The 56,824-nt window shown below is 72.8% G+C and carries 49 protein-coding genes (1 of these 49 cut by a window edge); 21 read left to right on the top strand and 28 right to left on the bottom strand.

All coding sequences use genetic code 11. The features are described from left to right. A protein-coding gene (locus AB0K37_RS06755; protein WP_363975900.1) for a HEAT repeat domain-containing protein crosses the window boundary here: on the top strand, positions 1-3,399 show its 3' portion. The gene continues 1,008 nt to the left of window position 1, outside the view; only the last 3,399 of its 4,407 coding nucleotides appear in the window; the start codon falls outside the window, past its left edge; its stop codon occupies positions 3,397-3,399. A gap of 33 nt (positions 3,400-3,432) precedes the next feature. On the opposite strand, the gene AB0K37_RS06750 is transcribed toward AB0K37_RS06755, so the two are convergent. Beyond that, positions 3,433-3,903: a hypothetical protein gene (locus AB0K37_RS06750; protein ID WP_363975897.1), complete on the bottom strand. Its 471-nt coding sequence runs from the start codon at positions 3,901-3,903 to the stop codon at positions 3,433-3,435. A 255-nt stretch (positions 3,904-4,158) separates the two neighbouring features. Between AB0K37_RS06750 and AB0K37_RS06745 the strand changes: the two genes are divergently transcribed. Then, positions 4,159-5,265 (top strand): epoxide hydrolase family protein, encoded by a 1,107-nt coding sequence (locus tag AB0K37_RS06745; RefSeq protein WP_363975894.1) that lies wholly within the window; start codon positions 4,159-4,161, stop codon positions 5,263-5,265. Positions 5,266-5,336: 71 nt separating this feature from the next. Here AB0K37_RS06745 and AB0K37_RS06740 read toward each other — a convergent pair whose 3' ends face one another. Genes AB0K37_RS06740 through AB0K37_RS06710 form a run of 7 tightly spaced genes read right to left on the bottom strand, consistent with a single transcriptional unit; the run spans position 5,337 to position 11,842 of the window. Further along, positions 5,337-5,699: a ferredoxin family protein gene (locus AB0K37_RS06740; RefSeq protein WP_363975891.1), complete on the bottom strand. Its 363-nt coding sequence runs from the start codon at positions 5,697-5,699 to the stop codon at positions 5,337-5,339. Further along, positions 5,696-7,246: an FAD-binding protein gene (locus AB0K37_RS06735; RefSeq protein WP_363975888.1), complete on the bottom strand. Its 1,551-nt coding sequence runs from the start codon at positions 7,244-7,246 to the stop codon at positions 5,696-5,698. Before AB0K37_RS06735 ends, AB0K37_RS06740 begins: the two co-directional genes overlap by 4 nt. Continuing rightward, positions 7,243-8,214 (bottom strand): NrtA/SsuA/CpmA family ABC transporter substrate-binding protein, encoded by a 972-nt coding sequence (locus tag AB0K37_RS06730; protein ID WP_363975885.1) that lies wholly within the window; start codon positions 8,212-8,214, stop codon positions 7,243-7,245. Before AB0K37_RS06730 ends, AB0K37_RS06735 begins: the two co-directional genes overlap by 4 nt. A gap of 35 nt (positions 8,215-8,249) precedes the next feature. Next, entirely contained in the window at positions 8,250-8,594 is a 345-nt protein-coding gene (locus AB0K37_RS06725; protein ID WP_345172203.1) for a ferredoxin family protein, read from the bottom strand. Beyond that, a complete protein-coding gene (locus AB0K37_RS06720; RefSeq protein ID WP_363975882.1) occupies positions 8,591-10,159 on the bottom strand; it encodes an FAD-binding protein in 1,569 nt (522 codons plus the stop codon). Before AB0K37_RS06720 ends, AB0K37_RS06725 begins: the two co-directional genes overlap by 4 nt. 16 nt (positions 10,160-10,175) lie before the next feature. Continuing rightward, on the bottom strand, positions 10,176-10,994 hold the full coding sequence (locus tag AB0K37_RS06715; RefSeq protein WP_363975879.1) for an ABC transporter ATP-binding protein: 819 nt from the start codon (positions 10,992-10,994) through the stop codon (positions 10,176-10,178). Beyond that, entirely contained in the window at positions 10,991-11,842 is an 852-nt protein-coding gene (locus AB0K37_RS06710; RefSeq protein ID WP_363975876.1) for an ABC transporter permease, read from the bottom strand. The genes AB0K37_RS06715 and AB0K37_RS06710 overlap by 4 nt, the downstream gene beginning before the upstream one ends. Positions 11,843-12,592: 750 nt before the next feature. On the opposite strand from AB0K37_RS06710, the gene AB0K37_RS06705 reads away from it, so the two are divergent. Continuing rightward, complete coding sequence (locus AB0K37_RS06705; RefSeq protein WP_363975873.1) at positions 12,593-12,802, top strand: DUF397 domain-containing protein; 210 nt, start codon at positions 12,593-12,595, stop codon at positions 12,800-12,802. Between the two features lie 87 nt (positions 12,803-12,889). Here AB0K37_RS06705 and AB0K37_RS06700 read toward each other — a convergent pair whose 3' ends face one another. From AB0K37_RS06700 to AB0K37_RS06685, 4 genes are all read right to left on the bottom strand, one after another. Further along, entirely contained in the window at positions 12,890-13,102 is a 213-nt protein-coding gene (locus AB0K37_RS06700) for a DUF397 domain-containing protein (RefSeq protein ID WP_363975870.1), read from the bottom strand. Positions 13,103-13,448: 346 nt separating this feature from the next. After that, positions 13,449-17,822, bottom strand: coding sequence for an FxSxx-COOH system tetratricopeptide repeat protein (gene fxsT, locus AB0K37_RS06695; RefSeq protein WP_363975931.1), 4,374 nt, complete (start codon positions 17,820-17,822; stop codon positions 13,449-13,451). Between the two features lie 77 nt (positions 17,823-17,899). Continuing rightward, positions 17,900-19,060, bottom strand: a complete 1,161-nt coding sequence (locus tag AB0K37_RS06690) for a MoxR family ATPase (protein WP_363975867.1) — start codon at positions 19,058-19,060, stop codon at positions 17,900-17,902. A 171-nt stretch (positions 19,061-19,231) separates the two neighbouring features. Continuing rightward, complete coding sequence (locus AB0K37_RS06685) at positions 19,232-20,809, bottom strand: hypothetical protein (protein ID WP_363975864.1); 1,578 nt, start codon at positions 20,807-20,809, stop codon at positions 19,232-19,234. Positions 20,810-21,124: 315 nt separating this feature from the next. Between AB0K37_RS06685 and AB0K37_RS06680 the strand changes: the two genes are divergently transcribed. Further along, positions 21,125-22,039 carry a hypothetical protein gene (locus tag AB0K37_RS06680; RefSeq protein ID WP_363975861.1) on the top strand — a complete coding sequence of 305 codons (915 nt, stop codon included), beginning with the start codon at positions 21,125-21,127 and terminating at the stop codon, positions 22,037-22,039. 31 nt (positions 22,040-22,070) lie between these two features. Here the strand turns inward: AB0K37_RS06680 and AB0K37_RS06675 are convergent, their stop codons facing one another. Genes AB0K37_RS06675 through AB0K37_RS06645 form a run of 7 tightly spaced genes read right to left on the bottom strand, consistent with a single transcriptional unit; the run spans position 22,071 to position 28,832 of the window. Further along, positions 22,071-23,246: a cytochrome P450 gene (locus tag AB0K37_RS06675; protein WP_363975858.1), complete on the bottom strand. Its 1,176-nt coding sequence runs from the start codon at positions 23,244-23,246 to the stop codon at positions 22,071-22,073. Further along, positions 23,243-23,947, bottom strand: coding sequence for a TcmI family type II polyketide cyclase (locus AB0K37_RS06670; RefSeq protein ID WP_363975855.1), 705 nt, complete (start codon positions 23,945-23,947; stop codon positions 23,243-23,245). Before AB0K37_RS06670 ends, AB0K37_RS06675 begins: the two co-directional genes overlap by 4 nt. 51 nt (positions 23,948-23,998) lie before the next feature. Beyond that, a complete protein-coding gene (locus AB0K37_RS06665; RefSeq protein WP_363975852.1) occupies positions 23,999-25,489 on the bottom strand; it encodes a methyltransferase in 1,491 nt (496 codons plus the stop codon). Further along, positions 25,486-25,764, bottom strand: coding sequence for an acyl carrier protein (locus tag AB0K37_RS06660; RefSeq protein WP_363975850.1), 279 nt, complete (start codon positions 25,762-25,764; stop codon positions 25,486-25,488). The genes AB0K37_RS06665 and AB0K37_RS06660 overlap by 4 nt, the downstream gene beginning before the upstream one ends. A gap of 1 nt (position 25,765) precedes the next feature. Beyond that, on the bottom strand, positions 25,766-27,100 hold the full coding sequence (locus tag AB0K37_RS06655; protein ID WP_363975847.1) for a ketosynthase chain-length factor: 1,335 nt from the start codon (positions 27,098-27,100) through the stop codon (positions 25,766-25,768). Beyond that, positions 27,097-28,380 carry a beta-ketoacyl-[acyl-carrier-protein] synthase family protein gene (locus AB0K37_RS06650; protein ID WP_363975845.1) on the bottom strand — a complete coding sequence of 428 codons (1,284 nt, stop codon included), beginning with the start codon at positions 28,378-28,380 and terminating at the stop codon, positions 27,097-27,099. The genes AB0K37_RS06655 and AB0K37_RS06650 overlap by 4 nt, the downstream gene beginning before the upstream one ends. Further along, positions 28,377-28,832 carry a cupin domain-containing protein gene (locus AB0K37_RS06645; RefSeq protein ID WP_363975843.1) on the bottom strand — a complete coding sequence of 152 codons (456 nt, stop codon included), beginning with the start codon at positions 28,830-28,832 and terminating at the stop codon, positions 28,377-28,379. The genes AB0K37_RS06650 and AB0K37_RS06645 overlap by 4 nt, the downstream gene beginning before the upstream one ends. A 934-nt stretch (positions 28,833-29,766) precedes the next feature. Between AB0K37_RS06645 and AB0K37_RS06640 the strand changes: the two genes are divergently transcribed. Next, complete coding sequence (locus AB0K37_RS06640) at positions 29,767-30,570, top strand: SAM-dependent methyltransferase (protein ID WP_363975841.1); 804 nt, start codon at positions 29,767-29,769, stop codon at positions 30,568-30,570. A gap of 17 nt (positions 30,571-30,587) precedes the next feature. On the opposite strand, the gene AB0K37_RS06635 is transcribed toward AB0K37_RS06640, so the two are convergent. After that, positions 30,588-31,676 (bottom strand): septum formation family protein, encoded by a 1,089-nt coding sequence (locus AB0K37_RS06635; RefSeq protein WP_363975838.1) that lies wholly within the window; start codon positions 31,674-31,676, stop codon positions 30,588-30,590. Between the two features lie 85 nt (positions 31,677-31,761). Beyond that, positions 31,762-32,385, bottom strand: a complete 624-nt coding sequence (locus tag AB0K37_RS06630; RefSeq protein WP_363975835.1) for a maleylpyruvate isomerase family mycothiol-dependent enzyme — start codon at positions 32,383-32,385, stop codon at positions 31,762-31,764. Between the two features lie 274 nt (positions 32,386-32,659). Here AB0K37_RS06630 and AB0K37_RS06625 point away from each other — a divergent pair, with 274 nt between their 5' ends. The 6 genes from AB0K37_RS06625 to AB0K37_RS06600 all read left to right on the top strand — a co-directional run bounded on the left by AB0K37_RS06625 (position 32,660) and on the right by AB0K37_RS06600 (position 40,600). After that, positions 32,660-34,096, top strand: a complete 1,437-nt coding sequence (locus AB0K37_RS06625) for an MFS transporter (RefSeq protein ID WP_363975832.1) — start codon at positions 32,660-32,662, stop codon at positions 34,094-34,096. 30 nt (positions 34,097-34,126) lie between these two features. Further along, complete coding sequence (locus tag AB0K37_RS06620) at positions 34,127-35,656, top strand: FGGY family carbohydrate kinase (RefSeq protein ID WP_363975829.1); 1,530 nt, start codon at positions 34,127-34,129, stop codon at positions 35,654-35,656. Next, complete coding sequence (locus AB0K37_RS06615; protein ID WP_363975826.1) at positions 35,653-37,326, top strand: glycerol-3-phosphate dehydrogenase/oxidase; 1,674 nt, start codon at positions 35,653-35,655, stop codon at positions 37,324-37,326. The genes AB0K37_RS06620 and AB0K37_RS06615 overlap by 4 nt, the downstream gene beginning before the upstream one ends. Next, positions 37,323-38,870: an FAD-binding oxidoreductase gene (locus AB0K37_RS06610; protein WP_363975823.1), complete on the top strand. Its 1,548-nt coding sequence runs from the start codon at positions 37,323-37,325 to the stop codon at positions 38,868-38,870. Before AB0K37_RS06615 ends, AB0K37_RS06610 begins: the two co-directional genes overlap by 4 nt. Before the next feature lie 19 nt (positions 38,871-38,889). After that, positions 38,890-39,501 carry a glycerol-3-phosphate responsive antiterminator gene (locus AB0K37_RS06605; RefSeq protein WP_363975821.1) on the top strand — a complete coding sequence of 204 codons (612 nt, stop codon included), beginning with the start codon at positions 38,890-38,892 and terminating at the stop codon, positions 39,499-39,501. A gap of 97 nt (positions 39,502-39,598) precedes the next feature. Then, on the top strand, positions 39,599-40,600 hold the full coding sequence (locus tag AB0K37_RS06600) for a DMT family transporter (protein ID WP_363975818.1): 1,002 nt from the start codon (positions 39,599-39,601) through the stop codon (positions 40,598-40,600). Between the two features lie 29 nt (positions 40,601-40,629). Here AB0K37_RS06600 and AB0K37_RS06595 read toward each other — a convergent pair whose 3' ends face one another. Together AB0K37_RS06595 and AB0K37_RS06590 are read right to left on the bottom strand one after the other, a co-directional pair. After that, positions 40,630-41,703 (bottom strand): hypothetical protein, encoded by a 1,074-nt coding sequence (locus AB0K37_RS06595; protein WP_363975817.1) that lies wholly within the window; start codon positions 41,701-41,703, stop codon positions 40,630-40,632. Positions 41,704-41,936: 233 nt separating this feature from the next. After that, positions 41,937-42,725 (bottom strand): SAM-dependent methyltransferase, encoded by a 789-nt coding sequence (locus tag AB0K37_RS06590; RefSeq protein WP_363975814.1) that lies wholly within the window; start codon positions 42,723-42,725, stop codon positions 41,937-41,939. Between the two features lie 108 nt (positions 42,726-42,833). Between AB0K37_RS06590 and AB0K37_RS06585 the strand changes: the two genes are divergently transcribed. From AB0K37_RS06585 to AB0K37_RS06570, 4 genes are all read left to right on the top strand, one after another. Then, entirely contained in the window at positions 42,834-43,361 is a 528-nt protein-coding gene (locus tag AB0K37_RS06585) for a MarR family transcriptional regulator (RefSeq protein WP_363975811.1), read from the top strand. A gap of 2 nt (positions 43,362-43,363) precedes the next feature. Next, positions 43,364-44,680, top strand: a complete 1,317-nt coding sequence (locus tag AB0K37_RS06580; protein ID WP_363975808.1) for an MFS transporter — start codon at positions 43,364-43,366, stop codon at positions 44,678-44,680. A gap of 189 nt (positions 44,681-44,869) precedes the next feature. Then, on the top strand, positions 44,870-45,352 hold the full coding sequence (locus AB0K37_RS06575; protein ID WP_345172146.1) for a TrkA C-terminal domain-containing protein: 483 nt from the start codon (positions 44,870-44,872) through the stop codon (positions 45,350-45,352). 7 nt (positions 45,353-45,359) lie between these two features. Further along, positions 45,360-46,649 (top strand): cation:proton antiporter, encoded by a 1,290-nt coding sequence (locus AB0K37_RS06570; RefSeq protein ID WP_363975805.1) that lies wholly within the window; start codon positions 45,360-45,362, stop codon positions 46,647-46,649. 16 nt (positions 46,650-46,665) lie between these two features. Here AB0K37_RS06570 and AB0K37_RS06565 read toward each other — a convergent pair whose 3' ends face one another. Beyond that, positions 46,666-47,988, bottom strand: a complete 1,323-nt coding sequence (locus AB0K37_RS06565; protein WP_363975802.1) for a cytochrome P450 — start codon at positions 47,986-47,988, stop codon at positions 46,666-46,668. Between the two features lie 121 nt (positions 47,989-48,109). Here AB0K37_RS06565 and AB0K37_RS06560 point away from each other — a divergent pair, with 121 nt between their 5' ends. Both AB0K37_RS06560 and AB0K37_RS06555 read left to right on the top strand, forming a co-directional pair. Continuing rightward, the gene (locus AB0K37_RS06560; RefSeq protein ID WP_363975800.1) at positions 48,110-48,763 is read left to right on the top strand and encodes a TetR/AcrR family transcriptional regulator; all 654 of its coding nucleotides are present in this window, start codon (positions 48,110-48,112) and stop codon (positions 48,761-48,763) included. A 254-nt stretch (positions 48,764-49,017) separates the two neighbouring features. Then, positions 49,018-49,911, top strand: coding sequence for an RNA polymerase sigma-70 factor (locus AB0K37_RS06555; RefSeq protein WP_363975797.1), 894 nt, complete (start codon positions 49,018-49,020; stop codon positions 49,909-49,911). 30 nt (positions 49,912-49,941) lie between these two features. Here AB0K37_RS06555 and AB0K37_RS06550 read toward each other — a convergent pair whose 3' ends face one another. Next, positions 49,942-50,412: a CBS domain-containing protein gene (locus tag AB0K37_RS06550; RefSeq protein WP_363975794.1), complete on the bottom strand. Its 471-nt coding sequence runs from the start codon at positions 50,410-50,412 to the stop codon at positions 49,942-49,944. A gap of 37 nt (positions 50,413-50,449) precedes the next feature. After that, complete coding sequence (locus tag AB0K37_RS06545; protein ID WP_363975792.1) at positions 50,450-50,716, bottom strand: histidine kinase; 267 nt, start codon at positions 50,714-50,716, stop codon at positions 50,450-50,452. A gap of 228 nt (positions 50,717-50,944) precedes the next feature. Between AB0K37_RS06545 and AB0K37_RS06540 the strand changes: the two genes are divergently transcribed. Further along, the gene (locus tag AB0K37_RS06540; protein ID WP_363975789.1) at positions 50,945-51,883 is read left to right on the top strand and encodes a universal stress protein; all 939 of its coding nucleotides are present in this window, start codon (positions 50,945-50,947) and stop codon (positions 51,881-51,883) included. Positions 51,884-51,948: 65 nt separating this feature from the next. Continuing rightward, positions 51,949-52,323 carry a CBS domain-containing protein gene (locus AB0K37_RS06535; RefSeq protein WP_363975786.1) on the top strand — a complete coding sequence of 125 codons (375 nt, stop codon included), beginning with the start codon at positions 51,949-51,951 and terminating at the stop codon, positions 52,321-52,323. 306 nt (positions 52,324-52,629) lie between these two features. Here the strand turns inward: AB0K37_RS06535 and AB0K37_RS06530 are convergent, their stop codons facing one another. Further along, complete coding sequence (locus AB0K37_RS06530; protein ID WP_363975783.1) at positions 52,630-52,881, bottom strand: DUF1876 domain-containing protein; 252 nt, start codon at positions 52,879-52,881, stop codon at positions 52,630-52,632. A 209-nt stretch (positions 52,882-53,090) separates the two neighbouring features. Between AB0K37_RS06530 and AB0K37_RS06525 the strand changes: the two genes are divergently transcribed. Beyond that, positions 53,091-54,443 (top strand): nicotinate phosphoribosyltransferase, encoded by a 1,353-nt coding sequence (locus AB0K37_RS06525; RefSeq protein ID WP_363975780.1) that lies wholly within the window; start codon positions 53,091-53,093, stop codon positions 54,441-54,443. Between the two features lie 21 nt (positions 54,444-54,464). On the opposite strand, the gene AB0K37_RS06520 is transcribed toward AB0K37_RS06525, so the two are convergent. Continuing rightward, entirely contained in the window at positions 54,465-55,316 is an 852-nt protein-coding gene (locus AB0K37_RS06520) for a universal stress protein (RefSeq protein ID WP_363975777.1), read from the bottom strand. Positions 55,317-55,586: 270 nt separating this feature from the next. Between AB0K37_RS06520 and AB0K37_RS06515 the strand changes: the two genes are divergently transcribed. Continuing rightward, the gene (locus tag AB0K37_RS06515; protein ID WP_363975774.1) at positions 55,587-56,726 is read left to right on the top strand and encodes a site-2 protease family protein; all 1,140 of its coding nucleotides are present in this window, start codon (positions 55,587-55,589) and stop codon (positions 56,724-56,726) included. The last annotated feature ends 98 nt before the right edge of the window (positions 56,727-56,824 follow it).

Below are 56,824 nucleotides of genomic sequence, written 5' to 3'. Positions count from 1 at the left end.
CTCGAAGCCGTGGGCGGAGCCCGGACGGTCACCGCCCTGCGAGACGGTCTGGGCCTGGACGGACCCGACGGCAGCGGCGCGGTGGCGCCCCACCTGCGGCCCGTACGCCACCGTGCCCTGGAGGTGCTGTGGCATCTCACCGAGGACCCCGACCAGCGGAGGTCGATCCTGGTCCGGCTCGACCCGCGGGATCTGCCGGTCCGGATCGCCGCAGATCTCGGCGGCCCGGACGAACGGGAACTGGCGTTTCTCCGCGCGGGCCTGGACCCGGAGAAGCCGGTCGACGCCCTGTGCAGGCTGGCTCGCAACGCCGGCTCCGAGACCGTGCCGGCCATCGCCGACCTTCTGCTGCGGGTGGTGGCCGATCTCGCGGCATCCTGGGCGCCGGACGCGTCCGGAGATGCGAGCGAGCCGACGGTGCCGCAGGAGGTCGTCGCGGCCGTTCGCGACCTCGGCGGCCGCCTCCACGAAAGAGGAAGGATCAGGCCGCGCTGTCTTCTGGACGCCGCGGACGCGCGGGAGGCGGGCGACGCGCTCGTCGCCGGCATCGCGCTCGATCTGCTGGACCGCCCTGACCTGACGGCGGCCGAACAGATGGTGCTGCTCAGCCTGCTCCTGCAGACCTCCCATCGCGGGATCAGGGCACGGGTGCATCCGCTGCTGCGCCACCGTGACCGCCATGTCCGCAAGCACGTGATCGCGCTCCTCGCCCGCGACGCCGACGGCGAGGACGCGCAGGCACTCTCGGCGAGCCTGATCCCCCTCACCGCAGCCTCCGATGCGCAGACCGCGCGACAGGCGCTGCTCGCGCTCGGGCACGCGCGCGCGTGCTGGGCGGCGGCGGCGATCGCCGCCTGCCTCGACCACCCCAACATGAACGTCAAGAAGACCGCCGCGAACGCGCTGGTCCATGCCGGGGCCCCCGTGGCAGTGCCGAAGCTGCTGTTCTGGCTTGGAAGGCACGACAACCCCGGGCTGCAAAGCGCGCTCGTCGCGGCACTGCGGACGATCCTCGGCGACGCCTACGCCGCGACCGTCGTCGCCGCGGCCGACCGCGCCGCCGACGACCGCACCCGTGCCCTCCTGCTGGCGGGACTCGACGGCGCGCTGTCCGCCCGTGCGGTCGGCGCTCTGGCCGACCAGGGGTCGCCGGCCGGGGCGGCCCTGCTCTCGCTCGTCGCCGCACGCCGGCTCACCCTCGGGTCGGGTACGGCCGCGGAGCTGGCGGACCGGATGGCGGCCCACGGCATCACGCCGCCGAGCCGTCGGCAGGGACCGCGGGCCGCCCGGCCGGACGCCGAGATCGACGCCCTGGCTGATCGCGGCTGGAACACCGAGATCGCACGGCGCCTCGCCGAAGGGTTCGACCGGGATTCCGCCGAGCTGACCGCCGAACGGCTGAGCCGGCTCCGGCCGATGCTGGAACGCTGGCTGGAACTGGCCGCCGAGGAGCCGGAACAGCGCGGCCGCGTCCTGCGGCTCGCGTTGCGGCTCTGCCCCCCACCGTGGACGGCCGGTGAGACGGAGGCCTTCTCCCGGTCGGCAAGGACGCTCGTGGCGGGGCTGGCCGAGATCGGCGACGCTCATCGCGACCGCCTTCTCGCGCTGCTTGAGGACACGGTCGGGCGGTTGCCGTCCACCAGCGGGTTCGACATCGCCGCACGGATTCGAGCGCTGCCGCCGGAGGCCGTGGGAGGCCGGTCCCTGCTGGTGCTGCTGCGCCGGTGCGGCGCGGTGCTGACCCGCACCGATCTCGGGCGGGCGCTGGCCGCCGCCCGCGCGGGCGCGAACCCGTGGCTGGCGGAGGCGGAGGTGTTGCGGGAGGCATTCGGGCTGGCAGGACCGGCGAGCGATCGCGCCGAGACGTCCGAGCCTCCCGCCGTGGGCCGGTGGCGGGACGCTCTTTCCGCGGCCGCCCGCACTCACGACGGCCTCCGGCGATTCCGCGTCGCGGACCGGCCCGTCGACCTCGACGACCGCCCGATCGGTTCGCGGGACCGGCTCCGCGCACTGATCGACGTGTTCGTCGAAGCCGGCACGGGGGTGCGCGGACCTCTGCTGGACTGGATGGTCGAGTTGCAGCCCCTCGACGCACCGACGTGGACCATCGCGGAGGACGCCCGCCGGTCCGCGTCGGACCGCGCGGCCGGTCCCGGTGATCGGGACCAGCCCCGTTCGGCGGTTCTGCGTGAGCGCCTCCTGAGGCTGCTGGAAGAGCCCGAGCGGGATCGACGCGAAGCCGCGGCCCGCGCCATGCTGGGCTGGCCCGAACCCGAGTTCCGGCTCGCGGTGCTGCATGCCTTCCTCGACGGCCGGGTCGACCTCGCCGTCTCCGGCGATCTCGCGCAGGCCCTGACGCTCATGAACGAGACAGAACTGCGCCGGGCCGGAGACCGCGGCTCCGGCGGCGAAGCGGTTCGCGAACGGATCGCCCGCGTCGCCTCCCATCTGGACCCGCCCGACGTGGACCGGTTCATCCCGCTGCTGGCGGCATGGTGGGAGCACGGCGGACCCTCTCTCCACACGTCAGCCGGCCGAGCATTGCGCAAGGCGGACCCCGACGTCCTGGCCGAGGCCCTGTCCGGCCGGCTCGACAACGGGGACTGGGGCCTGCTCGATCTCATCTCCGGCGTCGCGCTGCTGCGCACCCCCGCGCTGGCGCGGGCGCACCGGCGCCTCCGCGAGGAGGGACGCCACGACCTCGCGGACAAGCTCGTGTTGGTGGACGAGCCGCTGCGCCGTCCCGGAGCGGCCGAGCGGGACTCCGCCGCCCTCTCGGCGCTCCGGAGCCGACCGCCCGTCCCGGAGGCCGGGCGACGGCCGACCCGGGCGGAACTGTTCCGGCTGGCCCGTACGGGCGGCCCCGAGCAGATCCGCCGGGCGCTGACCCTGCTCGCCGAGCGTCACGACGACGACCCCGCACGCACGCGCCGGCACGGCGCGGACCGGCCCGCGGATCCCGATCCCGAGTTCAGGGAGCTCCTGGCCGAGTCGCTCGGCCATCCCGAGGCCAGGGTCCGGCTGCACGCCCACCGGATCTCCCGAAAGGTGATGGATCGCGAGGACTACCTCGAACACACCGTGCTGCTGCTGGACGACAGGCAACCGGACATCGTGCGCTCGGCGGTCAAGACCTTGTGCCACGCGGCGTGGAAGCCGGCCGTCCCAGCACTGGTCGGCCTGCTCACGCACTCCCACCCGGCCGTCCGGAGGGCCGTTTCCGACGGGCTCGTCCTCCTCGGGGCACCGGCGATCCCCGCGCTCAGGCACGCCGCCGGTAGGGCGCGCCCGGACAGGCGGAACCTCTACACCACCGTGCTCGACAAGATCACAGAGGCGCCGGACGGGGCGGCGTCCAGTCCGCGGGACCCTGCCGGACCTTCGGGCCGGCGGTCATGAACGCGTCGAACACCGCTGCGTCTCGCCCGGTCGCTACCGCTGCCGCATCCAGCGTTCGGTCTTGCGCCATCCCTCTCGGCAGGCGGCCAGAAAGGCATCGCGTCCCGCCGGGAACGACCCGCCTCCCTCCACACCCTGCCGGTAGGACTTCTCGCAGAAGTCCGACGGAGCGTTCTCGCCCATGGTGACGCGCATGCCCGCGGCCATCTGCGCCATCGTCGTGAACGTGTAGCGCTTGCCGTCCGGATCGATCATCACGATCTGCTTGCTGTTGGTGACCTTGGGGTCGGACGGCGTCGCCCGCGGCGGCGCCGGCCGAGCGCTCGTGGGCGGCGGCGCGGAGGGCGGCGCGGCATCGGTCGTGCCCGCGGAGGGCGTGCCCGGTGCGGGCGCGGAGGACGAGCCGGCCGCCGCCTTCCCGCCGTCGCCGTCGCCGTCGCACGCGGCGGCGCCGATGAGGAGCAGGCCGCTCACGGCCAGGCGGATCGCGATCGTTTTGGTCACGGGGAGCTCCGAGAAGAGACGATAACGGACGGACACTGAAGAAACACGCGTTTGTCTGACGGCCGCCCGCAGGGGAAAGGTTCGCGCCATTATCGAAATCCCGAGCGGAGGGCGCACCTCGGGCCGCGGTCGATCGCGCCCTGTCCCCCACCCACGTCGCCCTCCTTCATTGTTGGCACGGCCAACGAGTTGGGATAGGGTTGGCCTCACCAACATTGGCCATGCCAACGAAGTGGCGATCTCTGGAGTCAGAGCATGATCAAGCCGTTCCGCATCGACATCCCGCAGGCCGACCTCGACGATCTGGCCGACCGGCTCGCCCGCACCCGCTGGCCCAACGAGGTCGCCGACGCCGGGTGGGACTACGGCTTCCCGCTGGCGCGGCTCAAGGAACTGGCCGAGCACTGGCGCACCGGCTACGACTGGCGCGAGCACGAGGCGCGGCTCAACGAGCTCCCGCACTTCACCACCGAGATCGAGGGCCAGAACATCCATTTCGTGCACGTCCGGTCGCCGAGGCCGGACGCGCTCGCGCTGGTCCTCACCCACGGCTGGCCGGGCTCGTTCCTGGAGTTCCTCGACGTGGTCGAGCCGCTGTCCCGCGACTTCCACCTGGTGATCCCGTCCATTCCCGGGTTCGGCTTCTCCGGCCCGACCCACGAGCGCGGCTGGGACGTCGTCAGGATCGCCCGGGCCTGGGCCGGGCTGATGCGCCGTCTGGGATACGAACGCTACGGCGCGCAGGGCGGCGACTTCGGGTCGGGCATCTCCCTGGCGCTCGGCGCCGTCGCGCCCGAGCGGGTCGTCGGCGTGCACGTCAACTACCTGCCGACCCGGCCGGCCCCGGACGCCGGCATCGAACTGTCCGAGGCCGACGAGGCCCGGCTGGCCAAGGTCAAGCAGCTGATGGCGAACCGTCCGCCCTTCCAGGCGCTGCAGGCCCTCACCCCGCAGACCATCGGCTACGCGCTGACCGACTCGCCGGTCGGCCAGCTGGCCTGGATCGCCGAGCGCTTCGCGGAGTGGACGGACCCTCGCTCGCAGCTCGGCGACGACCGGATGCTCACCGACATCTCGCTGTACTGGCTGACCGCCACCGCGGCCTCCTCGGCGCGGCTGCACCACGACGCCCCGCGGCGCACCGAGCCGTGCCGGGTGCCCGTCGGCGTGGCGGTCCTCCCGCACGACATCACGCAGTCGGTGCGGCCGCTGGCCGAGCGGCTGTACGACATCAGGCACTGGTCGGAGTTCGAACGCGGCGGCCACTTCGCCGCGATGGAGGTGCCGGAGCTGTTCGCCGAGGACGTCCGCGACTTCTTCCTCACCCTTGCCAAGGACGACGATCCGGTCGCCACGCGCTAGAGGACGCCGCCGGCCGCGAACCCCCGGCCCGGGAGTTCGCGGCCGACCACCCGGCCTGTGGCCGGTCGGCCTCATGCAGGGGCCGCACGCGGAGGTCGGGGGCTGAGGCGTTCGGTGAAGACGTGGTTGCGGTCCGCGCGGCTGCCCGGCGTGCGGCCGCGGCCCCAGCCGACGATGCGCCGGTAGTCGCCGAACGCGTCGGCCAACGCGTCCTCGTCGGTGTGGGGCGAGCCCGCCGGGGCCGGGCCCGTGAACGGCGCGACGTAGAGGGCGTCCGTCGGGCAGTGGGCCTCGCACATGAAGCACGTCTGGCAGTCGCTCTGCCGGGCGATGACCGGAACGCCGTCCGGACCGCGGTCGAACACGTCCGTCGGGCACACCTTGACGCACACGTCGCACCTCACGCAGCGCCCCGCGCTCACCACCTCGATCATGCCGGCGCCTCCTCGGGCTCCGCGGCCGTCCACGGTTCGTCCAGGCCGCCGACGAGGCGCCGGTGCTCGTACCGCGGCAGCTGTGGAAGGCCCTCCAGCCGGTGCATGCCCCGGGACTCGGGACGGGCCAGAGCGGCGCGGTAGCTCCACCGGGCGTGCGCCGTCATCGCCGCCGCCGACCTCGCGCGGAGGCGTTCGCGGCCGGTCCCGGCGATGCCCTGGGACGTGATCCGCTCCCACAGCGCGTCGAGGGCGGCCAGGGAGGCGCGAAGCCCGTCCCGCGTCCTGAAGAGGTTGCGGTCGAGCGGCAGCATCTCGTCCTGCACGGCCCTGATGACGGTCGCCGCGTCGAGCCGTCCGGGGCGCAGGCCGGCGCGCCCGGCGGGGACGGCGCGGGGACGCGCCCTTCCCGCCGCGAATTCGGCGGCGCCGCGGCCGGCCCAGGTGCCCGACGAGATCGCCCACGCCCCGTTGTAGGCGCCGCCCCCGCTGACGGCGCCGGACACCAGTTCCCGCGTCGCGACGTCACCGGCGGCGTACAGGCCGGGGACGGTCGTCGCGCAGTCGTCGCCGACGATCCGCAGGCCGCCCGTCCCGCGGACCGTGCCCTCCAGCACCATGCGCAGCTCGTACCGGTCGCGGAAGGGGTCGATCCCCGCCTTGTGCAGGGGCAGGAAGTAGTTCGGCTGGGCTTGCCGCATCGCCTCGTGGAGCTGCGGGGGCGCCTTGTCCAGCCGCGCGTAGACCTTCTCCCCCGCCGCGAGCCGCTCCGCGACGCGGATCCTGGCGCCGAGCGGATCCGGCACGTCGATCGGAGCGCCGCGTTCGGTGTAGTACGTCGCGAACTGCATCATCAGGCCCTTGGTGTGCGAACCGTGCGCCGGGGAGAACGCGTAGGCGCTGGAGAACTCCATGCCCGACAGCTCGGCGCCCAGTTCGGCGGCCATCAGGTGCCCGTCCCCGGTGTCGACGTTGGTGCCGAACGCGCCGGACAGGAACGCGCAGCCTCCGGTGGCGAGGACGACCGCGCCCGCGCGGACGGTCCAGGTCTCGCCGCCCTTCTGGCGGGCGATGCCGGACGCGCCGGCCGCGACGCCCCAGTCGTCCACGAGCAGCCGCAGCGCGGGGTGGTGGTCGAGGATCGTCACGCCCGACCTGTGCACCCGGCGCCGCATCCGCTTCATGTACTCGGGCCCCTGGAGGCTGCCCCGCCGCTCGACGCCGTCCTCGTCGACGGGGAACGGGTATCCGAAGGAGGCGAGGTCGTCGACCCGGCGGTAGGTCTCGTCCAGGACGCGCGCCATGGTGCGGCGGTCGGCGAGCCGGCCGCTCTGCTCGAAGCGCCCGTCGACCGCCCGTGCCCGCGCCTCCCCGTCCGGCGGGATGTGCCAGAGGTTGTTGCCGCCCGACGCGGTCGGCCCGCTGGTGCCGCAGTAACCCTTGTCCGCGAGGACGACCCTGGCCCCTGCGCCGGCGGCGGCGAGCGCCGCCCACGCCCCGGCGGGCCCGCCGCCGAGGACGAGGACGTCGGTGTCCGGCGGGGTCACGGCCTGGCCCCGGGCGCCAGCCAGGATTCGAGGGTGTAGTCCTTCTTGATCAGCGCCTGCTGGACGAGGAACGTCTTGGTCCCTTCGAGCAGCTTCAGCCCCTCCGCCGGGAAGGGCTCGTCGGGCAGCTGGTCCTTCAGCGTCGTCCTGACCGAGACGTCGGCGGCGTAGCCGCCGGTCCGGGCCACGTAGGCGGTGTAGCCGGGCCAGTCGGCCTTGGCGGCCCGCGCGGCCTTGGTCTCGGCCTTCTGCCACACCTGGACGATGTCCTTGTGTCCTGCCAGGTACTTCTCCGTCACGACGGTGACGGACGTGCCGAGCAGGTCCGGATGGTCCCGGGACGCGATGTCGATCGACTTGTAGCCCTTCTGCTCCTGCGCGACCTGGTCGGCGGAGACCAGGCCCCCCGCGTCGATCGAGTTCTTCTCCAGCGCCGCGACGATCGCGGGCGTGTACATGTGGATGATCTCCTTCGGCTTCACTCCGGCCTGCTCCAGGGCGCCGAGCAGGTAGCGGTGGATGTAGGAGCCCGTCTGGACGCCGATCCGCTTGCCCTCCAGGTCCTTGAGGGACGCCGGCCCGCCCTCCTTCCGGGCGACGATCGCGGCGTCCAGGCGGACGGAGTTGAGCGACAGCAGCCGGGTGGGCAGGCCCTGCCCCCGGCCGATGAGGGCGGGGGTGTCGCCGTACTGGCCGATGTCGAGGGAGCCGCCGGCGAGGGCCTGGTTCAGGTCGGGGCCGTTCGGGAACGTCGCGACCTTGATCTTGGTGATGCCGGCGGCCTTCAGCTCCGGCAGCAGCTCGCCGCGCTGGTCGAGGAAGCCGACGGCGCGGGTCAGCTTGTTGCCGACCCCCGACCCGATCACTCCGATGCGGAGCGTCCCGGAGCCGCTGTCGGCCTCGGAGGAGCCGCACGCCGTCGCGGCGAGGACGAGGAGGCCGGCGGCCAGAACTCGGGGGAATCTCACGTTGTCGCCTTTCAAGGGGGTCTGTCGGGTCGGGGTCAGGAAGTGAGGGGGGCGCCCGCGGAATCCAGCGACGGGCCGATCGCGAGCCTGGCGCCGGGGGTGCGTCCGCGGCCCCAGCCGATCTGCGCGCGGTAGGCGCCGAGCGTCCCGTCCGCGGCGAGCGCCGCCTCGTCCGGAGGCTCGGGCAGCGCGTGCGAGCGCGGGTCGACGAACAGGGCGTCGACCGGGCAGTACGCCTCGCACATGAAGCAGGTCTGGCAGTCGCTCTGCCGGGCGACGACCGGGACGCCGTCCGCGCCGCGGTCGAAGACGTTCGTCGGGCACACGTCCACGCACTTGTCGCAGGCGATGCACCGCTCCCGCGAGACGATCTCGATCACGACGCCACCGCCCCGGTCTCCGGACGCGTCCAGATCTCGTCGAGGCCGCCGGTGAGGAGCCGGCGGTGCTGGGCCGGGTCCTGGTCGGGCAGGTCCTGGCGCTTGTGCATGCCCCGCGTCTCGGTGCGGGTCAGCGCGGCGCGGTACATCCAGCGGGCGTGCGCGGTCATGGCGGCGGCCGACCGCGCGCGGACGACCCCCGCGCCCTCCTCGCGCAGCGTGCCGCGCAGCTGCCGCCACGTCCGGTCCAGGGTGTCCAGGGCCGGGGCGAGGCGCCCGCCGTGCCGCAGCAGGTTCTTGTCGTAGGGCAGCACCTCGGCCTGGACGGCGGCGACGTAGTCGGCGTGGCCGCCGGCCGCCGGGCCCTCCGGTCGGACGCCCGCCTCGCCGAGGGCGTGCACGGTCCGCGCTCCGGCCCGTCCGCCCAGCGCGGCGGCGTACCGGGCGGCGCCCTGCCCGGCCCAGGTGCCGGACGACATCGCCCACGCGGCGTTGTGGCTTCCGCCGCCGGTGAAGCCGCCGCAGATCAGCTCGCGGGTGGCCGCGTCCCCCGCCGCGTACAGGCCGGGCACCGAGGTGGAGCAGTCGGCTCCGGTGATCCGGATGCCGCCGGTGCCGCGGACGGTCCCCTCGGCGAGCAGGGTGACGGGGAACAGGTCGGTGAACGGGTCGATGCCCTGCCGGTCGAACGGGAGGAAGAAGTTCGCCTGCGCCAGCCGCATCGCCCGCCGGTCCTCGGGCGTGGCCCGGTCGATGCGGCACAGGACGGGTTCGCTGAGCAGCGTCCGGGCGATCACCGATCGTCCCCGCCGGCTGCCCGCGCCTTCCAGGACCGTCCCGTCCGCGCGGTAGAAGGTGGCGAACGAGTAGAACGCCGTCTTGGTCACGGACGTGAAGGCCGGAGCGATCGCGTAGGCGTTGGAGAACTCCATGCCGGACAGCTCCGCGCCCGCCTCCGCCGCGAACAGGGCGCCGTCCCCGGTGTTGACGTCGCAGCCCAGCGCCCTGCTGAGGAAGGCGCACCCGCCGGTGGCGAGCACGACCGCGCCCGCCCGGACCCGGAACGGCCGGTCGTCGCGCAGGCGGTACCCGGCGGCGCCGGCGACGGCCCCGGCGCCGTCCGCGAGCAGCTCGGTGACCGGGCTGTGGTCGAGGACCCGCACCCCCGACCGGCGGACCCGCACGCGCATCCGCCGCATGTACTCGGGGCCCTGCAGCCCGCGGCGGATCTGGCGGCCGTCCCCGCCCACCGGGAACGGGTACCGGGAGATCTCGGCCAGTTCGTTCATGTTCGCGTACGTCTGGTCGAGGACGCGGGCCATCCACCCGCGGTCGGCGAGGTACCCGCCGAGCGCCTCGCGGCCGGCCATGGCCGCCTCCCGGGCCTCCGGCTCCGGCTCGACGTACCAGACCCCGGTGCCCGCCGACGCCGTCGCGCCGCTCGTCCCGAGGTAGCCCTTGTCGGCGAGGACGACGTCGGCGCCGGCCTCCGCCGCCTTGATCGCGGCCCACGCGCCGGCGGGGCCCCCGCCCGCGACGAGCACGTCGGCGGTCAGGTCGGTCATGATGCCTCCTTGGCGGTCAAACGGTCCGCCGAGCGGAGCTCGTCGGTTGAATGGCGGTGGGCGGGGGCTGGCGGACGGTCCGCCGAGCGGAGCTCGTCGGTTGAATGGCGGTGGGTGGGGCCTGGCGGACGGTTCGCACGCCGAGCCCGTCGAGCAGGTCGCGCCGCAGCGCGATGAACCTCGGATCGTCCAGCGACCGCGGCCGGGGAAGGTCCACGGCGTACTCCCGTTCGATCCGGCCGTCCGCGAGCAGCAGCGCGCGGTCGGCGAGCAGGAGCGCCTCCTCGACGTCGTGGGTGACCAGCAGGACCGCCGGCCGGTGCTCGGCCCACAGGTCGGCGACGAGCGCCTGGGCGTTGAGCCTGGTGAGCGCGTCCAGAGCCCCGAACGGCTCGTCGAGCAGGAGAAGGTCGGGCGTCCGCACCAGCGCCCGTGCCAGCGCGACGCGCTGGGACTCGCCGCCGGACAGGGTGAGCGGCCACGCGTCGGCGCGCGCCGTCAGCCCGACCTCGGCCAGGGCCGCCTCGGCCCGCTCGCGCAGGTCGCGTCCTCGCAGGCCCAGGACGACGTTGTCCCACACCCGGCCCCAGGGCAGCAGGCGGTGCTCCTGATAGACGACGGCCCGCCTGCCGGGGACCTCGATCTCGCCGCTCCCCTCGCCGTCCAGCCCGGCCAGCGCGCGCAGCAGCGTGCTCTTCCCGGAGCCGCTCGCGCCGAGCAGCGCGACGAACTCGCCGGGCGCGATGTCGAGGTCCACGCCGTCCAGGACGGCGCGGTCGCCGAACACCCGCCGGAGCCCGCGGACGCGGACGCCGTCCGCAACCGTCGCCGTCATCGCGCCACCAGCCCACGCCGCCACGCCAGGGCGCGCCGCTCGACGAGCCGCACCAGCAGGTCCGTCGACACGCCGAGCAGCGCGTACACCACGAGAACCAGGAAGACGGTCTCCATCTGCAGGAACTGGGTGGCCTGGTTGATGACGAAGCCGATGCCGCTGGCCGTCGCGGACTGCTCCACGACGACGAGCGTCAACCAGGCGACACCGAGCGACAGGCGCAGGCCGACGAGGATCTGCGGGAGCGCCCCGGGGAGGATGACCTTCCGGATGAGGCCGAGGCGGCCGAGCCCGCAGGTGCGGGCCGACTCGACCAGCCGCTCGTCCACGCCCCGGATGCCGTGGAACACGTTGATGTAGAGCGGGAACACGACGCCGACCGCGATCAGGCCGACCTTGGACGTCTCACCGATCCCGAACCAGATGATGAACAGCGGGACCAGCGCGAGGTGCGGAAGCATCCGGACCGCCTGGACCGGGGCGTCGATGACGTCCTCGCTGACCCTGAACAGCCCGGAGAGCAGGCCGAGGACGAGCCCCGCCGGCAGGCCGATCGCGAGGCCCTTCAGGACCCGCCCCAGCGAGACTCCGAGGTTCTGGAACAGCGCGCCCGACGACGCCATCTCCCAGCCGCGGACGGCGACGTCGCTGAGCGGCGGGGTCGTGCTGCCGAGCCAGCCCGCGCGGGCGCCGGCCTCCCACAGCGCGAGGACGACGACGAGTCCGCTGACCTTTCGGGCCCGGCGCAGCAGGGACAGGAGCACGGCCCCGGAACGGGCGGCGACGGCGGGGCGTGCCGCCGCTTCGGGAATCGCCGAGCGGGGTGGATCGAGCAGATGGGTGGACACGAGGCACCTCCGGAAGGGGGCAGCGGAAGGAAGGCGGCAAGGGCCCGGCGCCGAAGGGCAGCCGGTGGTGGAGGGTGTTCGCCGATCAGTGGCGTCGGAGCACGAAAGAACGGCTCAACAGGACGCGCTGCACACGCGAAGGAGGTCGACGTGGCGCCTCGCCACCAGGACCTCCGCTGCGTTCATGCCCACAGCATGCACTCGGCATCCGTCCCTGTGAACCCCCCAAAAAGCCGCCTCCACCTGCACGGACGTCCACCGGGCGGCGGCTTTCCGATAAAACCTACTGTTTTACCTGGGAATATGCCGGCGGCGGCCCTCTTCGCTGCCCGACCCCGCGGTTACGCAGATCACACCGTCCACACCTCTTGGTGACGGTCCGTGGGCGGCCGCTCACGCGGCAGGTCGTCGACCCGATCCTCGGCAGGCGCCGACACGACCCCTACGGGAACCACGTCGAGAGGCGGGCCACCAGGTCATGGACGCACAGGACGACGAGTTCGCGGCCGCCGGGCGCCACTCACAGCAACCCGGGAAGCCATCCCTTCGGTGGACATATTTGCTTTAACGCCAGACTTCAGGCAAATCACATTTTCTCGCCATTTAGCTGATTGCATGGCTCTTGATTTAGGCGCGAATTGGCGAAGCATACCCGGTCCATACGGTAGGTTAATTTCCACCAAGGCGCCACCGCGCACTGCATCGTGCACTTCTCTGGCGACGCCGACAGTTCACAAGGAGCATTCACTCATGACCCATAGCAAAGCGTCCGCGCCGGTCTGGAGGAAGAGCAGCCGGAGCAGCGACCCAGACCTCGCGGTGTGCGTAGAGGTGGCGTCGATCGGCCGCACCCGCGCCATCCGCGACTCCAAGGACCCCGAAGGCCCGCGGCTGTCGCTGTCCATGGACTCCTGGCGGACCTTCATGGACGCGGTCAAGGCCGACGCCTTCCAGGCCTGAGCAGACGCAAGAGGGGGCGCGGATCCCGCAGCGGGCCGCGCGAGCGGCACCGGTGGCTGCCGCGCCTCCGACCAGTGCCGCCGTCAATCACCGCAAGTCGAACGCCCCGCTCTTGATCTCTTCCAGCATCCTGCGTAAGACGGACCTGGGGAGGACGATGGTCGTCCGGCGAGGGTTCTTGGTGTCCCGGATGGCTCCGCACGAGGGGGAAACGGCAATGGAGACGCATCCCGTCCCATCCGAGCCAGATCGCCTGCTCTTGCGCCAAGACGCCTTGTCCCAGTCTCCTTGACCGCCCATTACCCTCTTCCGTCCTGCAGAGCATCGCGGCGGTTCTCAGTGAGAGAGGACGGCGGTGTCCGCGAGCCCGATCCCTCGGCGGCCGGATCGGCTGGATTCCCGCGACGCTCACGTGGTCGCCGACAATTACCGAAGACAAACAATCCGTGCGGACACAGAAATTTGCTCCCCTACTATACGTGGGGAGCTTACCTGTGTCCAGATCAAGAACTAAATGCCTCAGCGACGAGGAATCGAATCATCGGGGATTATCTCTACCCAACCGGGCCTGCATTGAAACAGGCGCCAGCCAGAGGCGGTCCGCCACGAAGCGGCCACTTTTCCCGGGCACCTGTTCGATTTCCGATCAGACCGGAATCGGATATATATCGCAGTCGGCACGGGTGCCCTCTTGCGCGGCCATGGTGGCCGGATGCTGCGGTCCGTGCACCCTGCGCATGCCGTCGATGGCCCGCGCCGTCAACGCGTCGGCCTCCTGCTCCTCGCCCATGGCGCGCAGATCGAGCCCGAGGTTGAACAAGCATGCGAGCGCGGTGGGATGCTCCTCTCCGAGGACGCGTCGTGCCCGTTCCAGCGTGTTCCGGTCCCTCTCCATGGCCTCGTGGAAATCGCCGATCGCGTAGTGGTCGCTCGCCAGGTTGATCGCGCAGACGATGCTGCGCGGATGATCGACATCGAGAACCCGGGTCAGGACCTCCAGCGCCGCCTCGTCCAGCTTCTTGGCCTCTTCGAGTTGCCCGTTCAACCGCAGCGCGACCGCGAGATTGACGTTGGCGCTCGGCGTGTTGGGGTGGTCGGGACCGAACATCCGCAGGAAGTTCTGCGCCGTCACGCGCGCGAGGTGGATCGAATCGCCGAGCCTGCCGACCTGGCGCAGGTTCACCGCGTGGTTCAGCGCGGCGGAGATCGAGCCGGGGTGGTAGCCCCCGTACCGCTCGTTGTAGCGTTCGAGCGCCTCGGTGGAGAGGTCGAGCGCGCGTTCGTGGTAACCGGCCTTGCGCTCCATGACGGAGAACGACGTCAGGCTCTCGGCGAGGCCGGCGAAACTGCTGCCGAACGCGGACTCGAGACGCTGCGCGTGCTGCCGCGTGAGCTCCCTCGCCACGTCGAAGTGGCCCAGCTCCATCTCGTCCACGGCGATCGCCGCCAGCGACGACAGGGTCCGGCTGTGGTTCTCCCCGAAAATGTTGATCAGGTGCCGGTAGGTCTGCCGGTCGAGATCGCACGCCGCTTGAATGGCGCCGTTGAGGCGAAGGCTGATGGCGTAGAGATGAGCCTGCTGCAGCGTCGTCGGGTCGTCCTCGCCGTACATGCGGCGCAGTGCCTCGAAGGAGCGCTTGTCGTCATCGAGAGCTTGCTGGAACTGCCCCAGATAACGAAGGTCGACCGTCACGAAGCGCTGCGCCTCGATCGTGCGTTCGTCGTCCACACCGTGCGCTTGGGCGCGCAGGTCGCGGACTCGGAGGTGATGACTGTACGCCTCCTGGAACCGCCCATGCAGGCGCAGAGCGCGGCCGAGGTGGAGCATGGCCTCCTGTAGCTGCTCGTTGCCCTCGCCCAGGGTCTCCGTCCAGGTCTTGACCGCGGTCTCCGCCAGTTCGAGGAAGCCGCGGTGGTCGCCCCACTGGAAGAGGAAGTCGATCTCGTTGAGGACGAGCCGGCGCGTCCAGGGGTCGTCGAAGCCGACGATGCCCGAGTAGTGGACGTGCGGCAGCAGGTCGGCGTAGCGCCGCCAGTTGGCCGGCAGCGCCGGGTCGCGCGGGTCGAAGTTGGCCATCAGCTGGTAACCGCATCGGCGCAGTTCCTCGGCCTCCTCCGGAGGGATCTGTCCGACGAGGACCCGCTGCACCAGGCGGTGCAGCATGATCGTGTTGTGCTTGTGGCTGATCTTGGCCAGCGCGTAGCGGTTGATCGCGCGGATCGCGCGCCCTCGCCTGACCGGGTCCCCCAGGGCCTCGATCAGCTCGCGGGGACCGTCCACGTTGCGCGCGCCCGACAGCATCCGCAGCGAGATGGGCTCCGGCGCGAAGAAGGCGCAGACCTGCAGCAGTTGCAGGGCCGCGGGGTCGCTGGTCCGCAGCCGGTCCAGCGAGACGTTCCATGCCGCGGCGACCGGCAGTTCGTTGGCCATCAGCGCTGCGTCCGCCAGCAACTCGGTCGCCTTCTCGTGCTTCTCCCGGAAGAGCTGCAGGTACTCGTCGACCGGCATCCCCGTCTCGGCGAGCCAGACCCCGGCCTGCGCGATCGCCAGCGGAAGGTCGCCCAGCACCTCGGCTAGTTCGTCCGCCTCGGCATCGGCGAGCTCGGGTCCCCGGAGGCGGAGCAGCGCCTTGCTCTCCTCCCGGGCGAAGACGTCGACCTCCAGAGAGTTCGCGACCTTCGTCCACTCCTGGTTGCGGGAGGTGACGAGAATCTTGCCCGGGCCGTTGGTCGGGAAGAAGTCCCGGACGTCCTGCAGTTCCTCGGCGTTGTCGAAGACCAGCAGCCAGTTGCGGTAGGGGCGGCCGAGCCGCAGCGCCTCGCGGACGGCCGGCACCGCGACGTTGACCTCCTGGCTGACCGGCAGGTCGAGCTCGGCGGCCAGTTCGGCGAGGTCCTGCTGGATCTGACCGGGCCTTTCCGACCTGACCCACCAAATAACGTCATAATCTGCCATATGGCGATATACATATTCAATGGCTATCTGGGATTTGCCAACTCCGCCCATTCCATGCAGCGCCTGAGGCAGGACGGCCGTCGTTCCCTGGGAAAGCCGCTCGTGCAATTGCTCCAGCAACTCTTCCCGCCCGGTGAAACTGATGTTCTGGGGAGGTACGTTGCCCCAGACGGGCGGCGGCTCGTCCGCCTTGCGCCCGACTTTCTCCGGGATATCTCGAACTGTCACACCAACTCCAAGGTGGGGGGCCTTGACAATGTCTCCGGGTGTGGCGAGCGCGTCGAGAGCGGCGATGTCCAGCGATTGCATGGAGCCAGTCCTTCCCGCATCTCGCACGGCTCTATCCTGCGTACGTCCATAAAAGTGGTCAACCTTGGCGTTGAGTTCGGCGCCCAACGCCTTCGCCGGCCTGAGATAGGGTCCCGCGAGGGCCTGGAAGACATGAAGGACCGGAACGGCGAACGGCACGAGTTCAGCGGTCAATTCCGGTATTTCACCCCGCTCCGGGGCGGTGACCAATCCGGCCAGATCGCGGAGCCCGGCGACGCGGTCGCCCAGGTGCCGGGCCACCGTCGTCAGCACCCGGGTCGTGTCGGAACGGCGCCCCCCGGCGAGGAGCTCGTCGCGGACTCCCGGAGCGAAGTCGAAGACGACCTCGTCCCGCGCGTCGGCCGCCGGCCCCGGCTCTGGCCCCACCCGGTGGAGCAGCCCGCTGCCGACCAGTTCGACCAGGTCGGAGGGCCGCGACTCCGGGAGCATGGTGCGCTGCACGAGCCGCATGACGGGAGCGTTCAAGGGCGCCGCGGCCAGGTGCACCGCCAGCGCGTACACGGTCGGGCTGACCGCAGCGCGGAACCGCCGGACGATCTCGGACGCCGACGCCTCCGCCGACGCGGCCTCCTCGTCGTGCGCCGTCTCCGGTGCCCGGGAGGGATCCGGGGGCACACCGCAGACGGCGACCGCGCCATACCAGTCGCCGCGGCGTGCCGCCGCGAACCCCGCCCAGCCGGCGAGTTGCCCGGGATCCAGTTCGATCACGGGCACGTGGACGTGCGAGCGGTCGGCGTGCGGGGCGCCGGCACCGGGGTCGGCGAGCGGTGCCGGAGGGTAGCGCACGCGGTAGAAGCCGTTGGCGATCGCGGGTCCCGCCGCGTAGAGCCTGGCCGGCCTGGTGGCGAGGCCCGTCCGCCGCCACTGGCGGCGGGCGAGCAGGTTGATCACCACGATCGGGGCGTGGCGGCCCCATCGGGCCAGCAGTCGCTGGGCGGCGCCCGAGTGCCAGGCGTCGGCGATCCCGTCCGTCAGCACGAAGATGAGCCGCCGGTCGGGGAGTCCCCGGGAGGTGAGCCCCCCGGCCGGGTGCGCGGGGGCGAGCGGCCCCGGCTCGCGCAGCGCCAGCGGCCCGGCCCCTCCGCCGTCGGTGTCGAGCAGGTGCGTGCGGATCATCCTGAAGGCGCCGACGGCCCCGAGGCAGTCGATGAACCGGGCGGTGGTCGGGCGGTTGAGCGCGGCCAGGCGCCCGTCGTCCACAACGACGTCGAGATCGAGCCATCGTTCGGGTACTGGACGTGTCTGGGGCAGCCAGAGCCCGTCCTGTACCGCGCGGATCGCGGTCGCCTCATCGTCCAGCTCCACCTCGCCCCTGCGCGACTCGACCGACCGTTTGAAGGGACGGAGCGCCTGTTCGAGGCGGCGGCGGTCGGCCAGAGGCCGTACTCCGGCGAACGGGTCGCTCCGCACGGGCAGGAGGAGGCGGGTGGACGCGGTGTTTCCGTTCAGGCGCGGCCCAGAGGCCGGTGGACCATCGCCGCGAAACGTCCCCGCCGGCGGCGTCCTGATCATGCTGGGCGGCGTCGCCTGCACCGGGCCCGCGGGGGATCCGCGTGAAGTGCCGTCCAGACCCTCGTCCTCCGGTGGGCCCTCACTGGCGGCGCGGACCGGTTCCGTGCTCGCAGTTCGCCGAGGCTCCGTTCGGGGTGCGCGTCCTCGGGCCGGGTCGCCGACGCGGTCAGCCGCGACGGCCGCCTCGTTCATCTGCGCGGCCAGCCAGATGGCGTCGGACACCTCGTGCCAGACGGGAGGACCGGCCGGGGCGTCGGAACGTGCCGCGTCTCCCGCCGCTGGGTGTCCGGTCCACTCGCTCACTCAGGCGCCACTTCCAACCGCTGCCAGACGAGATCCAGGAGCCGTTCCCACCCGGCGTCGGGCTCCCGCGCGCCGGAGGTCGCGAGGTAGACGGCGTTGAGGAGCTGGTCGGCGGCGAGCCCGCGGTGGCTGCTGCGGTGCTCCAGGAAACTGCGCACCAGCCGCCGGGTGCGTTCGTCGGAACGCTCGGCGAAATGCGCAGCCACCATGTCGGCGAGCCGCGCCTCGTCGGGCTCTCCCATCGAGAACCGCAGGCATCGGCGCAGGAACGCGGGCGGGAACTCCCGCTCGCCGTTGCTGGTGATGACCACGATGGGGAATGCCCGGCAGCGCACTCTCCCTCGCACGATGTCGGCCGTGCCGTCCGGATCGTCGGTGTGAACCTTCACCACGGGTTCGCGGGAGCTCACGCGGGAGAGTTCGGTGATTCCGTACTCGCCCTCCTCCAAGACGTCGAGGAGGTCGTTCGGTAGGTCTATGTCGCTTTTATCGAGTTCGTCGACGAGCAGGACGCGCGGCAGCTCGTAGGGCAGCAGCGCGGTGCCCAGCGGGCCGAGCGTGAGGTAGTGACCCACTCCGGCGTCGGCCGGCACGGCGGCGGCGCCTGAATCGCCACTGACCGGCGCTCCCGGTAACTCCCCCGTCTGGCGGGCGAGGGTTCCGCGGCCGGTCGCGGCGTCCTGTGCCCGGCCGATCGCGTCGTATTCGTACAGTCCGTCGCGCAGCGTGCTCCGGCTGCCGATGGGCCAGCGCAGTACCCGGCCGAGTCCCAGCTCTCGGGTGATCCGGTAGGCGAGGGTCGACTTCCCGACGCCCGGCTCCCCGGTGACAAGGAGCGGCCGCCGCAGGAACAGCGCCGCGTTGACGGCGTCGACCTCCGCGGGGTCGGCCTGGCGCGGCCGCGTACTGACGGGACCGAGCCGGCGGACGAGGTCGCGCTCGTCGGCGGGGGGAGGCGACAGCGGCGGACCGCCGTCGAAGGCGCGCCACGGGGGCGGCGGGGGCAGCGCCGCGGCGAACCGCCCCTCCGGCAGGGGGCGGCCGGTGCCGCGGTAGATCCACCATGCGGCGCGGGCGTCCGGGGCGGCGTCCCCCGGGCCGGCGGACATGGGCGCGTCGCGAGGGTAAGGGACCTCGGGCGGCTCGTCAGCGGCCATCGACGATGTCCCCTTCTGGCGTGGCTATGGGTTCTTGCGATGTAATGGTCGAACTCGGGCAGAACCGGTGAGGGCCACCTTAGTTCGAGCATCCCCTTCGAGACGCCACTTCGCAAGGTTTGGCAGGAGGGCGGACTGCCACGACCCTTTATCGGTCACGCACGACGGTAGTCAGATCCGGGATGCCGGAGCCCGAAGAGCACGGGCGTCGTCCAGGAAGTGATTCGGGTCGTCCCAAAGAAGGGTTACCTCCAGAGCGGAGCGACCATTGCCGTCAAGCGACGGCGCGTTTCCCCGGAGCCGTCTGATGTCGGTCGGCAGTGCCCTGATGTCGGGACGGTCGACGACCTGCCGCACCGCCTCCCGCATTTCCGAGGCGAGCTGATCCGCTCGGTGCCAGAGGACCACGGGCACTCCCGCGCGCAGCGCCTTCCAGAGTTCGCTGCGGCCGGGCTCGCGGTCGGGCGGACCGCTCAGCACGCACGCGACGATCTCGCGACTGCTCAGCAGCCGGTCGCCCATCGGACGCGGATGGGCGGGCTCCTCCGCGGCGGCCCAGTAGGTGAAGCCGTCCACAGCGTCGACGAGCACCTGCCAGCGCTGGCGCCACGCGCGGTGGAGACCGAGCGCGCGCAGCCTCTCCAGGCTCCGGACGAGGATCTCGTACTCAGCGCCGAGCGGCGGCGGGTCCGGCATCTCGGAGGCGTCGCGCGTCCACTGGTCCACATCGAGGTTGATCATGTCCAGCGGCAGCACGAACTCGAGCACGAGGGAGTCGTCGAGTTCATAGGCCCAGCCGCGCTCGGCCTCATGGATCAGGGCGCCGACGTGCTCGCGCACCTCGCTCAGGCGGACCAGCTTGTCCTCCCCCGGCTCGGGCCGCCATTCGAGCGGATGGATCTGCCGCCAGTGCGAAAGCCGGCACACGACCTCGTCCTCGACGAGGTCCGGGAGCGGTTCGAGCTGAATGATGAGGTAGATGGGCTTGTCGGCGCGCGTCGCGAGAACCCCGGAGCGGTCGCGCATGCGGTCGAGGTAGTCGGCCTGGGCGGCGTTGCCCGCGCCGCGCAGCTGCTCCGTCTGCATCGCCAGCCACTCCCGCAGCCTTTTGAGCCGCCAGACCTCCTCGGTTCCGGCGCTTCCGACGGTCTGCCGCGTCTGCATCGTCTGGAGCAGCATCGCGACGAAAATCAGGTGCGGCGAGGGCTTCCCCGGCGCGGTGTTGTGGTCGAGGAGCGCCGAGAACGCGTCCCAGGCATCGGTGAGCCGGAACGGGACGGTGGCGATGCTGTTCCCGGTGGCGGCCACGTAGAGGCGGGTGAGGGAAGGTATCCGCAGACCGGTCAGCAGGTCCTCGATCTGGGTCTCGACGACCGGCTCCAGGTGGGCGCGGACCGGGCTCAGCATGCGCTTCAGATGCGCCACGGCCGCGGTCGGGCCGGCCACGAACTCGACCGCGCGGACAAGGATCTGCAAACCGTCGGGTATCTCCCTGCACGCAAGCACGAGGTGGTACAGGTAGTACCTCGGCTGCGGCAGGTCTGGCAACAGCAGCGGCGCGCGCACGTGCTCGTTGATGTAGTGGACGACGATGGAGCGGCCTGCCGCCTCCCGCATATCCGGTATGTCCGTGAGCAGCGCGACGATGTCGGCGGTGGTCTGGTCCGTGCGGACCTGCTCCTGCACGTGCCCCAGCGACAGCGCCGTCTGCGGCACCAGTGCGGGCGACCTCGTCTCCTCGTCCGCCATGCGCCGTCACCCGCCTCCCCGCCCCCGGCCGTTCCGCCAGTCAATGTAGGCCGCGATCACCCGGTCGTTCTGCGTCGCCGGACACAATGGGATTTGGCACACCTTCACAACGGGCGCCCTTTCCCGGACAGGCCGGTCGGCATCTACTTGCCGGAGTGAGCGCAATGCGTGCACCCTTGGGGGCAATCTAATCGTTCAAGGGGCATCAGAGTCATGCGGAACGGCTCCGGCGAAGCGGGGGCAGGCTGGACCCCGACCGGTCATTGCACGCTCTTCGTCTGCGACATCATCAGTTTCAGCAAACGCGCTGACCACGTGCAAAGCCATCTGCGAACCGTCTTATACGAGGCTCTGCGGAGCTGTTTCGAGGCGTCGGGCATCCCCCTCGAAGGCTGTTACCAGGAGGACCGCGGCGACGGTGTCATCGTCGTGCTGCCGCCGTCCTACGACCCGTCCCGCCTCGCCCATCCGCTGCCCGACCACCTGCGCGGCGCTCTGCGCAGGCACAACGGGCTGGCCGCCGAACACGCCCGGATGCGGCTGCGGATCGCGCTGCACGGCGGGCCGCTCGAATCGGACGCCGAGGGGATCGTCGGCACCTCCGTCAACCACGTCAACCGGCTCCTGGACGCGCCGTCCTTCAAGGAGGCGCTCGCCGCGGCGCCGGCCGACCTGGGGGTCCTGGCGTCCGACGAGTTCTACCGCACGGTGATCCAGGAGGGCCGCGGCGCCGTCGACCCCACTGAGTTCCGGCCGATCGATGTGCGCCTCAAGGAGACCGAGACCACCGCCTGGCTCTGCATCCGCGACGCGCCTCCGACGGCAACGGCGGGGGACGCCGCCAAAGCCCCCGCTCAGGTGGGGCCGCTTCCGGCCAGCGGCACCGAACCGCGTGCCCCGGGCTCGGACGCGCGCCGCCCACCGGATCAGGAGGAGTCCGCCGGTCTCCCCGCGCTCTTCGAGATCGTCGACCGGCTCATGGACATACCGCTGCTGACGACGGCCGAGGGCCGGCAGCAGATCGTGGACGCCCTGCGCAAGGAGATCGCGATCCGCGTGCCGCGCCGCACGCAGCCTCATCTGGACGTCCATTCGATCGTCCGCACGTGCTCGGAGTTCCCTGGCGGCCTTCAGGAGTTCCTCACGCTGGTCCACGCCTACGCCGGAGAGTCGTCGCAGGTCCAAGCACTGGACGACACGGTCGCGAGGCTGACCGGACGCGCCCCCTGATCCCACCGCGCGGCCGTCGGCGTCCGCCGGGTCACCAGGTCACGGGCAGCTCCATGGGGCCGTGGAAGAGGGAGTCCGTCCGCCACCGGATCGATTCCGGGGGGACGGCCAGACGCAGGTCGGGGAAGCGCCGGGTCAGGGCGGCGAGGGCCATCCGCATCTCGGTCCGGGCGAGCTGGGCGCCGATGCAGAAGTGGGGGCCGTGGCCGAACGTCAGGTGCCTGTTGTCGATGCGGCCGAGGTCCGTCACCTCCGGATCAGCGAAAAGCGCGGGATCGCGGTTGGCCGCGAGCGACGACACCGCCACCGTGCTGCCGGCGGGTATCGGCACACCGCCGACCTCCACGTCGCGGAGGGCGAGGCGCGGGGTACCGACCGGCACCGACGGCACCGTCCGCAGCAGCTCCTCCACCGCCGTCGCCACCAGCTCCGGATCGCGGTGCAGCGCCGCGTACATATCGGGGCGCGTCAGAAGGGCGTACACGCTCCGGGCGAGCTGGTTCATCGTGGGCCCGTGCCCCGCGATCAGCAGGGTGATCGCGAGCCTGACCAGCTCCGCCTCGCTGATCCGCTCCTCCCGGTCGCGCACCGTCAGCAGCTCGCTGACCAGGTCGTCGGCCGGTTCGGCGCGTCTGGCCGCGACCAGGTCGACGAAGTAGCGCTGGATCGCGGCCCGGGCCCGGTCGATCTCCGGCGGGGAGTGGCCGCGCAGCGCCATGATCGTCTCGGCCCAGCCGCGGAAGGAGTCGCGGTCCTCGCGCGGAACGCCGAGCAGCTCGCAGATGTCGGTGAGCGGCAGCGGCGCGCACAGCGACTGGACCAGGTCGGCCGGCGGCCCGCCCGCGGCCGTGTCGTCCAGCAGCCCGTCGACGACCTCCGCGATGCCCGCCCGCATGGCCTCGACGCGGCGGCGGTTGAACGCCTGGGCGACCGCCCGCCGGAGCCGGGTGTGCTCGGGCGGGTCCATCTCGAACAGGACCCTGCTGGACCCGACCGGCTCCCGCGGCTCGGCGGGCGCGCGGGGCAGGAACGTCGCGGCGCTGCTGAAGGCCGGGTCGCACAGCACGTGCTGCGCCTCGGCCGCCCGGGTCACCGCGTAGCCGATGTCGCCCGACAGCATCCGCACGCGGACCACCGGGCCGGGCGTGCGGACGTCGTTGATCAGCGGGTGATCGCCCGGCTCCTCCGGGCCGGTCGGCTCGCTCATCGCTCCGCCCGCCCGGTCCCAGACGTCGCGGCGGCCGTGCCGTCCTCGGCCGCGCCGGGGTGGTAGGCGCTGATGCGCGTGCGGGTCGCGCGGACCTTGGCGTCCAGGTCGCGGAGCGCGGCGGCGAGCTCCCGGTGCCCGGGTGAGGCGAGGAAGCGCTCGTGGGCGCCCTCGTCGGTCCAGTCGCTGACCAGGTGATAGGTGCCGGGGTCGGCGATGTCGCGCGACAGCGACTGGGCTACGTGCCCGGGGTGGCGGGCCGCCACCGCGGCCATCCGGCGCCAGGTCCGTTCGAACTCCGTGCCGCGGCGCTCGTCCACGCTGATCTCCAGCAACAGCCGGTACGTCGCCTGCGGCCGGTCGTCCGACCAGTGGTAGAACTCCTCGGCCTGGGCCTGGCGCATGGCCGGGCGGTCCCTGTCGTACGGGACGAGCAGCGTCGCGAGTCTGGCGCTGATGTCGCGGAACCCAGGGTCGTCGCCGGCCGCGTACAGGGCCTGCTCGAACGAGGCGTCCCCCTCGACCAGGTGGATGTACAGGTCGTTGTAGGTCAGCAGCGTGCGGCGCGTGACGCCGATGCGGCGCGGCAGGTCCGTGCGGTCGTGCTCGCGGAACACCGCGGCGACGGCGTCCCGGTCGCCGGGCGCGATCCTCCGGATCATGACCGCCCGGTGGGTGGGCGGCGGGGCTTGGGGAAGCATGCTCGTCCTCCTTGACGTCGGGATCGGCGGGCCCGGGTCACCGGCGCCCGGTCACGCGGCCTCCGCGGGGCGGCATTCCAGAACGGTCCAGTGCCCCTCCCGGGGACGGCCGACCAGCGCGAAACCGCACCGCGCCAGGAGCCGCCGCCACTCCTGCGGCCCCCGCTCGCGGCCGCCGAACAGCACGAGCATGTCGAGGTCGAGGAACTTGGCGTGGTCCCATCCGTTCCCCTCCGCGACCACGTGCTCGACGATGAAGAGCCGCGCGTCGGGCCGGTTCCCGATGGCCCCGCGCACGGCGGTCAGCAGCTCGGCGGCGCGCTCGTCCGGCCAGTTGTGCAGGACGGCCTTGAGCACGTACGCGTCGCAGTCGTCCGGCAGCGGGTCGGTGAAGAAGTCGCCGGCGATCCGGGTGACGCGGTCGCCGACCCCCTCCGCTTCGAGCACCTCCGCCGCGGCCTTGACGGCGCACGGCCGCTCGAACAGCACGCCCGACGCGTCCGGCGCGCGCCGCAGCGCCGCCGCGAGGAAGTGGCCCTGCCCGCCGCCGAGGTCGGCGATCCGGCCGAACCTCTCAGGCCGGACGACGTCCAGGTGGCGTTCGGTCTCCCAGCGCCCCAGCGTGGTCATGGTGCGGTCGAAGCGGGCGCCGTCGTCGGGGTTGTCCTCGAAATAGCGCCAGATGTCGGTGCCCAGCGTCGGGACCGTCGCGGGCTCGCCGGTGCGGACGCTGTGCGCCAGCGCCCCGAACGGCTTCGTCACGTACGACCGCGTGCTGTGCAGGACCAGGGGCAGCAGGCTGTAGGGGTCGTCGGCGCGCAGGCCGTCGCCCAGCGGAGTGCTCGCGAACCGTCCGTCCGGCTGCTCCTCCATGATTCCGACGGAGGCGGCGCAGCGCAGGAGGCGGTAGAGCGCGTCCGGCACGGCGCCGGTGGCCGTGGCCAGTTCGGTGACGGAGCGCGGCCCGGCCGCGGTCACATCAGCCACGCCGAGTTCCGCCAGCGTGCTCACCACCGCGGCCAGCCGCATCCCGCACGTCAGGTACAGCAGGCGCCGCGCGTGGAGGTCGCCGGGCCCGTACCCGCCGGGGGCCGTGCGGGCGCGTTCCTCCAGGACCGCCTTGATGTGCGCCATCTGCTCGACGGTGCCGCGGTTGATGCGGTCGCGCATCGCGTCCTCGCTGATCGGCGAGTCCGGCTTCATCGCGAACTCCTGCCTCCACCGCATCAGCACGCCCGCCGCCTGCCGGCGGTACTCCCAGCGGATGTTCATGAACGCGAACGGCCCGGTCTCCACCCGGTGCGCGCGGACGGTGCGGGTCTCGGGATCGGGGGTGCGCCGCGACACCCACGACCAGACGTTGCCCTGCTCGTCCGGGTGGGTGGTGAGCCGGAACGTCACCGAGGGGCCGTCCCGTTCGATGATCTCCACTGCGGCGTACTCGGTGAACAGGTCCGGCCAGCCCGCCACGTCGTTGGTGTGCTCCCACACCAGCTCCATGGGCGCGTCGACCAGGATCTGGTTGTCGGTGCTCGCGGTCACGACCGGACCTCCCCGTCCCCGGCCGCGGCCTCGTTGAGGCGGCGGAGCATCTCGGCGGGGGTCCGGAGGTCGAACAGCCTGTCCTCGTCGAGCCGCAGGCCGAAGCGCTCGACCATCCGCGCGGAGACCTCCATCATCGCGACGGAGTCGTAGCCGAGGTCGGTGAAGGCGCGGTCGGCGATGTCGCCGCCGAGGTCGACGCCGTCGTCCTCGCCGGCGCAGGCGCGCAGGACGAGGACGAGGTCCGTCAGGGTTATCGGGCCGTCTTGGGCCATGTCAGCTCCTGGGGTCGTTTCCGGGAAGGGCGCGGGGAGCCCGTTCGTCGAGGGGTCCGGCCGCGGACGGGGCCTCGCGGGGGCAGGCGGCCAGGACGAGAGCGCTGTTGAACCCGCCCTCGCCGCGCGCCAGGATCAGCGCGTGGTCGATGCGGGCGGGCCGGGGGCGTCCGGTCACGAGGTCGAGCCCGTAGGACGGATCGGGCCGGACGTCGGCGGTCGGCGGGATCATCCCGTCGCGCATGGCCAGCAGGCAGGTCGCGACGTCGACGGCGGCGCCGCCCGCCGACATCCGCCCGGTCATCGCCTTGGGCGCGGTCACCGGGACGCCGCCGGCGCCGAACAGGCCGGTGAGCGCCTCGGCCTCGGCGCGGTCGCGCATCGTGCTGCCCGCGGCGTCCGCGAACACCACGTCGATCCGCTCCGGAGCGAGGCCGGCGTCGGCGAGGGCGAGCGCGGCGGCGTTGCGCAGGGTCGCCGGGCGGCCGGATCCCGGCGGCGGGTCCATGGTCGCGGCGTACCCCGCCACCCGCCCGTACCGGTGCCGGGCGCCGCGGGCGCGGGCATGGCGCCCGCGTTCCAGGACGAGGATCGCGCCGCCCTCGGCGATCACATGGCCGGACGCGCCGGCGGCGAAGGGGCGGTAGGCGGTCGCCGGGTCGTCGCCGGAGGACAGCTGCGGAGCGGTCGGCGCGTCCCGGCCGGCCGACATCGCGGCCACCCCCCACGAGCACACCGGGGCCTCGAACCCCCCGGTCAGCACGCCGTCGGCGCCCTTGCGCAGCACGCGGCACGCCTGCCCGATCGCGTCCAGCCCCCCGGCCTGGCCGCTGACGAGGACGCCGCAGGGGCCGCGCAGTCCGTGCCGGATGGAGATCTGGCCGGTGTTGACCGCGTAGAACCACGCGTACGACTGGTACGCGCTGACCTTCTTCGGCCCGGTCGACCAGAGCTTGCGCAGCTCGTTCTCACCGAACTCGAAACCGCCGGCCGAGTTGGCCAGGACGACGCCGTACCGCAGCGACTCCTCGGGGGACGGCGACAGCCCGGCGTCGGTGATCGCCCATTCGGCGGCGGTCAGCGCCAGCTGGGTGAGGCGGTCGGTCTGCGGCAGCAGCCGTCCCGGCAGGTGGTCGCGCGGGACGAATCCGGGCACCTCCCCGGAGAGCCGGGCCGGGTAGCCGCTCGGGTCGAACCGGGTGATGGGGCCGATCGCGACGCGGCCGGTGAGCGTCGCCTCCCAGTGCCGCTCGGCGCCCAGCCCGCTCGGCGAGACCACGCCGATCCCGGTGATGACGGCGTGGTCGTCCTCGGCGGCCGCCGCGTCCGCGGTCATCCCCGCCACCGTCCCGGGGCGCTGAGCACCATCGCGCTCTGGAAGCCGCCGAACCCGCTGCCGACCGTGAGCACCGTGTCGACCCGCTGCGCGCGTGCCGTCACGGGGACGTAGTCGAGGTCGCATTCGGGATCGCGATGCCGGAGGTTCGCGGTGGGCGGGACGAGGTCGTGCTCGATCGCCAGCGCGCTCGCCGCCACCTCGATCGCGCCGATCGCGCCGAGCGAGTGGCCCACCACCGACTTGATGGAGCTGACCGGCAGCCGGTAGGCGTTCTCCGGGCCGAGCGCGAGTTTGAAGGCGGCCGTCTCGTGCCGGTCGTTCTGCCGGGTGCCCGACCCGTGGGCGTTGATGTAGTCGACGCCCTCCGCGGGGACGTCCGCCTCGTCCAGCGCCGTGGTGATCGCCGCTGCCATCTCGACCCCGTCGGGCCGCAGCCCGGTCATGTGGTAAGCGTTGCTCCGGGACGCGAACCCGCGGATCTCCGCGTGCACGTGCGCCCCCCGCGAACGGGCCGCCGCCGCGTCCTCCAGCACCAGCATCGCCGCGCCCTCGCCGAGCACGAACCCCGCCCGGGTGGCGTCGAAGGGGCGGCAGGCCCGCTCGGGATCGTCGTTGTCCGGGGACGTCGCCCGGATCGCGTCGAAGCAGGCCACCGTGATCGGGGAGATGGGGGCCTCGCACGCCCCCGCCAGCACCACGTCCGCGGCGCCGTCGCGGATGATCTCCACACCGTGCGCGACGGCGTCCAGTCCTGAGGTGCATCCCGTCGACACCACGCAGGCGGGCCCCTCCGCGCCGACGTCCCAGGCGACCTCGCGGACCAGGGACGCCGGGACGAGGTAGTCGGGCAGGTGCGGCGAGCCGTAGGCCGGATCCACCACCGCCAGGCGGCCGCTGTCGCTGACCACGCTGTACTCGCGTTCGAGCGAGACGGTGCAGCCGACCGCGCTGCCGACGACCACGCCGGTGCGGGCGGGGTCGAGGTCACCGGACCGCAGCCCGCAGGCGGCCAGAGCCTCCCGCGCGGTGACGAGGGCGAACTGGGCGGCGCGGTCCATCCGGCGCCGCTCCCGGGGCGTCAGCCCGTGCCGTCCCGCGTCGAAATCGATCTCGGCCGCCATCTGGGACCGGTACGGCCCCGGATCGAACACGGTGATCGTGCGGAAGGTGGGCTTGCCGCCGGTCACGGTCTCCCAGAAACCGCTCGTCCCCGGAGCGCCCGGCGTCAGGACACCGATCCCGGTGATCGCCACGGGGCGGGCCCGGCGCCCGCTCATGCCGGCTCCCGCTCGCCCGCAGCGGCGGACGGCCGCACGTCCACCGAGGGCGGGGGCCCGTCGCCGGCCGGCTCCGCGGTCTCCACGTGCCCCATGTCGGGGCTCGGGGCCAGCGGTCCGAGGAAGAGCACGGCCGTCGCCGGCCGGTCGGTCCGGTTCTCGTAGCGGTGCCGGGCACCGCGGCGGATCAGCACCGACTCCCGGGCGTCCACGACGTGCTCGGTGCCGTTGACGGTGAGGACGAGGCGCCCGTCGGAGACGTAGACGTGCTCGTCCGTGTACGGATGGTAGTGCTCGCTGACGCGCTCCCCCGGCCGGAGTTCGAGCAGGGCCATGAGGCCGGCCGTCGTCCGGGCCGTGCCCGGCGACAGGAGCATCCGGACGCTGCCGCCCAGCCGGTGGTTAGGTTCGACCTCGCGGGCGCGGACCTTGACGGCTTCGAGCTCGGTCACGTTCCCTGGCCCCGCTTTCCGGCCGCTGTCGTTCCAAGGGGCATGGGGGTACGGCTCATAGGGGGTTTTGTCCTTCCTGGTCGGCGGCGGCCCCTCTCGCCGTGCTCGGCTGCCGAGAGTGGCCGGTACGCCTCTGGAGATCGGTGGTGAGCGTCGCGCCAGCGCCGTCCCGTCCCGGGAGACCACGTGCGCCCGATCCGGCTTCGCTCCTTTCCGGGAACCGCGCCGGCTCTCTTCTTTATAGCCAATAGAAAACGATCAATGACAGGTCACAGGTAGATTCTTGCGAGATCCTCGGAGCGCAGTTCTTCTGAAATCCGGACCGAGTGCGCCATCGCGGCACCCAGCCCTCGAAAAGGTGTTTGATTTAGGCTGTTTGTTCCGCATGCCTCGGATTTGCACGCCTAGCCAGGTGAGCGAGGTCTGCCGGTTATACGAGTGCCGACACCGTTGATCATCACAACGAGGATCATTACCTCTGACCTGGCGAGAAGGCCGCACAAGGACACGCCGGAGGCCGGCGGCGCACGAGCCGGCCCAAGCGCCCCTTCACAGCCCCGAAGAATTTCGAGGAACCGAATTTCACGGACACGAGACCCGACGAGAAGGAGTCTCCGCGCCAATGTTCAGGACGGCTGCACGCACAATGACGCAGCGACGGAGGCGGCGCGCATCCGCGCTTTCGATGAGAAATGAGCGGCCGGAGTTCCGCCGTCCTCGCGCCGGTTTCCACGGGGTCGCCATGGACTACGCGCCGCGGCGGATGCCGGGATCCGCCGCCGGAGGCGGGCGCGGGCGACGGACGGCCCGGGCCGGGACGCGCCCGGCCGCGGCGCGGCGACGGCTCGCCCATGCCGATGATCCGTCCGCCGGACGCCGGTGCGGCTTCTAGAGTGATCTTGGGCGGCAGTCATGACGATCGAGGGGCCGGGAAATGACCGAGAACCAGGTGGACCTGAATATCGAGATCCCCCATTCCGCCCGGGTCTACGACTGCATTCTCGGCGGCAAGGACAACTATCCGGCCGACCGCGAGGCCGCGGCGAACATCGTCGCCGACTGGCCCCACCTGCCGAAGTCCATGCGGGCCAACCGGCATTTCATGGCACGGACGACCCGCCGTCTCACCGCCGAGTTCGGCATCCGGCATTTCCTCGACATCGGCACGGGGCTGCCCACCTCACCGAACCTGCACGAGGTGGCCCAGTCCGTGGCGACGGAATCGCGGATCGTCTACGTCGACAACGACCCGATCGTGCTGGTGCACGCGCGCGCACTGCTCACGAGCGCACCGGAAGGCAGGACCACCTACCTGGACGCCGACTTCCTCGACCCCGACGCGATCCTGGGTTCCCGCCACCTGCGCGGAACCCTCGACCTGAGCCTGCCCGTGGCGCTGAGCCTGATCGCGATCGTGCACTTCATCCCGGACGACGCCGAGGTGCAGCGGATCATCGACCGCCTCCTGGAGCCTCTGGCTCCGGGCAGCATGCTGACGGTGTCGACCTGCACGGCCGACAGCGCCCCGGAAGAGGTGGCCGCGGGCGTGGCGGCCTACAACGCCAACGGCATCCCGCTGGTGGCACGCACGAAGCCCGAGGTGGAGCGCTTCTTCCACGCCCTGGAGATCCTCGACCCGGGCATCGTCCTCGTCAACCACTGGCACCCCGACCGCGCGGCGTCCGAGGTCCCGGACGCCCACGTCCACATGTACGGCGGCATCGGCCGCAAGCGCTAGGCGGTCGCGGGGTCCGGTCAGTGCGGGACCACTGATCGCTTCAGAGGTCCCCGACGGCCCTCGATCAGGCAGAAGGCCAGGCGCCCTCCGGCTTCCCAGCTGTCCTCGTCGGGGGCCATGTAGGTGATGCCGGTGGAGTCGCGGACATCGGCGGGTGGTTTCGCCCCCCAGACCTTACGGGCGATCTCGTCACAGCCTTTGAGGACCTTCTTCCCCATCCCTTCGTCTCCCGGGTAGGCGTCCCCCTGGAGCGTGTAGAGGCCGAGTACCTCGAATTCATGCTCTTTGGTACAGGCGACGAGGGGCTGGTCACCGTAGACGTTCCACTTCTTGACGCAGTCACCTGGCGCCAGTTCGGATGCGTACCGGGTTACCGTTTCCATGGTCTGGGCGAGAGGGGCCGACAGCAGCCCTGATCCCTTGTAGACCATGACGCAGGTCGCGGTCCGCTTTCCGTCTTCCCACGCTTCCTGATCCGGTGGCGCGACGTAAAGCGTCAGATCGGAGCCGTACCGGCTTCTCTCCAGAAACTCGGTCCGCTCGCGGCAAACGGTCCACGCCCGGTCGGTCATCTCCTTCTGCCCTGGGTACGGGATGTCCGGGAGCTCTCCCTCAGCACCGACCTCTCCCTCATGAGGCGTGGTGCAGAGCGATCGCCGCACGTACATAGCGGTCGCGGTCTCCTCGAACTCGCCGAAGCACTCACCGGGGCGCATGGCGGTGACCGCCACCTTCCCGTCCCCGCGTGCGAACGGTCCGGCCATGTCCGCCGGCAGCAGGGCCGGCGTCAAAGCGACGGCGGCGGCCCAGGCGAGGGAGGCGACGAGTCCGCCGACGGCGAGCCCCTTGCCCTTCTCGCCGCGGCGGCCGGTCTGGACGAGCGCGGCGACGACGAAGCCGACCGCGATCGGGACCAGGCCGAGCAGCCCCGTGACCAGCGCGATGACCGCGAACCGGTTCGTCCGGCGCCCGGCGGGGGCGGGCTGGACGGGATCCGGCGCGGGGGCCGGTGGAACGACGGGCGAAGCGGCGGCATCGGGCGAGGCCCAGGCGGAGGACGGCGCGGTCTCGTTCGGGACGTCGTCAGAGGGAGGTGGCGTGGTCACGGCAGAACCGTAAGACCAGAACTCCCAACGAAAGCGGCATTTCCGGCAGTCGTCGCGGACTCGTGATCATGAGGGGCGGGACGCGTCAGGCCGTGGCCAGGGCGGGGAGGCCAGGTCCGTAGAGATCGTTCAGCGCCACGCGGCGGCCGGAGATCGCCAGGAGCAGGGAGAGCGCGGTTCCGCCCACTTCCGGGCCGTCTCCGATCGAGAGGCCGGCGTCCGTCGCGGTCAGGCGGAGGCGGGCCGTGAGCTCCTTGGCTCCACCGAACGACCCCGGTGTGCGGGCCTGGTAACGGAGCGATCTGGCGATGGCCTCCAGCGGGTAGGCGTGGACGATTCCCAGAGGCCGGCGGATGTCCTCGCCGTGGACGACCTCTTCGACGAGCCGGCTGTCGAGGGGCGCCGGAGGGGTCGACCTCCGCGAGGCCACCTGGCGGAGCCGCTCCAGAGTTTCCCGGGGTGAGGCGCCGCGCTCGCGCTCCACCCCCTGCGTGTTCTGGCGGTCGAAGTCGAACCGGGCCCGGACGAGGCGGGCGACGAATCCGAGGCGGGTCGTGCGGGCCGTGTCGACCAGGTGGGCCACCACGTCATGCACCGTCCACCCGTCGCAGAGCGAGGGCTGCTCCCACTTCTCGCCATCGAGGTGCGAGAGGTCGTCGATCAGCGCCGCCCGCTCCGCGTGCACCATCGTCCACACATCGTCTCCCACGGCTTCTCCTCCTGTCGCCAACGGGTCCGCGAATGAGGACCCGCGGCCCGGCAAGAACTCATCGCAACACGTGCGGGCGCCGCTGGCCTGCGGGTTCGCGGCCGGGTCGCGGCGGGCCGGACGGCGTTGTGGCGCTTGACACACCGGATCGGCCCCGCTTAACCTCCCGTCAACCGACAGGCACAGACGAAGACACCCCTGTCAGTGGTCTTCGTCTGTGCCTTAGTCATTCCCGGACCGCTGGCAAGGGTTTCAACCCCGAAAGGCGGCGGGCATGAACGACGGCCCTGCGAGCACGAGAACGGCGGTCATCCGCAGCGCGGCGGACGCGGCCGGCCTCATCGACACCCTCACGAGTCTGCGCGGCCGGGCGAACTGGATCTGGTTCCTGGCCCTGTCGGGCCTGTTCCTGGACGCCTACTCCAACGCGGCGCTCGGCGCGGGGCTGTCCCCCATGGTCGAGCAGCTGGACCTGTCGCCCACGCAGGTCAGCGTGCTCACCGCGATGGCTCCGGCCATCGCGATCGTCTCCAATCCCTTCGGCGGCTGGCTCGCCGCCCGGATCGGCCGGATCAAGCCCCTGCTGATGACGAAGGTCGTCTTCGGGGTCGGCGCGATCCTGACCGCGGTCGGCTCGGACTTCCAGACCGTCTTCGCCGGACGGGCGCTGGTGGGCGTCGCCTACGGCATCGACTTCGCCGTGGCGATGGCGCTGCTCGCCGAGTACACCCCGTCCTCGCTCAAGGGCAGGCTCAACTTCTGGCAGGGCGCCTGGTACGTGGCGACGACCACCAACCTCGCGCTCACGCTGCTGTTCTACAAGCTCGACGTCGGCTCCGACATCTGGCGGTGGTCGGTGGGCTCGGCGGTCGTCTTCGCGACCGCGCTGTTCGTCCTCCAGATGGCCTTCCTGGTGGAGAGCCCGACCTGGCTGGCGTCCAAGGGCCGCCTGCGGGAGTGCGCGGCGAACCTGCGCCGCCTGTACGGGGTGCGGGCGGAGGAGGGCGCGCCGGAGACCTCGCAGACCCAGGAGGCGCGCCACCAGGTCGGCATCCGGGACGCGGGAGTGCTGTTCCGCGGCGCGTACCTGCCCCGGACGGTGCTGTCGACGGTGATCTCTCTGACCCAGTCCATGCAGTACTTCGCCGTCGGCTGGTACCTCCCGGTGATCAGCCTGGAGCTGTTCGGCAAGGAGTTCGAGAAGGCGACCGCGGGCTCCATGGCGTTCAACGCGGTCGGCATCGCGGGCGGGTGCCTGTCGGCCTACTTCGGCCGCCGGCTCGGCCTGCGGGTGAGCTCGGCGGCCGGGTACGCCGTGGTGTTCGTGGCACTGCTGGTCATGGGCGCGACCTTCAAGCAGCTCCCGATCGCGCTGGCCGCGGCGCTGCCGGTGCTGTTCATCTTCTTCCACTCCGCCGGCCCCGGCCCCAACGGCAAGTCGATCGCGGCGCTGTCGTACCGCAGCGACATCCGCACCCTCGGCACCGGCGTGACCGGGATGCTCGGCAGCTTCGGCTCGGTCGCCGGCCTGTACGTCTTCCCGCAGCTCCAGGCGGCGTTCGGGGTAGGCGCCAGTCTGATGCTGCTGTCGGCGGTCCCGCTGCTCGGCCTGGTCACCTGCGTGGTCGTCAAGTGGGACCCGACGCGCGTGGCGGTGAACCTGGAAGAGGAGCCGATCCGCTTGGAGCGGCGCGAGACGGTGCCGGTCTGAGCGCGCGCTGACGAGAGGAATGTTTCGCGGATGATCAGAGAGCGCCGGCGCGGCGTGCTGAGCATCGACGAGGGCACCACCGGGACCCGCGCCGCCGTCGTCCTCGACGACGGCGGCGCGGCCCCGGCCGCGTACCTTCCGATCTCGGTGCGCTCCCCCGACCACCTGCGCGTGGAGCAGGACGGGGCGGAGATCTGGGAGAACACCGTCCGGGTCTGCCGGACGGCCCTGGAGCGGGCGGCCGCGGACCGGGTGGAGATCGCGGGGGTGTCGGTCTCCACACAGCGCGCGACCGTCCTGCTGTGGGACGCGGTGACCGGGGAGCCGCTCAGTCCCGCAGTGGTGTGGCAGGACCGCCGCTACGCCGAACGGCTGCGGGAGTGGGAGCCGGACTGGGACGAGCGCCTCGCCGAGTTCACCGGGCGGCCGGTCGGGTCCCGCGCCCCGCTGCTGTGGGCGGCGGAGGAGGTCGCCCGGAACGAGGAGGCGCGGCGGGCGCACGCGCGGGGCCGGCTGGTGTTCGGGTCGATCGACACCTGGCTGGTCTGGAAGCTCACCGGCGGCGCCCGGCACGTCATGTCCGCGACGAACGCCGTCGCGGCCGGCGCCTACGACCTGCGGACCGGCGGCTGGTACGGGCCCTGGGCGGACTTCCTCGGCTGCCCGCCCGACATCCTGCCGTCCGTCGTGGACGAGGACGGGGACTTCGGCTCCACCGACCCGTCCGTCCTCGGGGTGCGGCTGCCGATCCTGGCGGTCATGGGCGACCAGCACGCGGCGATGGTCGCGCTCGGCGCCCACCGGCCCGGCCAGGCGATGTGCGTGCACGGGACGGGCACGTTCCTGGACGCGGTCGCGGGCGACCGGCCGCCCGCCCACCGCGACCGGGTGCCCGGCGTGCTGACCCTGGTCGCCTGGCGCTCGCGCGGCGTGCCGCTGTTCAGCCTGGAGGGGTTCGCCGCGACGACCGGCTCGGCGGTGCGCTGGCTCTGCGAGGAGATCGGGCTGTTCGAGTCGCCCCGGCGGCTGACCGAACTGGCCGGGGAGCACTCCGGGCCGTCCCGCGTGCGGTTCGTGCCCGCGCTCGCGGGGCTGCGCACGCCGGTCTGGGCGCCGGAGGCCACCGGGCTCCTCGACGGGTTGAGCCTGTCCACCACCCGGGCCGAGCTCGCCCGGGGCGTCCTCGACGGATTCGCGCACTCGGTGTGCGACCTGCTGGAAGGCGTGGAGGCGGCCATGGGGCGGCCCGTCACCGACCTCGTCTGCGGCGGCGGCCTGGCCGGCAGCGACGTCCTGATGTCCGCCCAGGCCGACCTGATCGGGCGTCCGGTGCGCCGCGCCCTCGCCCATGAGACCGCCAGCCTGCGCGGCGCCGCCTACCTCGGCGGCGTGCGCGCGGGCGTGTGGCCCGACCTCGCCTCGGCGGTCGCCGGGCTCGGCACCGCCCCGGTGTTCGAGCCCTCGCTCCCCGACGGCGACCGCCGGGAGGCCCGCGCCGCGTGGCGCGACCTGCTGGCCCGCCATGTCCCCACCCACTCAACGAAGGAATCGACGTCGTGATCCGGCTTACCGAACGCAAGGCGAGGTCAGAGACGAGGAACGCGATCCGCCGCACCCCGCTGGCGCTGGACCGCGGCACGCAGATCGAGCGGCTCGCCGCCGAGCGGTTCGACGTGCTCGTCGTCGGCGGCGGCGTCACCGGCTGCTACACCGCGCTGGACGCCGTCAGCCGGGGGCTGAGGGTCGCGCTCGTGGAACGGGACGACTTCGCCTCGGGCACGTCCTCCAAGTCCTCGAAGATGGTGCACGGCGGCCTGCGCTACATCGAGCAGGGCAACCTGCCGCTGGTGCGGCGCTCGCTGCTGGAACGGCAGCGGCTGCGCCGCAACGCCCCCCATCTGGTGCAGCGGCTCCCTTTCGTGTTCCCCGTGCTCACCCAGGACGGCGTGTTCGACCCGCGCATCGCCAAGGCGTTCGAGGGCCTGCTGTGGACCTACGACCTCGCGGGCGGCTGGCGCATCGGGCGGCTCCACCAGCGGCTGACGGTGCCGGAGGTCCTGGTCCGCGCCCCCCGGCTGCGCGCCGACCGCCTCAGGGGCGGCCTGCTCTACTACGACAGCCGCACCGACGACGCCCGCCTCACCCTGACCATCGCGCGGACCGCCGCGCACTTCGGCGCGACCGTCCTCAACGGCGCCGCCTGCCGCGCCCTGATCCGCGAGAACGGCCGCGTGCGCGGCGCCACCGTCCATGTCGACGGCCGCGACGTCGAGGTGCGCGCCGGGGTGGTCGTCAACGCGACGGGGGTCTGGTCCGACACGCTCGACGCGCTGTCGGATCCCGGCCACCGGCCGCGCGTCCGTCCCGCCAAGGGCGTGCACATCGTGGTGCCGTGGACCCGGCTGCCGATCGACGGGACCGTGACCGTGCCCGTCCCAGGCCGGGCCCGCCGCGCCACGTGCACCCGCTGGGGCGACGTGGTCGTGGTCGGCACCACCGACACCGACTATGACGGGCCGCTGGACGAGGTGCTGTGCACGCGGGAGGAGATGCAGTACCTCCTCGACGGGGCCAACACCGCGTTCGACGCCGACCTGCGCGCGGAGGACGTCGTCGGGTCGATCGCAGGGCTGCGCCCGCTCGTCGGGGGCAAGGAGGGCGCCACCCTCGACATGAGCCGCGACCACCGGATCGCCACCGACGCGCACGGGCTCGTCACCGTCACCGGCGGCAAACTCACCACCAGCCGCCACATGGGCGAGCTGGTCGTGGACGAGGCGCTGAAGGAGCTCGGCCGCAAGGCGCGCTGCCGCACCGTCCGCCTCCCGCTGCTGGGCGGGGCGGGCTACGACGCGGAGGCCACCTCGGCGACCGGGGGCCTCGGCGCACACCTGGGCGAGCGGTACGGCACCGAGGCCCGTTTCGTCGCCGATCTCATCGCCGAGGACCCCTCCCTGGCCGAGCCGGTCGTCGAGGGCGGCGGCCACCTGCGGGCCGAGGTGGTGTACGCGGCCCGGTGCGAGCTGGCGCGGACCGTCGACGACGTGCTGTCGCGCCGCACCCGGATGCGGCTGTTCGCCCGCGACCTGTCGGTCAAGGCGGCCCCGGAGGTCGCGCGGCTGCTGCAGCGGGAGCTGGGGCTGTCCGACGAGGAGGCCGGGAAGCAGATCGAGGACTACGTCTCCGGCGTGGAGCGGGAGCGGACCGTACTGATGGAGGAGAACAGTTGATCAGCAGGCAGACCATCACCCACCCCTTCAACCGCGGGGACTACGTCGTCGGGGCGCCCACCCCGCCGCGCTGGGCCGCCGACTGCCCGCCCGGCGACGGCGAGGCGAGCCTGCAGCAGGGCGCGGTCGCGGTGTCCGAGGCGGTCCTCGCCGAGCTGCGCGCGGCCGCGGCCGCCGTGCACACCGGCCGGGACGAGGTGGTCCGCCGGACCCGCGACTGGTGGGCGGGCACGTCCATCGGCGAGACCGACGGACGCCCGGCCACCCCCGACGCGGTGGTCGTCGAGGCGGCCGACGAGGAGCAGGTGGCCGCCGTGGTCCGGATCTGCGCCGCGCACCGCGTCCCGCTGACGGTGTCGGCGGGACGCAGCAACGTGCTCGGCGCGGCGCTGCCGGTGTTCGGCGGGGTCGTGCTGGACGTCTGCCGGCTCGACCGGATCCTGTCCTTCGACGCCGAATCGATGATCGTCGAGGTGCAGGCGGGAATGTTCGGCGACCTGTTCGAGAAGGAGCTCCAGGAGGTCCACGGCGCCACCGCGGGGCACTGGCCGTCGGCGTTCGCGATCTCCACGGTCGGCGGCTGGGCGGCCTGCCGCGGGGCGGGCCAGCTCTCCACCCGGTACGGCAAGATCGAGGACATGGTCGTGGGGCTGGACGTGGTCCTGCCCGACGGATCGTCCGCGAGCTTCGGGACCTACCCCCGGGCGGCCGTCGGCCCCGACCTGCGGCAGCTGTTCATCGGCTCCGAGGGCACGCTCGGCGTGATCACCCGGTTGCGGCTGCGGACCCACCGGCTGCCCGAGTACGCGTCGGGCCTGGCGTACGGTTTCGCCACGTTCTCCGACGGTCTGGACGCCTGCCGCGAGATCCTCCAGCGCGGAGCGACCCCGGCGGTGCTGCGCCTGTACGACGCGCACGAGAGCGGCACCCACTTCGGCGAGCCGGACACCAACCTGCTGCTGATCGCCGATGAGGGCGACCCGGCGCTGGTGGACGCGACGATGGCCGTCGCCGAGGAGGTCTGCGCGGCCCGCGCCCCGGTGGCGCTGGACGGCGACGCGGTCCTGGCGCGCTGGCTCGACGAGCGGATGATCGTGGGCAAGTCGGGCGACGGGTTCGCCAAGGGGCCCGGCTTCGTGGCCGACACCTGCGAGATCGCGGCGCCGTGGTCGTCGCTCTCGGCCCTCTACGACGAGGTGATCGCGGCCGTCGAAGCCGTTCCGGGGACGCTGCGCGCCTCCGCGCACCAGTCCCACGCCTACACCGACGGGGCCTGCCTGTACTTCTCCCTGCGCGGCGACGTGGAACGCTCCCGCCGGCGGGAGTGGTACCGGGCGGCCTGGGACGCCGCCAACGACGTGCTCGTCCGGCACGGCGCCGCGATCAGCCACCACCACGGCGTGGGCCTGCTCCGATCCCCCTACGTGCGGCCCTCGCTGGGCAGCGGGTTCGGCACCCTGGCGGCGGTCAAGCGAGCCCTCGACCCCCACGGGATCATGAACCCGGGGAAGCTGGGCCTGCCCGGGTTCTCCGAGGACCTCTGAGGATAAATAGGGTGTATTGATGGGCCTTCGTCCGAAACGTCCCGTGGATCCGCGGTTGCTGGCCGCGCTGGCCGAGCACCCGGTGATGGCCTCCATCGTCGGGGCCGCCGCGGCCGGCCGGTTCGCCTCCCGGTCGGCGCCGCTCGGCATCCTCGCGTCCGTCCCGCTCGGCGAGCTGGAGGCCACGGTGGCGGCGACGCTCGCCGCACGCAAGATCGTCTTCGTGAACATGGACTCGACGCCGGGCCTGGGGCACGACCCGGGGGCCCTGACCTTCCTCAAGGGGATCGGGGCGATCGGGATCTGCTCCACCCGCGCGGCGATCATTGAGCGCGCCGGCGGGCTGGGCCTGCTGACCATGCAGAAGGTCTTCGTCACGGACCGGTCGAACCTGCACCGCAGCGTGCAGTCCATCGGCCGGTCCCACCCGGACCTCGTCCAGCTCATGCCCGCGGTCATGCTGCGCTACGTCGAACGCGAGGCCCGGGAGCTCGGCGTCCCGTACCTGGCCGCCGGCTTCGTCCAGGAGGAGGCGGACGTCTCCGAGGCGCTGCGCCACGGCGCCGCGGGCGTCTGCACCTCCGACGACACCCTGTGGGATCTGCGCCGGTCCGCCCTGCGCGCGTCCTGACCCCCTCTCCCACCGGCTGACGCGCCGGCCCGCCCGCCCGTGCCGCCATGCGGCCGGGCGGGCCGGTCGCGCCTGCCCCCGTAACGGAAGGACCCTCATGAAGCCGGGGACGCCCGCTCCTCCCCTGCCGACCGGCGCTCGCGAGCCCGCCCCCGCCCGAAGAAGGGGCGGCCGCCGCGGGACGCGGGCGGGCGCGGTGCTGGCGCCCGCCCTGTTCACCGTTCTGTGGAGCAGCGCGTTCGTGGCGGGCGTCCCCGGCGTCAGGTCGGCCCCGCCGCTGCTTCTGATGTTCGCGCGGTTCGCCGTCGCGGGGGTGCTCCTCGCGGCGTACGCCCTCGTCACGCGGGCCCGATGGCCGCGCGGGCGGGCGCTGGCGCACGTCGCCGTCACGGGGCTGCTCATCCAGGCGGTGCAGTTCGGCTGCTTCTACACCGCCCTCTCCCTGCACTATCCGGCGGCGGTGATCTCGCTCGTCCAGGGCCTCAATCCGGTGGTGATCGCGTTGGCCGCCCGGCTGCTGGGCGAGACCGTCGACCGGCGGCAGGCCCTGGGGTTCGCGCTCGGCGCTGCGGGCGTGGTGCTCGCGGTCGCCGACCGGGTCAGCGTGTCGGTCTGGGGAATCCCGCTGTGCCTGGCGGGCCTCGGCGGACTCAGCCTCGGCACCCTCTACCAGAAGCGCTTCGTCCCCGCCATGGACGTCAGAACCGGGACGGCCACGCAGGTCCTCGTCGGGGCGGCGGCCGTGGGACCGCTCAGCCTGGCCGTGGAGACCCCGCGCGTGTCCGACTGGACGGCGTTCGGAGGGTCGGTCGCGTGGATGGTGCTCGTCAACTCCATCGCGGCGTTCCTGCTGCTCAACCGGATGCTGGCGCGCTCGTCGGCGACCCGGGTGAGCACGGTGTTCTTCCTGACCCCGTCGGTCACGGCGGTGCTGGCCTGGCTGGTCACCGGTCAGGCGCTGCACCCCCTGGTGATCGCCGGCCTCGTGCTCGGCGGCGCCGGCGTCCTGCTCGCCGCCGGACGCCCCGCCGCGGCGGGGCCGCCGCGGCGCGGGAAGCGCCGGGCGGCCCGCCCGCGTGCAAGGGCCGCGGGTCAATAGTCGTTCTCTCGACGTCGCGGCAGGGACGATCAGTTGCGCTGGGAGCGGACGGTGACCCGGCGGATGAGCTGCACGTCGGTGAGCGGGCCCGTGGACGCGGCGAAGCCGAACTTGACGGTGTTCGGAACCGGGCTGGGAGCGGGGAACCTCAGCACCCGCTTGAAGCCGGCGCCGTCCCGGAAGTCGACGTCGACCGTCGCCACCGGATGCGGGCCGGGCGGCACCGACACGCGGACGACTCGCTTCACCGGTTCGAGCAGCCTTTCGGCTCGGCTCGGCGTGACGCCGGCGGGCATCGTCTTCAGGTCGCCGTGGAGCCTCCCCGGAAGCGACGATCGCCAGGGGCCCCTGCTCGTCTTGTTCTTGGTGGTCGCGGCGAGCAGGCAGTATCCGGTGGAGCCGTTCCCGGGGCCGCGCGCGGTCACGACGTTGGGGCCTGGGGCGGGCGGACGGAACGCCGTCCCGGCCGGGGAACGCCGCTCGCAGCCGTTCCCGCGCCCTTCACCGTCGCCGAAGTAGTCCCCCAGCACGTCGAGCCCGATGCCGAGGTACCCGCCGTCGACTCCGGGGACGAACTGCCCGCCGGCCCTGCCGCCCGGGAGTTTCTGGGCGTAACCGAGGCTCCCTCCGAACGCGCCCGGCGTGGTGAGGCCCCGGGCGCCGTCGGTCAGGAAGAACGAGATCCCGTCGGCCGGAGCCCGCGTGGTGTTGCCGTACTGCCATTGTTCGAAGGTGACCTCCAGGCCGCCGCGCGCGGGAACGGGCGAGTCGAACAGCGCGGCGCCGGTCTGCTCGAAATGGGCGTCCGTGAGTTGCAGGTATCCGCGCGTCGCCGCGTCGCCCGGCGGCACGGGGCCGACCGGGTCACGGCGGCAGCCGCTGAGCCGGTGGTTCGTGGCCTCGGCCGCCGGGTTCCCCCTCGGCGCGCCCGTCAGGCAGGCCGCCCCGTACCCGACGAAGCGCGAGTCCGCGGTGGCTCCGGTGAACGATTCGCGGACCAGCACCGATCCCGGACGACGGTCCGCCGCCGACGCGTGCCCGAATGACGCGACGGCCGCGACGACGCCGACCGCCGCCGTGATGCAAGCTCCCCGATGCCTCATGCCGTTGACTCCTCACGCAGGTCCGAAGCGATCTCTCTTCCGCGTTCATCTGAACACACGATCACGCCGAGACCCCCGCATTGCCGCTTTCGCGGCAAGACACGAAGTCATTCTTTACCGCAATGCATGGCATCCCATGAGATGGCCGGGACTTCGCCACGAAAAGCAGAGAACAAACATTTTACGGAAATCGGGAGACGACCATTCCGGGCTCCTCATCGCGGAGCGGCGCGTCAGGGCTTGCGGGCCACTCCGCCTGAGCAGGACACCTCGGGGACGTCGTCCTGGTCGGGGTCGGGCCGCCACCGCGTCACCGGCACGACACCGGGTTCCAGCAGCTCCAGGCCGTCGAAGTAGCCGGCGATCTGCTCCTGCGTCCGAGGATGGTAGGGGACGGCGCCGCTCGCGGAGTTGTAGGTGCGGATGGCCGCGACGTAGGCGGGGTCGCTGTCGGTGCCGTCGTAGACGGCCAGGTAGCTGCCGGACGGCAGCGCCGCCATGAGCCGGCCGACGATCGAACGGGCCTGGTCGTAGTCGCCCACCAGCCCGAGGATGCCCATGAGCATGAGTGCGACGGGCTCGTCGTAGTCGAGGGTGCGGGAGGCTTCGGCGAGGATGGACTCGGGTTCGCGGACGTCGGCCTCGATGTAGTCGGTGGCGCCTTCGGGCGTGCTGGTCAGCAGCTTCCGGGCGTGCGTCAGCACCAGCGGGTCGTTGTCGACGTAGACGATCCGGGAGGCCGGGGCGAGCCGCTGGGCGATCTCGTGGGTGTTGTCCATGGTGGGCAGCCCGGTCCCGATGTCCAGGAACTGGCGGACGCCCGCCTCCCCCGCCAGGTGGCGCACCACCCGGCGCAGCATCCGCCGGGACTGCCGGGCCATGGCGACCATCCCGGGGAAGACCGCGAAGATCTTTTCTCCGGCCTGCCGGTCGACGGGGTAGTTGTCGGTACCGCCCAGCAGGAAGTTCCAGATCCGGGCCGAATGCGGCACGGTCGTGTCGATCTCGGGTTGTGAGCTCACCGCAGACGCCCTCCCGGTCCTCGGATTCCTTGCTCTTCTACCCACCACGGCCCGGCTGAGCGTGGTCCGGAGGGGCCAGATATGCATGAGCACTGTTATATTAGCGCTGTGACATCTTCGGACCCGACCGCGACGCCGGGGCGGTGGCATGCGCTGCACACCCTGCTGGCCGGCCTGGACGCCCAGATCGAATCCCTGTACACCGACCGAGGCATCCGGGGAGTCCGCCCCCGCTTCGCCTACCCCCTGATCCGGCTCGCGCACACCGGCCCGCTCACGATCCGCGAACTGGCCGCCTCGCTGGACCGCTCCCACTCGGCGATGAGCCAGACGATCGCGGCCATGCGCCGAGAGGGCCTGGTCGATTCCGAGCCGGGCGCCGACGCCCGCACGCGCCGCGTCTCGCTGACCGACCGCGGCCGCGCCCTCGTCCCGTTCCTGGAGGCCGAGTGGCGCGCGACCGAGGCGGCGGTCGCCGAACTCGACGACGAGGTGCCGCACCGGCTCAGCGCCGTCGTCGCCGAGCTGGAGCGCGCGCTGGCCCGGCGGCCGATGAAGGACAGGATCCTCTCCCACCTCGGCGCCGTGCCGCCCGATCCCGCGCCCCGGGGGCCCGCCGCCCCGGCCGGGCCCTAGCCGTGGCCCTACGCGAACGGCTCATCGACGTCCGTCCGCTGCGCGGGAGCCGGCCGTTCCGCGCCCTGTGGGTCGGGTCGTCGCTCGCCTCGATCGGCCGTCAGATCGCCGTCGTCGCCGTCCTGCAGCAGGTCTGGGAGCTGACCCGCAGCCCGCTGTGGACCGGGGCCATCGGCCTGGCCACGGGTGTGCCCATGCTCGTCCTCGGCCTGGTCGGCGGATCGCTGGCCGACGCCGTCGACCGCAGGAGCCTCGTCCGCGCGGCCACCGGCGGCCAGGCGCTGGCGTCCCTGGGCCTGATGGCGCAGGCCGCCGCCGGGAACCGGTCGGTGACGCTGCTGCTGGCCCTGGTCGCCGCCGAGTCCGGGTGCGCGGCGCTCGGGGCGCCGGCCCGGCGCACCTTCCCCGTCCGGCTGCTGCCCTCCGACCAGGTCGCCGCCGGGCTCGCCCTGCAGAGCGTCGCGTTCCAGGCGTCCATGCTGGTCGGGCCGGCCGTCGCCGGGCTCGTGCTCGCGCAGTGGCGCTACCCCGCCGCGTACGCGGTCCAGGCGCTGGCCACCGCCGCGTCGATGGCGGCCGTGATCCGGCTGCCCGCGATGCCCGTCAGGCGCGCCGAGGATCAGCGGCCGGCGGGAGCGGAACGCCGCGGGCCGCTCCCGGGAGGCTGGCGGATCGTCCTGCGGCACCCGGTCCTGTGGGGGTCCTTCGGCGTCGACCTCGCCGCGACCGTCCTCGCCATGCCCGTCGCGCTCTTCCCCATGGTCAACGAGCTCCGGTTCGGCGGCGATCCCCGGACGCTGGGGCTGTTCCTGTCCGCGATCGCGGTCGGCGGGCTCGGCGCCGGCCTGTTCTCGGGGACGGTCACCCGCCTCCGACGCCGCGGCCTCGCCCAGCTCGTCGCGGCCTCCGCCTGGGGGCTGGCCCTCGCCGGTTTCGGTCTCGCCGGGCCCCTCTGGCTCGCGCTGTCCTGCCTGGCGGCGGCCGGCGCGGCCGACACCGTGGCCGTGATCACCCGCGGCGCCCTGATCCAGGTCGAGACCCCCGACCACTTCCGGGGGCGGGTCTCCTCGGTCGAGCACGTCATCGGCGTCGCCGGCCCCGAGCTCGGCAACTTCCGCGGAGGGCTGCTCGCGTCCGCCGCCTCCGCGCCCCCGGCCCTCCTGGCGGGCGGCCTGGCGGCGGCGGCCGCGGTCGTCTCCGTCGGCCTCCTCAACCCTCATTTGCGCCGGCACCCGGCAACGCCCCGGCACCGGGACCCGGGCCGCCCTCCGCGGCAGGGGTCTCCCCGGACGCCGGAGTCTCCCGCGACCAGCCGATGACCCTGCTCGCCAGGCACCGTGGGCTGCGCTTCCATGGGCGGGTTTCGCCTAAGGTCGTGTTCCGGTCGGTTCTGGAACCATGTCCGAAACCCCCTGGGCGGCGCTCAGGGACGGCCGGGTCCGGCGCACGGGCGTGCCGGGGCATCCTTCGTGCGGCCACGGAGATCACGGAGAAGGCGGGAGAGGGTCATGGACGTCGAGCGGACATCGCTGCCGGGCATCGGGTTGCGGCACGTCTTCACCACCGGGCGGGGGCGCCAGATCGGGGTGGTGTCGCACCGCACGGGCCGCCGCGACCTCGTGATCTACGACAAGGACGATCCCGACACCTGCGTGGTGTCGGTGGCGCTGGCGGCCGAGGAGGCCAACGCCCTCGCCGAGCTGCTGGGCACCGGCCGGGTGGTGGAACGGCTGGCCGAGCTCAACCGGCAGGTCGAGGGGCTGGTGACCGAGCAGATCCTGCTGACGGCCGCCTCGCCGTTCGCGGGACGCCGGCTGGGCGACACCCGGGCCCGCACCCGCTCCGGCGCCTCGATCGTGGCGGTGGTGCGCGACGGCGAGGTCATCGCCAGCCCGCGCCCGGACTTCGAGTTCCGCGCCGAGGACGTCGTGGTGGTGGTCGGCACCGACGAGGGGACGGCCGCCGTCGCGGCCATCCTGCACGGCGGGTGACAGGACCGTGCACGCCGCGACACAACTGATCGAACTAGGGGCGATCGTCCTGGCGCTCGGGCTGCTGGGCGCGATGGCGGTCCGCTTCTCCATCTCACCGATCCCGCTGTACCTGGTGGCCGGGCTCGCCTTCGGCTCGGGCGGCATCCTGCCCCTCGGCGCCAGCGAGGAGTTCGTCTCGCTCGGCGCCGAGGTGGGGGTCATCCTGCTCCTGTTCACCCTCGGGCTGGAGTACACCGCGGGCGAGCTCGTCGGAACGCTGCGCACCTCGGCTCCCGCAGGACTGGCCGACCTCGTGCTCAACGCCGCTCCCGGGGTGGCGGTGGCGCTGGTCCTGGGCTGGGGGCCGGTCGCCGCGGTGGCGCTCGGCGGCATCACCTACGTCACCTCGTCCGGGATCACCGCGAAGGTCATGGGCGACCTCGGCTGGCTGGGCAACCGGGAGACCCCGGCGGTGCTGTCGATCCTGGTGTTCGAGGACCTGGCGATGGCCGCCTACCTGCCGATCCTCACCGCGCTGCTGGCCGGGGCCTCGCTGGCCGCCGGGGCGACCACGCTCGGCATCGCCGCCGCCACCATCACCCTGATCCTGTACGTCGCGCTGCGGCACGGCCGGCTGGTGGAGCGGTTCGTGGCCAGCCCCACCGACGAGGTGCTGCTGCTGAAGGTGCTGGGCCTGACCCTCCTGGTCGCCGGCGTGGCCCAGCAGTTGCAGGTGTCGGCGGCGGTCGGGGCGTTCCTGGTCGGCATCGCCCTGTCGGGCCCGCTGGCCCACACCGCGCGCGAGCTGCTGGCTCCGCTGCGGGACCTGTTCGCCGCGGTGTTCTTCGTGTTCTTCGGCCTGCACACCGACCCCGGCCAGCTGCCCCCCGTGCTGGGCGTGGCCGCGCTGCTCGCCCTCGCCGGGATCGCCACCAAGCTCGCCTCGGGCTGGCTGGCCGCCCGCCGCGCGGGCGTGGCCGCCCGCGGGCGGCTGCGCGCCGGAGCGGCACTGGTCCCGCGCGGAGAGTTCAACATCGTCATCGCCGGGCTGGCGGTGTCCGACGGCATCAACCCCCGGCTCGGGCCGCTGGCCGCCGCCTACGTGCTGATGCTGGCCATCGCCGGGCCGCTGATCGCCCGCGGCGTCGAACCCTTCATCCGCTGGCGCAACATCCGGCCGTCCCGCACCCGGCCGGACGGGGCGCGCCGGAAGGGGGACGTCCCCCGGCCCGCCGACGGGGCGGCCGCCGACCGGGAGGTCGGGCGGGACGAGGCGGAGCCCTCGGACCGGCCGCCGGTGCCCGGCCAGCAGTGAACCGCGCCTCGGTCCTTCAGCGCCGCGACGGCGGAGGGGTGAAGGTGCAGGGCAGGCGCTTGTAGCCGTTGATGAAGCCGGACATGAGCCGGTCGGGCTCCCCCGCGGCGATGTCGGGCAGGCGGGTGAACAGCTCGCGGAACATCACGGTGATCTCTCGCCGTGCCAGGTTGGCGCCCATGCAGAAGTGCGGCCCGGGGCCGCCGAACCCGACGTGGGGGTTCGGCGAGCGCGTGATGTCGAACCGGTCGGGGTCGGCGAAGACCGCCTCGTCGCGGTTGGCGGACCAGTAGAACAGCGTCACACGGTCGCCCTCGCGGAAGGTGTGGCCGTTCATCTCATGGTCGCGGGTGAGGTTGCGCCGCATGAAGATGACCGGGCTGCTGAAGCGCACGATCTCCTCGACGGCCCCGGCGATGCGTCCGTCGAAGTCGGCCAGCAGCAGTTCGCGCTGGTCGGGGTGCTCGGTGAACAGCTTCAGGCCGTGCGCGATCGCGTTGCGGGTGGTCTCGTTCCCGGCGACCACCAGCAGCAGGAAGAACGTGGCGAACTCGCGCGGGGTCAGCCGTTCGCCGTCGACGTTGGCGTTCACCAGCGCGGAGGTCAGGTCGCCGGTCGGGGACGCCCTGCGCTCGCGTCCGAGCCGGGCCGCCAGCCGGTGCAGCCGCCACCCCGCGGACGCCACCGTGCCCAGCATGCGCAGCGTGCCGAGCCGCCCCGGTTTCGGGGCGCCGTCCCTGTACTCGATGGTGGCGCCCACGTACTCGGGGTCGCTGTAGCCGACGATGATGTTGGTCAGTTCCACCACCCGCCGGTGGTGCCGGGCGGGGATGCCGAGCATGTCGCAGATGACCTCGACCGGCAGCCGCGCCGCCGCCCCGGACACGAAGTCGCCGCCGCCGGCCTCGACCAGCTCGTCCACGATCCGGGCGGCGCGCCGGGCGATGTCGTCCTCGGCCCTGGCCAGCATCTTGGGACTGAACGCCCGGGAGACGATCCGGCGGATCTTGGCGTGCCGCGGGTCGTCCATGTCGATCATCGAGTTGAAGTAGCCGTCCATCCAGCGCGGCATGTCGGCCGGGCTGGTGGCGCTGGGCTCGCTGCTGAAGATCTCCGGGTGGCGGCTGGCCTCCGTCACGTCGGCGTGGTGGACCAGCGCCCAGGACCCCGGGCTCTGCCTGAGGAAGGGGAGCTTGGGCAGGGTGAAGAACACCGGCCCCGGCTGGGCGCGCAGCAGCGCGAACGCCCGCGCCCGCTCTTCCAGCGGGCGGGCCCAGAACCGCAGGTCGCTCAGGTCGATGTCCGCCAGGGTCAGCTGCGGGGGGATCTCCGTGGCCACCGGGCCTCACGCTCCCGTCTCGTCGCGACCGAGCTTCTGGTGAGGCAACACACCAGAAATATCTGGTGAGTACCGTCTCCAGATTTGCGGAGGAAGTCAAGGGATGCGGCACAATCGGGCTGTGACGTCCCAGACGCCCCGCGCACGCCCCTACGGCGGCGTGCCCGCCGACGAGCGCCGGGCCCGCCGCCGGGCCGCGCTGCTGGCGGCCGGGCTGGAACTGCTGGGCACCCAGGGGTGGGCCGCCACGACCGTGCGGAAGGTGTGCGCCGAGGCCGGGCTCAACGACCGCTACTTCTACGAGAGCTTCCCGGACCGCGACGCCCTCCTCCTGGCGATCGTCGACGACCAGGTCGCCCGGGGCACCGACGTGATCCTCTCCGCCGCCCGCCGGGCGCCCCGGCATCCGCATGCCCGCACCCGCGCCGTGGTCACCGCCGTGTTCGACTTCCTGACCACCGACCCGCGCCGGGCCCACATCCTCACCCACGCCTTCCCCTCCTCCCCCCTCCTCCAGCGCCGGCGGATCGAGATCATCCGGACCATGGCCGCGATCTTCGCCGCCCAGACCCACGAGACCCTCGACCACGTCCCGCTTCCCGACGTCGACGTGGAGCTGACCGGCCTGACCCTCACCGCGGGGCTCTGGGAGCTGTTCACCACCTGGTTCCGCGGAGACCTGGACGTCGACCGCGACCACCTGATCGACTACACCGTCGCGCTGACGCTGAGCACCGTCGAACTGGCCGCGCCCCTCCACCACCGCCTCCACTGACGGCCGCACCGCCGTCCGAGACCCGGCCCGCACCGGCCCGCCCGTGGAGGCCGTCGGCTGGCCAGGCCCTATATCGTGTAACGGTCGCCGGGCATGCACCACACGCACCCCGCCGCGCGCCCGGCCTCCGGTTCCGGGACGCCCGTCCGCTGAGGCGGCCGCATGCGCCGCTGTGACGGAGCACACTCGCGCCGGTGTTACGGACGGGCCGTCCGCGGTGTCCTGTGGACGACCCGCGCAGGAAGGATGAATCCGTGAGCGACCACGCCGCCGATCCGGCGACCGAGGACTTCGTCACCCACCGCAACCTGCTCTTCACCGTCGCCTACGAGATGCTCGGTTCCGCCGCCGACGCCGAGGACGTCCTCCAGGAGACCTGGCTGCGGTGGGTCAAGGTCGACCTGGCGGAGGTGCGCGACCGGCGCGCCTACCTGGTCCGGATCACCACCCGGCAGGCGCTCAACCGGTTGCGGACGATGACGCGCCGCAAGGAGGCCTACGTCGGGCCCTGGCTTCCCGAGCCGCTGCTCACCTCGCCGGACGTGGCGGAGGACGTCGAGCTCGCCGAGAGCATGTCGATGGCGCTGATGCTCGTCCTGGAGACGCTGGCGCCCACCGAACGCGCCGTCTTCGTGCTCCGCGAGGTCTTCGACGTCGGCTACGAGGAGATCGCGGCCGCGGTCGGCAAGAGCACCGCCGCCGTCCGCCAGATCGCCCACCGCGCCCGCCGGCACGTCGACGCCCGCCGCCCCCGCGAGGCGGTCTCGCAGGCCGAGACCCGGGCCGTGCTGGACTCGTTCCGGCGCGCTCTCGACACCGGCGACCTCAAGGGGCTGCTCGACGTGCTCGCCCCCGACGTCGTGCTGGTGGGCGACGGCGGCGGCCTCAAGCAGGCGGCGCTCCGGCCGGTCACCGGCGCCGAGAAGGTGGCCCGCTACATCATCGGCGGCACCGGCAGGGTGACGAGAACGGTCACCGTCGAGCAGACCGTGGTGAACGGCAACCCGGCGCTCGTCCTCCGGCTGGACGGCGAGCTCGACGGCATCCTTGCGGCCCGCGTCGAAGACGCCCGCATCACCGGCCTCTACTACGTCCGCAATCCCGAGAAGCTGACCCGCGTGGAGGCCGAGACCCCGCTCACGCGATGAACCCGCGGAGGCGCCGGCGGGACCCTCGGCTCAGCTCGGCGGCCGGTCGGGCAGGAGCCGGTCGAGCAGGTGGGCGACGGTGATGACGCCGATCAACGGCGCGTCGGTGCGGTCGGCCTCGCCGCTCACCGCGACGACGGGGCTGCGGTCGGCCGCCATGACGCTGGCGATCTCCATGACGGTGGCGTCGGCGTCGACGACGGGCAGCGCCTTGCGCTCCTCGCCGAGCAGATCGGCGACGCGCTTCTCGCCGAGCTTGGCGCACAGCATGTCGGCATGCCTCTCGTCGTAGACCCGGGCCAGGGCGGGGTCGTCGCGAACGTGCGCCGGGATGATGGACCGCAGCAGCTGCGAAGCGGGGATCACCGCGACGGGCCGGCGGCCGGGGTCGACCACGATCAGCCCGGCGAGCCGGTGCTCGGCCACCAGCCGCGCCGCGTCCAGCGCACCGCTGTCCGGCGTGACGGTCGGGTATTCGACGGCGAGGTCTCGTGCGCGCACCGCTCCAACGTAACCGACCTCCCGGCAGGGCGCGGGTTCAGCGGTCGGCGGCGTCCGGGTTCCGGGCAGCGGCGTGGAGGTCGAAGACGACACGGCGCAGGTCGTCGATGGTGTCGTCCAGTCCGGTCAGGGCCGTCCGGACGCGCAGGGTGGCGTGGGGGTCCTGGATGCGGGCCAGGGCAGCGTGCAGTTCCAGGCCGATGCCGAACAGGCGGCGGGTGATCTGGTCGGCCAGGTCGTGGGCGATGCGCTGCGCGTCACTCGATTCGTACTCGCGCCTGAGCGCAGGCGACGTATGGGTCATCTCCCTCTGCCCTCTGCACGGGGAGCAAACGGTACAAATTGGATCATTCCCCGGAGCGCACCCCGAACCACGCCCGCGAGCCATGGATTTGCGGGCACTTTGTCGATTCTGTCCGCATTCCTGCCTGCTTTCAGGGCCGAAGGTCCCTCGAACCGGGGACAGCGGCCCCTGCCTGCGCCTTTCCGCCCGGAGGAAGGCTGGATACACCGACAGGGGGAGGGATCGGCCATGAACGATCAAGAGAGGACGGGCGCCGTCCTGGTCGGGTACGACGGGTCGCCCGTCGCGGACGAGGCGCTCCGGTGGGGGGTGCGGGAGGCGCGGTTCCGTCACCTGCCCCTCACGGTCTGCCATGCCTGGCACTGGCCCTATCCGCTGCGCCAGCCGGACGACGACACGCTGGAGGTCCTGCGCGGTGCGGGCGCGATCGTGGCGGACGACGGCGTGCGCAAGGCCCACGGCCTCGCCGAGGGCCTGGACGTCCGCTGGCGCCTGGAGCGGGGGTGGGCCTCGGCCGTGCTTCTGGAGGCGTCGCGCGACGCCGCGCTGGTCGTGCTCGGATCGCGGGGGCACGGCGGGTTCGAGGGCCTGTCGGTCGGCTCCACCGCGTTCCAGGTGGCGTCCCACTCCGACCGCCCGGTCGTCGTCGTCGGGCCCGGCCTTCCGTCCGCCCCCCGGGGCCGCGAGCGGCTGGTGGTGGGCGTGGACGGCTCGACGGGCGGCGAGTCCGCCATCGGCTTCGCCTTCGAGGAGGCCGCGCTGCGCGGCGCATCGGTGACGGCCGTGTGCGGCTGGTGGGACCCGGCCGCGTTCCGCGGGCCGGACCGCGTCCCCTTCAGCGACCCCCAAATGATCAGGCGCGAGGCGACGGCGCGGTTCGAGGAGGACGTCGCGCCCTGGCGGAGCCGGTTCCCGCAGGTGCCGCTCGATACCGAGTTCGTGGTCGACACTCCGCGGCAGGCCCTGATCGGCGCCGCCCGCGGCGCGGCGCTGCTGGTGCTGGGCGCGCGCGGGATCGGCTCGGGGCCCCAGACGCTCCTGGGTCCGGTGACCCAGGCCGCGCTGCAGGAGGCGCTCTGCCCGGTGGCGGTGGTGCCCGCCCAAGGAGCCGGGCGGCGCGGGACCGAGGCGACCGCGGGGGCCTCGGCGCGCGGCGGGACGGGCTGAGAAGCGCGCGGCCGTCCGGGCGTCCGCCCGGACGGCCGGAGCCACCGATCCAACGGGGAGGGAACATGCTGGTCAGCAACGTTTACCGGCCGACAGTCTTCGCCTGCCGGGCCGACGAGCCGCTCGCCGACGTCGCGCGGCGGATGATCGAGAGGAAGGTCGGCGCGCTGGCGGTGCTCGACGGCGAGCGGGTCGCCGGGATCATCACCGAGCGCGACCTGGCCGGGGCCCTCGCCTCGTCGGCCGACCCGGCGACCGAGGAGGCGGCGGGGTACGCCTCGGCGCACGTCGAGACCGCCGGCCTGGACGAGGACGCGCGGGACGTCGCGCGCCGGATGCTGGACGCGGGCATCCGCCACCTGCCAGTGGACGATCACGGTCGGCTGGTGGGGATGGTCTCGATGCGCGACCTGCTCGCACTGGAGACCTGGGCGGCCTGAGGTCCGTGAGGCCCGCCGGGCGGGCGGCCGTCAGGCGGGCCGCGCGATGAGCACCGGGCAGCGGCACCGGTGGATGACCGTGTTGGGGTCACCGACCCCAGCGGCATGAGCGGATCCCTGCGGTCGCGGCGGCCGACCACGACCGCAGCCCCGCGCCGTCCATCGCGGCGCGCGCCTCGTCCCAGCGGAAGCGGTCGGCGCCTTCTCGTAGTCGTCCAGATTCGGCGGGGGGCCGGGCACACGGCCCTGGTGATGGGATCCCGGCCCATGCGGCTCACCTCGGCGAAGAGCGCGATCCCCCGACGTTCACGCAGGTCCCGCGAGCTGGGCGATGTCCTTGTCCGCGACACCGTGGAGCCTGCCGGCCAGATCGGCGAGCGCCCGGCTCACGGCGAGCTCGTCGCCGATCTCCGGAACCTCGCGGTCGGCCGGGTTGCGGCGCGCGTGCCCGCGCCCGGTGGTCCTCTTCTCGCCACCGCTGAACAGGACCGCGTGCGCGACGGTGTCCATGCCCTCCTCGGTGATATGGAGCTCGACGCTCCACTCCTTGGCCTTCATGACGATCCTCCTTCGCTCGGCCGTTCACCCTCCATCGTCGGAAGGCGGCCGGAGCGCCCCTAGGGGCGGAAGTCCCGAATCCGCTGCTCAGGCTGCCCGGAGGGACCTTCGGCCCCGGTCCGCGGGACCGATGGAGGCGCGCGGCCGCGCCCGGGCGGGGAAGGCTCGACCCGAACGGCGGCGGATCGACGGGCGCGAGGACGGACCCTATGAGCGGCGGACTGCTGACCGACCTGTACGAGGTGACGATGGCGGCGAGCTACCTGCGCCGCGGCATGGCCGGGCCCGCGACGTTCAGCCTCTTCGTCCGCGAACTGCCCCGCGACCGCGGTTTCCTGATCGCCGCCGGGCTGGAGGACTGCCTGTCGTTCGTCGAGGACTACCGGTTCTCCCGGGAGGACCTCGACTACCTGGCGGTGGAGCAGGGAATGGACGACGCCTCGCTCCGCGCGTTCGAGCGCCTCCGGTTCACCGGAGAGGTCCGGGCGGTCCCCGAAGGACGCGTCGTCTACCCGGGCGAACCCCTTCTGGAGGTCACCGCGCCGATCGCGGAGGCCCAGCTGGTGGAGACCGTGCTGCTGAACCACATCACGTTCCAGTCCACGGTGGCCACGAAGGCCGCCCGCTGCGTGCGCGCGGCCGCCGGTGCGCGGGTCATCGACTTCTCCTTCCGCCGCACGCAGGGCGTGGACGCGGCGATGGCCGTCGCGCGGGCCTCCTACCTCGCCGGTTTCGCCGGCACCAGCAACGTCGAGGGCGCCCGGCGGTACGGCGTCCCGGCGACCGGCACGATGGCCCACTCCTACATCGAGGCCTTCCCCGGCGAAAGCGAGGCGTTCGCGGCCTTCGCCGCCGACTTCCCCGAGCGCACCACGCTCCTGGTCGACACCTACGACACGCTCGGCGGGGTCGCCGCGGCCATCCGCACGGCCCGCCGGGCGGGGCTGTCCGCCCTGGCGGGGATCCGGCTCGACTCCGGCGACCTCGGCGACCTCGCGGTCAAGGCCCGCTCGATGCTGGACGAGGCCGGCATGACCGGCACGCGGATCGTGGCGAGCGGCGGGCTGGACGAGCACCGGATCGCGGACCTGGCCGCGGCCGGCGCGCCGATCGACGTGTACGGGGTGGGGACCAGGATGGGCGTGTCCGCGGACGCCCCCTACCTCGACAGCGCCTACAAGCTCGTCGCCTACGAGGACCGGCCGGTGATGAAGCTGTCCGCCGGCAAGATCACCGCACCGTGCGCCAAGCAGGTCTACCGGGGCCCGGACGGCGACGTGGTCGCGCTGCGCGACGAGCCCGCTCCGGACGGCATGGAGCCGCTGCTCGTCCCCGTCATGGAGGCGGGGCGCCGCGTCGCGGACCCCGAGCCGCTCGCGACCGCGCGCGAAAGGTGCGCCGCCGAGACCGCCGCCCTTCCCGACCGGATCGCGCGGCTTCGCGCCCCCGAAACCCGTCCCGTCCGGCTGAGCACGCGCCTCCGGCGAGTTCGGGACCGGCTCCACGAGGAACTCGCCGCGGGGCACCGGGCCGCCGGCGAAGGTCCTCTCCCGGGACGGTGACCGCCGGATCGGGCCGGCGCCCTACCGGGGCCCGCCGACGACGGCGACCGGGCACTCGGCATGGTGGATCACCCCGTGGCCGACGGAGCCGAGCCGGAACAGCCCCCAGCGGCGGGGGTGCGCGCCGACGACGGCCAGGTCCGCCGTGCGCGACACCCTGGTCAGTTCGGACACCGGGTGCCCGACCAGGACGTCGTTGACCACATCGACCAGCGGATACCTCTCGTGGAGGGGGGCGTAGGCCTCGATGACCCGCGCCCGCCGCTCGTCGTTGAGGCGCTCCTCGTCAAGGGCGTATCCGGCCTCGGCCATGTCCACGGACAGCTGCCATGCGTGCACGACGCGCAGCCGCGCCCCCCGGACGGCGGCCGCGTCGAAGGCGTACCTGAGCGCCTCTCCCGGTTCCTCGGCGAGGTCGTGCCCGACGACGACCTCGCCGCCGTCGGCGTCTCCGCCGCGCACGATCACCAGCGGGACGGCGGTCCGCCCCGCCATGCGCAGGGCGACCGAGCCGAGCCGGAGCCCGGCGAAGCCGCCGTGCCCGCGGTGCCCGAGCACCAGCTCGAACGCCTTCTCCGCCTCCTCGCGCAGCGCGTCCGCCGTGGCGTTGACGGTCAGGGCCGTCGTCACCCGCAGCTCCGGCCTGCGCTCCAGGACGCGGCCCTCGGCCTCCAGCAGCACGGCGTGCCCGGCCGGCGAGGAGCGCTCGGACGGGCCCGGCAGGTCGAACCGGCGGACCTGGTACGGCCAGATCTCCGCCACGTGGACGATGTGCAGGGGCCGGTGCCGCAGCGCCGCCTCGCACGCCGCCCAGTCGACGGCCCGGGCCGCGGCGACGGACCCGTCGGTCCCCACGACGATCGGTGCGGACATGGCTCCTCCGACGATCACACGCCCTCTCCCGGCCTCCCTCCAGCCTTCGCGGACGTGCCCGGCTCGGGCCAGGGACCAAGGTCCGCCGCGCCGGGGACCTTCGGCGCCGCCGGTCCGCGCCTGATCTTGATCGCTCCCACGGTATGCGCGGCCCCGTCACAAAGGCAGGTCACGGCAGGGAGGCCCAAAGACCTATAAGTAGGGGCAATTCGCCTCTGACCGTCCGGCGGGCCCTCGCGCGAGCCTGGTGGTATCGGTAGGAGGCTCGCGATGAAGCAGACGTTCAGATTCGGCACCTTCCGCGGGATTCCGGTCGGGATGCACTGGTCGGTGCTGGTGATCATGCTGGTGATCGCCGAGATCCTCGCACGCTCGGTGCTGCCCACCGCCGACCCGGGCGCGTCCTCCGGCGCGCGCTGGACGGCGGCCGTGGTGGCCGCGGTGCTGTTCATGGGCTCGCTGGCCGCGCACGAGTTCGGGCACGCGCTGGTCGCCCGCCGCCGCGGCGTGCGGGTCGGTTCGATCACGCTGTGGGCGCTCGGCGGCCTCGCGGAACTGGACGGCGAACCCGGCACCGCCCGCGACGATCTCCAGATCTCCGGGGTCGGCCCGCTGACCAGCGCGGTGGCCGGGGCGGTGTTCGCCGGGGCCTGGGCGGCCGGTCACGCGCTCGGCGCCCCCGTCATCGTCACCGCCTCGCTGAGCTGGCTGGCGGCGACCAACATCCTGATCGCGGTGTTCAACCTGCTTCCGGGGGCGCCGCTGGACGGCGGGCGCATCCTGCGCGCGCTGCTGTGGGGCCGGAGCGGGGACCGGGCGGCCGCGACCCGCAGCGCCCAGCGCGCCGGGATGGTGCTCGGCCAGGTCATGATCGGCGCAGGTCTGCTGACGCTGCTGCTGTGGAGCTGGTTCAACGGGCTGTGGCTGGCCGTGATCGGCTGGTTCATCGCCGGCTCGGCGCGGGCGGAGGCGCGGTTCACCGACCTGCGCGAGGCCGCGAAGGACCTGCGGGTCGCCGACGTCATGACGCGCGACCCCGACCACGGCTGGGCGTGGCAGCCCGCGGCCGCGTTCGTCCAGGACGTGGCGTTGCGGTCACACCAGACGGTGTTCCCGGTCGTGAGCGTGTCCGGCGACCCCGTCGGCGCCGTCACGGTGGACCGGCTGTCCCGCGTCCCGGAGCGGGAGTCCGGCGTCACCCTGGGCGATCTGAGCGTCCCGCTCGGAACCGACCGGATCGTCGACCCGGAGCAGCCCGCGGACGCCCTGCTCCAGATGGCCCCCGTTGCGGGCGGCCTCGTCGCGGCCGTCGCCGCCGACCACCACCTGCTCGGGATCGTCACCACCGACGACCTCCAGCGGATGATGCGGCGGACCCGGCTCCGCCGCGACAGCCCCGCCCCCGCCTGAGCCCTGCGCCTTCGCCCGGAATCGCCGGGGCCCCCGGGGGGGCCCGCGGCCCCGCCGGGCGGGCCCGGGGGGGGGGGGGGGTGGAGGCCGACCCGGGG

The organism is Actinomadura sp. NPDC049753 (assembly GCF_040674655.1).
GTDB lineage: Bacteria > Actinomycetota > Actinomycetes > Streptosporangiales > Streptosporangiaceae > Spirillospora > Spirillospora verrucosospora.
Note: the sequence above shows the minus strand (reverse complement) of the source record. Positions and strands in the feature narration are given on the sequence as shown.

Excerpts from the sequence above, each read along its gene's own strand:
- AB0K37_RS06745 (WP_363975894.1), top strand. The coding sequence starts at position 4,159 with ATGATCAAGCCGTTCCGCATCGACATCCCGCAGGCCGACCTCGACGAT.
- AB0K37_RS06740 (WP_363975891.1), bottom strand. The coding sequence starts at position 5,699 with ATGATCGAGGTGGTGAGCGCGGGGCGCTGCGTGAGGTGCGACGTGTGC.
- AB0K37_RS06720 (WP_363975882.1), bottom strand. The coding sequence starts at position 10,159 with ATGACCGACCTGACCGCCGACGTGCTCGTCGCGGGCGGGGGCCCCGCC.
- AB0K37_RS06715 (WP_363975879.1), bottom strand. The coding sequence starts at position 10,994 with ATGACGGCGACGGTTGCGGACGGCGTCCGCGTCCGCGGGCTCCGGCGG.
- AB0K37_RS06705 (WP_363975873.1), top strand. The coding sequence starts at position 12,593 with ATGACCCATAGCAAAGCGTCCGCGCCGGTCTGGAGGAAGAGCAGCCGG.
- AB0K37_RS06700 (WP_363975870.1), bottom strand. The coding sequence starts at position 13,102 with ATGGGCGGTCAAGGAGACTGGGACAAGGCGTCTTGGCGCAAGAGCAGG.
- AB0K37_RS06690 (WP_363975867.1), bottom strand. The coding sequence starts at position 19,060 with ATGGCCGCTGACGAGCCGCCCGAGGTCCCTTACCCTCGCGACGCGCCC.
- AB0K37_RS06685 (WP_363975864.1), bottom strand. The coding sequence starts at position 20,809 with ATGGCGGACGAGGAGACGAGGTCGCCCGCACTGGTGCCGCAGACGGCG.
- AB0K37_RS06675 (WP_363975858.1), bottom strand. The coding sequence starts at position 23,246 with ATGAGCGAGCCGACCGGCCCGGAGGAGCCGGGCGATCACCCGCTGATC.
- AB0K37_RS06670 (WP_363975855.1), bottom strand. The coding sequence starts at position 23,947 with ATGCTTCCCCAAGCCCCGCCGCCCACCCACCGGGCGGTCATGATCCGG.
- AB0K37_RS06660 (WP_363975850.1), bottom strand. The coding sequence starts at position 25,764 with ATGGCCCAAGACGGCCCGATAACCCTGACGGACCTCGTCCTCGTCCTG.
- AB0K37_RS06655 (WP_363975847.1), bottom strand. The coding sequence starts at position 27,100 with ATGACCGCGGACGCGGCGGCCGCCGAGGACGACCACGCCGTCATCACC.
- AB0K37_RS06650 (WP_363975845.1), bottom strand. The coding sequence starts at position 28,380 with ATGAGCGGGCGCCGGGCCCGCCCCGTGGCGATCACCGGGATCGGTGTC.
- AB0K37_RS06640 (WP_363975841.1), top strand. The coding sequence starts at position 29,767 with ATGACCGAGAACCAGGTGGACCTGAATATCGAGATCCCCCATTCCGCC.
- AB0K37_RS06625 (WP_363975832.1), top strand. The coding sequence starts at position 32,660 with ATGAACGACGGCCCTGCGAGCACGAGAACGGCGGTCATCCGCAGCGCG.
- AB0K37_RS06620 (WP_363975829.1), top strand. The coding sequence starts at position 34,127 with ATGATCAGAGAGCGCCGGCGCGGCGTGCTGAGCATCGACGAGGGCACC.
- AB0K37_RS06605 (WP_363975821.1), top strand. The coding sequence starts at position 38,890 with ATGGGCCTTCGTCCGAAACGTCCCGTGGATCCGCGGTTGCTGGCCGCG.
- AB0K37_RS06600 (WP_363975818.1), top strand. The coding sequence starts at position 39,599 with ATGAAGCCGGGGACGCCCGCTCCTCCCCTGCCGACCGGCGCTCGCGAG.
- AB0K37_RS06595 (WP_363975817.1), bottom strand. The coding sequence starts at position 41,703 with ATGAGGCATCGGGGAGCTTGCATCACGGCGGCGGTCGGCGTCGTCGCG.
- AB0K37_RS06575 (WP_345172146.1), top strand. The coding sequence starts at position 44,870 with ATGGACGTCGAGCGGACATCGCTGCCGGGCATCGGGTTGCGGCACGTC.
- AB0K37_RS06545 (WP_363975792.1), bottom strand. The coding sequence starts at position 50,716 with ATGACCCATACGTCGCCTGCGCTCAGGCGCGAGTACGAATCGAGTGAC.
- AB0K37_RS06540 (WP_363975789.1), top strand. The coding sequence starts at position 50,945 with ATGAACGATCAAGAGAGGACGGGCGCCGTCCTGGTCGGGTACGACGGG.
- AB0K37_RS06535 (WP_363975786.1), top strand. The coding sequence starts at position 51,949 with ATGCTGGTCAGCAACGTTTACCGGCCGACAGTCTTCGCCTGCCGGGCC.
- AB0K37_RS06530 (WP_363975783.1), bottom strand. The coding sequence starts at position 52,881 with ATGAAGGCCAAGGAGTGGAGCGTCGAGCTCCATATCACCGAGGAGGGC.
- AB0K37_RS06525 (WP_363975780.1), top strand. The coding sequence starts at position 53,091 with ATGAGCGGCGGACTGCTGACCGACCTGTACGAGGTGACGATGGCGGCG.
- AB0K37_RS06520 (WP_363975777.1), bottom strand. The coding sequence starts at position 55,316 with ATGTCCGCACCGATCGTCGTGGGGACCGACGGGTCCGTCGCCGCGGCC.
- AB0K37_RS06515 (WP_363975774.1), top strand. The coding sequence starts at position 55,587 with ATGAAGCAGACGTTCAGATTCGGCACCTTCCGCGGGATTCCGGTCGGG.